General features: G+C 41.6%; 41 protein-coding genes (1 of these 41 cut by a window edge). 20 read left to right on the top strand and 21 right to left on the bottom strand.

The window, feature by feature from the left end:
• The first annotated feature begins 278 nt into the window (after positions 1–278).
• On the top strand, positions 279–632 hold the full coding sequence (queD, locus tag OQX61_RS17435) for a 6-carboxytetrahydropterin synthase QueD (protein WP_265843069.1): 354 nt from the start codon (positions 279–281) through the stop codon (positions 630–632).
• Positions 622–1,656, top strand: a complete 1,035-nt coding sequence (locus OQX61_RS17430) for a COX15/CtaA family protein (RefSeq protein ID WP_265843068.1) — start codon at positions 622–624, stop codon at positions 1,654–1,656. Before queD ends, OQX61_RS17430 begins: the two co-directional genes overlap by 11 nt.
• A 258-nt stretch (positions 1,657–1,914) precedes the next feature.
• Here OQX61_RS17430 and tsf read toward each other — a convergent pair whose 3' ends face one another.
• The 5 genes from tsf to OQX61_RS17405 all read right to left on the bottom strand — a co-directional run bounded on the left by tsf (position 1,915) and on the right by OQX61_RS17405 (position 5,438).
• Entirely contained in the window at positions 1,915–2,754 is an 840-nt protein-coding gene (gene tsf / locus OQX61_RS17425) for a translation elongation factor Ts (protein ID WP_265843067.1), read from the bottom strand.
• A 101-nt stretch (positions 2,755–2,855) separates the two neighbouring features.
• Positions 2,856–3,683 carry a 30S ribosomal protein S2 gene (gene rpsB, locus OQX61_RS17420; RefSeq protein ID WP_062550776.1) on the bottom strand — a complete coding sequence of 276 codons (828 nt, stop codon included), beginning with the start codon at positions 3,681–3,683 and terminating at the stop codon, positions 2,856–2,858.
• Positions 3,684–3,702: 19 nt separating this feature from the next.
• Positions 3,703–4,089: a 30S ribosomal protein S9 gene (gene rpsI, locus OQX61_RS17415; protein ID WP_265843066.1), complete on the bottom strand. Its 387-nt coding sequence runs from the start codon at positions 4,087–4,089 to the stop codon at positions 3,703–3,705.
• Between the two features lie 16 nt (positions 4,090–4,105).
• The gene (rplM, locus tag OQX61_RS17410; protein WP_062550778.1) at positions 4,106–4,549 is read right to left on the bottom strand and encodes a 50S ribosomal protein L13; all 444 of its coding nucleotides are present in this window, start codon (positions 4,547–4,549) and stop codon (positions 4,106–4,108) included.
• Positions 4,550–5,066: 517 nt separating this feature from the next.
• Entirely contained in the window at positions 5,067–5,438 is a 372-nt protein-coding gene (locus OQX61_RS17405; RefSeq protein WP_265843065.1) for a hypothetical protein, read from the bottom strand.
• A gap of 211 nt (positions 5,439–5,649) precedes the next feature.
• Between OQX61_RS17405 and OQX61_RS17400 the strand changes: the two genes are divergently transcribed.
• Genes OQX61_RS17400 through OQX61_RS17390 form a run of 3 tightly spaced genes read left to right on the top strand, consistent with a single transcriptional unit; the run spans position 5,650 to position 7,980 of the window.
• Positions 5,650–5,856 (top strand): YtxH domain-containing protein, encoded by a 207-nt coding sequence (locus OQX61_RS17400; RefSeq protein ID WP_062550780.1) that lies wholly within the window; start codon positions 5,650–5,652, stop codon positions 5,854–5,856.
• A gap of 8 nt (positions 5,857–5,864) precedes the next feature.
• Positions 5,865–7,262, top strand: coding sequence for an MBL fold metallo-hydrolase (locus tag OQX61_RS17395; protein ID WP_265843064.1), 1,398 nt, complete (start codon positions 5,865–5,867; stop codon positions 7,260–7,262).
• A 28-nt stretch (positions 7,263–7,290) separates the two neighbouring features.
• Positions 7,291–7,980: a class I SAM-dependent methyltransferase gene (locus OQX61_RS17390; RefSeq protein WP_265843063.1), complete on the top strand. Its 690-nt coding sequence runs from the start codon at positions 7,291–7,293 to the stop codon at positions 7,978–7,980.
• Positions 7,981–8,092: 112 nt separating this feature from the next.
• On the opposite strand, the gene pepT is transcribed toward OQX61_RS17390, so the two are convergent.
• A complete protein-coding gene (gene pepT, locus OQX61_RS17385) occupies positions 8,093–9,346 on the bottom strand; it encodes a peptidase T (protein WP_265843062.1) in 1,254 nt (417 codons plus the stop codon).
• 28 nt (positions 9,347–9,374) lie between these two features.
• Between pepT and OQX61_RS17380 the strand changes: the two genes are divergently transcribed.
• Genes OQX61_RS17380 through OQX61_RS17370 form a run of 3 tightly spaced genes read left to right on the top strand, consistent with a single transcriptional unit; the run spans position 9,375 to position 12,438 of the window.
• Positions 9,375–10,076 (top strand): hypothetical protein, encoded by a 702-nt coding sequence (locus OQX61_RS17380; protein ID WP_265843061.1) that lies wholly within the window; start codon positions 9,375–9,377, stop codon positions 10,074–10,076.
• Positions 10,077–10,087: 11 nt separating this feature from the next.
• On the top strand, positions 10,088–11,827 hold the full coding sequence (locus OQX61_RS17375; RefSeq protein ID WP_265843060.1) for a M14 family zinc carboxypeptidase: 1,740 nt from the start codon (positions 10,088–10,090) through the stop codon (positions 11,825–11,827).
• A gap of 2 nt (positions 11,828–11,829) precedes the next feature.
• Complete coding sequence (locus tag OQX61_RS17370) at positions 11,830–12,438, top strand: rhomboid family intramembrane serine protease (RefSeq protein WP_265843059.1); 609 nt, start codon at positions 11,830–11,832, stop codon at positions 12,436–12,438.
• Here the strand turns inward: OQX61_RS17370 and OQX61_RS17365 are convergent.
• Positions 12,428–13,396 carry a hypothetical protein gene (locus OQX61_RS17365; RefSeq protein ID WP_265843058.1) on the bottom strand — a complete coding sequence of 323 codons (969 nt, stop codon included), beginning with the start codon at positions 13,394–13,396 and terminating at the stop codon, positions 12,428–12,430. The two genes, OQX61_RS17370 and OQX61_RS17365, sit on opposite strands and share 11 nt — an antisense overlap.
• Before the next feature lie 83 nt (positions 13,397–13,479).
• Between OQX61_RS17365 and OQX61_RS17360 the strand changes: the two genes are divergently transcribed.
• Complete coding sequence (locus OQX61_RS17360; RefSeq protein WP_322973607.1) at positions 13,480–14,526, top strand: dipeptide epimerase; 1,047 nt, start codon at positions 13,480–13,482, stop codon at positions 14,524–14,526.
• Here the strand turns inward: OQX61_RS17360 and OQX61_RS17355 are convergent.
• Positions 14,495–14,701 carry a DUF6358 family protein gene (locus OQX61_RS17355; protein ID WP_265843057.1) on the bottom strand — a complete coding sequence of 69 codons (207 nt, stop codon included), beginning with the start codon at positions 14,699–14,701 and terminating at the stop codon, positions 14,495–14,497. The two genes, OQX61_RS17360 and OQX61_RS17355, sit on opposite strands and share 32 nt — an antisense overlap.
• A gap of 3 nt (positions 14,702–14,704) precedes the next feature.
• On the bottom strand, positions 14,705–15,022 hold the full coding sequence (locus tag OQX61_RS17350) for a rhodanese-like domain-containing protein (RefSeq protein WP_265843082.1): 318 nt from the start codon (positions 15,020–15,022) through the stop codon (positions 14,705–14,707).
• Positions 15,023–15,192: 170 nt separating this feature from the next.
• Here OQX61_RS17350 and OQX61_RS17345 point away from each other — a divergent pair, with 170 nt between their 5' ends.
• From OQX61_RS17345 to OQX61_RS17335, 3 genes are read left to right on the top strand one after another with little or no spacing between them, the layout of a single operon-like run.
• Positions 15,193–16,290, top strand: a complete 1,098-nt coding sequence (locus tag OQX61_RS17345) for a DUF4407 domain-containing protein (RefSeq protein ID WP_265843056.1) — start codon at positions 15,193–15,195, stop codon at positions 16,288–16,290.
• Between the two features lie 53 nt (positions 16,291–16,343).
• Positions 16,344–17,651 carry a M20/M25/M40 family metallo-hydrolase gene (locus tag OQX61_RS17340; protein WP_265843055.1) on the top strand — a complete coding sequence of 436 codons (1,308 nt, stop codon included), beginning with the start codon at positions 16,344–16,346 and terminating at the stop codon, positions 17,649–17,651.
• 16 nt (positions 17,652–17,667) lie between these two features.
• The gene (locus OQX61_RS17335; protein ID WP_265843054.1) at positions 17,668–20,991 is read left to right on the top strand and encodes a S41 family peptidase; all 3,324 of its coding nucleotides are present in this window, start codon (positions 17,668–17,670) and stop codon (positions 20,989–20,991) included.
• A 25-nt stretch (positions 20,992–21,016) separates the two neighbouring features.
• Here OQX61_RS17335 and OQX61_RS17330 read toward each other — a convergent pair whose 3' ends face one another.
• From OQX61_RS17330 to OQX61_RS17275, 12 genes are all read right to left on the bottom strand, one after another.
• The gene (locus OQX61_RS17330; protein ID WP_265843053.1) at positions 21,017–21,511 is read right to left on the bottom strand and encodes a GNAT family N-acetyltransferase; all 495 of its coding nucleotides are present in this window, start codon (positions 21,509–21,511) and stop codon (positions 21,017–21,019) included.
• A complete protein-coding gene (locus OQX61_RS17325) occupies positions 21,508–22,071 on the bottom strand; it encodes a thiamine pyrophosphokinase (RefSeq protein WP_265843052.1) in 564 nt (187 codons plus the stop codon). Before OQX61_RS17325 ends, OQX61_RS17330 begins: the two co-directional genes overlap by 4 nt.
• 86 nt (positions 22,072–22,157) lie before the next feature.
• The gene (locus OQX61_RS17320) at positions 22,158–23,663 is read right to left on the bottom strand and encodes a RagB/SusD family nutrient uptake outer membrane protein (protein WP_265843051.1); all 1,506 of its coding nucleotides are present in this window, start codon (positions 23,661–23,663) and stop codon (positions 22,158–22,160) included.
• Between the two features lie 23 nt (positions 23,664–23,686).
• Positions 23,687–26,773, bottom strand: a complete 3,087-nt coding sequence (locus OQX61_RS17315) for a TonB-dependent receptor (RefSeq protein ID WP_265843050.1) — start codon at positions 26,771–26,773, stop codon at positions 23,687–23,689.
• A 334-nt stretch (positions 26,774–27,107) separates the two neighbouring features.
• Entirely contained in the window at positions 27,108–28,406 is a 1,299-nt protein-coding gene (locus OQX61_RS17310) for an ATP-binding protein (protein ID WP_265843049.1), read from the bottom strand.
• Positions 28,390–29,778, bottom strand: a complete 1,389-nt coding sequence (locus OQX61_RS17305) for a sigma-54 dependent transcriptional regulator (RefSeq protein ID WP_265843048.1) — start codon at positions 29,776–29,778, stop codon at positions 28,390–28,392. The genes OQX61_RS17310 and OQX61_RS17305 overlap by 17 nt, the downstream gene beginning before the upstream one ends.
• A gap of 35 nt (positions 29,779–29,813) precedes the next feature.
• The gene (locus tag OQX61_RS17300) at positions 29,814–30,989 is read right to left on the bottom strand and encodes an ABC transporter permease (protein ID WP_265843047.1); all 1,176 of its coding nucleotides are present in this window, start codon (positions 30,987–30,989) and stop codon (positions 29,814–29,816) included.
• Between the two features lie 11 nt (positions 30,990–31,000).
• Positions 31,001–32,242, bottom strand: coding sequence for an ABC transporter permease (locus tag OQX61_RS17295; RefSeq protein WP_265843046.1), 1,242 nt, complete (start codon positions 32,240–32,242; stop codon positions 31,001–31,003).
• 10 nt (positions 32,243–32,252) lie between these two features.
• Positions 32,253–32,918, bottom strand: coding sequence for an ABC transporter ATP-binding protein (locus OQX61_RS17290; RefSeq protein WP_265843045.1), 666 nt, complete (start codon positions 32,916–32,918; stop codon positions 32,253–32,255).
• A gap of 11 nt (positions 32,919–32,929) precedes the next feature.
• Positions 32,930–34,498 carry a TolC family protein gene (locus tag OQX61_RS17285; RefSeq protein ID WP_265843044.1) on the bottom strand — a complete coding sequence of 523 codons (1,569 nt, stop codon included), beginning with the start codon at positions 34,496–34,498 and terminating at the stop codon, positions 32,930–32,932.
• Between the two features lie 5 nt (positions 34,499–34,503).
• The gene (locus tag OQX61_RS17280; RefSeq protein ID WP_265843043.1) at positions 34,504–35,751 is read right to left on the bottom strand and encodes an HlyD family efflux transporter periplasmic adaptor subunit; all 1,248 of its coding nucleotides are present in this window, start codon (positions 35,749–35,751) and stop codon (positions 34,504–34,506) included.
• Between the two features lie 398 nt (positions 35,752–36,149).
• Complete coding sequence (locus OQX61_RS17275; protein ID WP_265843042.1) at positions 36,150–37,613, bottom strand: gluconokinase; 1,464 nt, start codon at positions 37,611–37,613, stop codon at positions 36,150–36,152.
• 334 nt (positions 37,614–37,947) lie between these two features.
• On the opposite strand from OQX61_RS17275, the gene OQX61_RS17270 reads away from it, so the two are divergent.
• The 8 genes from OQX61_RS17270 to OQX61_RS17235 all read left to right on the top strand — a co-directional run.
• Positions 37,948–38,499 (top strand): RNA polymerase sigma-70 factor, encoded by a 552-nt coding sequence (locus OQX61_RS17270; RefSeq protein ID WP_265843041.1) that lies wholly within the window; start codon positions 37,948–37,950, stop codon positions 38,497–38,499.
• Between the two features lie 50 nt (positions 38,500–38,549).
• The gene (locus OQX61_RS17265) at positions 38,550–39,197 is read left to right on the top strand and encodes a hypothetical protein (RefSeq protein ID WP_265843040.1); all 648 of its coding nucleotides are present in this window, start codon (positions 38,550–38,552) and stop codon (positions 39,195–39,197) included.
• Positions 39,198–39,207: 10 nt separating this feature from the next.
• Entirely contained in the window at positions 39,208–40,413 is a 1,206-nt protein-coding gene (locus tag OQX61_RS17260) for a hypothetical protein (RefSeq protein ID WP_265843039.1), read from the top strand.
• Positions 40,414–40,562: 149 nt separating this feature from the next.
• Positions 40,563–42,968 carry a TonB-dependent receptor gene (locus OQX61_RS17255; protein ID WP_265843038.1) on the top strand — a complete coding sequence of 802 codons (2,406 nt, stop codon included), beginning with the start codon at positions 40,563–40,565 and terminating at the stop codon, positions 42,966–42,968.
• A 20-nt stretch (positions 42,969–42,988) separates the two neighbouring features.
• Complete coding sequence (locus tag OQX61_RS17250; RefSeq protein ID WP_265843037.1) at positions 42,989–44,209, top strand: DUF4374 domain-containing protein; 1,221 nt, start codon at positions 42,989–42,991, stop codon at positions 44,207–44,209.
• A gap of 87 nt (positions 44,210–44,296) precedes the next feature.
• Positions 44,297–45,439: a PepSY-associated TM helix domain-containing protein gene (locus OQX61_RS17245; protein WP_265843036.1), complete on the top strand. Its 1,143-nt coding sequence runs from the start codon at positions 44,297–44,299 to the stop codon at positions 45,437–45,439.
• Between the two features lies 1 nt (position 45,440).
• Positions 45,441–47,870, top strand: coding sequence for a TonB-dependent receptor (locus OQX61_RS17240; RefSeq protein ID WP_265843035.1), 2,430 nt, complete (start codon positions 45,441–45,443; stop codon positions 47,868–47,870).
• Between the two features lie 5 nt (positions 47,871–47,875).
• Positions 47,876–48,103, top strand: partial view of a transcriptional repressor gene (locus tag OQX61_RS17235; protein WP_265843034.1) — the 5' portion only. The gene runs 12 nt beyond the window's last position; the window shows 228 of its 240 coding nt (coding positions 1–228); it begins with the start codon at positions 47,876–47,878; its stop codon lies off the right edge, out of view.

Genomic DNA, 48,103 nt, shown 5'->3' with positions numbered 1-48,103 from the left:
ACTACAGTTCATAAATCTTAGGCCAGACTTAGTAAAGAAGAAATAAACAGCCTCATTACTGGCTCTCATTACAAATAAGCGCTGAAAAATCTCATTTCCAATTCAGCCGGCAACACTACATCGGATTAGGAGCAGACCAGCCTAACTCATCAGATTCTGTCTTTAGCCACACTATATATGCTGTTTTTATTAAACAGAAGCCTCATTTCTATCAAATATGATCTCCATCATTTCAGCGTTGCCCACCAAAGCAGAAATTTGGAAATTATTCACTAGAGATGATCATATACAAGACCTTCAGTTTTGATTCCGCGCATTACTTACCTCATGTACCGCCAGGCCATAAATGCGGTGGCATGCATGGCCACACCTACACCCTTAAAGTTTCCCTGACAGGCAGTCCAGGAATAGAAACCGGCTGGATCCTGGATTACACTGATCTAAAAAACGTCATCCGTCCAATTATCGACTTACTGGACCATAAATTACTAAATGAAATTCCCAGACTGGAAAACCCAACTGCCGAACAGCTTAGTTTATGGCTATGGGATAAGATCAAGCCCATATTTCCAGGACTATGTAAGATAGAACTCAATGAAACACCAGGAACGGGAGTGATCTATGAAGGATAATACCAACCGGCCCATTGCCATCTGGCTATATTTTGGCGCGTTCTGTATTATGGTTCAGATTTTACTGGGTGGAATCACCAGATTGAGTGGTTCTGGTCTTTCTATTACAGAATGGAAGCCGCTGATGGGGTTCCTACCTCCATTAAACGATGTGGAATGGCAGCACAGTTTTGATCAATATAAAAAAATTGCCCAATTTCAATTGGTTAATGCGCATTTTTCTCTGGAGGATTATAAATCGATATTTTTCTGGGAATGGCTTCACCGGAATTGGGCGCGATTCATTGGGCTTGCCTTCCTGCTTCCATTTTTATACTTTCTTCTCAAAAGAAAAATAGAACGAAAACTAATCTTACCGATTTCCCTGCTCTTCCTGTTGGGCTTACTCCAGGCAGTGATCGGCTGGCTGATGGTAAAAAGCGGATTGAATGATACCGACATTAGTGTAAGTCATCTAAGATTGGCCATACATTTTATTTCTGCCATCATATTATTAGGTTATACGCTATGGCTGGCCTTCAAATTGAGCCTAGACAAGTTAAAAATGAGGCATCGTCTTCAGTTTTCAACATTAAACATCAGCATACTCTTATTACTTTTTATTCAACTGATTTACGGTGCGATGATGGCGGGGAGCCATGCTGCTCTTGCCGCTCCTACCTGGCCTGACATGAACGGATCTGTTGTACCTCCTAACATATCTGGACATCTTTTCTCCCTGCATCAGCTGACGGAAAACCTACTAACCATCCAGTTTGTACATCGTCTTCTGGCTTACACCATTTGCATACTGGTTTTCTTGCTTTACATACGGACATCGTCCTGGAAAATCAACATTTATTTATCCTATATCCGGATCACACCAGTTCTGTTGGTATTGATACAAATTATAACGGGTATTACGGCGCTGCTTCATAGTATAAATGGAGATTATAAAACCTATGCCTTAATTCATCAGTTTACAGGGATGCTGCTAACCGTATCTCTTTTGCTACTGCTATTCCTTAATCAAAAGAAAACATAAGCTTTCAAAAAAAGCACCATCAGATCCGAAATTTCATAGGATCAGGAGAAAGAGGAATAAAAAAGATTAAAAAAGGAATAATCAAGGGGCAAAAGAGCAGCAAGTAAGAAAAGTCTGCATGAGGATCAGCCATTTCAAAATAACCGATCAAAAGAAAAGAAGACTAAGCGGAATGAAAGAACGTCAGAAAAGAAAAATCGGGCATAAAAAAATAGGGTGCCTTTTGGACACCCTATTTTTTTTATGATTAAAGAAGGATTAAGCTCCTAATTGTACACGTTTGAAAGCAACAACGGTTAGACCGGCAGCAGTATCATTTAAGAATTTACGAACGTCTTTAGAAGAATCTTTAACGAATTCCTGGTTTAATAAAGTACTGTCTTTGTAGAATTTGTTCAATTTACCAGCAGCAATTTTTTCTACCATTTCTTCAGGTTTACCTTCAGCACGGATTTGTTCTTTAGCGATTTCAGTTTCGCGCTCGATAGTAGTTGAATCAACATCAGCTTTATCTAAAGCAACCGGGTTCATTGCAGCAATTTGCATAGCTACATCTTTACCAGCTTCATCAGCACCATCAAATGCCTGGCTTAAAGCAACCAATACACCTAAACGGTAGTTACCGTGAATATAAGGAATAACTTTTTCACCTGAAACAGTTTCGAATTTAGAGATACCAATTTTTTCACCGATTTTACCAGTGCTTTCGATGATGATATCAGAAACTTTCTGACCATCGATTTCTAAAGATAAAAGTTCTTCTAAAGAAGCAGGGTTTTTCTCGATAGCAAGGTCAGTGAATTTGTTAGCTAAAGCTACGAAATCAGCATTTTTAGCAACGAAGTCGGTTTCGCAGTTTAATTCAACAACAACACCACGTTTACCGTCTGCTGTAGCTTTTGCGATAACAACACCTTCATTAGAATCACGGTCCTGACGAGAAGCTGCTACTTTAGCACCTTTTTTACGTAAGTAATCAACCGCTGCTTCGAAATCACCGTTAGTTTCGATCAATGCTTTTTTGCAATCCATCATACCAGAACCGGTTTGTTGGCGTAATTTATTTACGTCTGCTGCAGAAATTTGTACTGTAGACATCTTATTTCTTTTTAAGTTTTTATTTAAAAAATTATGGGTTGTACGATGTATGTTGTAAGGAAAAACCCGCAACGTACAACATACAACCCATATTATATTATTTAAGCTTCTTCGCTAGTACCTTCTTCTTCAGTATCAGCATTTACTTTTTTTCTTCTTGCGCCAGGAGCAGCAGCTTCCGGAGCATCAGCAGCAGCTTTAGCAGCTACAGCTTCTTTTTCAGTTTCTTCGTCTTTTTCGCGTTTGCGCTCGTCTAAACCTTCTTCAATTGCTTTGATGATAACATCAGTAATTAAAGAGATAGATTTAGTAGCATCATCATTCGCCGGGATTGGGAAATCGATGTTAGAAGGATCAGAGTTAGTATCAACCATTGCGAAAGTTGGAATGTTTAATTTCAACGCTTCGCTAACTGCGATATGTTCTTTTTTAACGTCAATTAAAAAGATAGCAGCTGGTAAACGGTTTAGATCCGCGATACCACCTAATAAGCTTTCTAATTTAATACGCTCACGTTGGATCATTAAACGTTCTTTCTTAGAAAGGATCGAGTAAGTTCCGTCTTTAGTCATCTTGTCGATGTTAGACATCTTTTTGATAGACTTGCGAACAGTAGCAAAGTTGGTTAACATACCACCTAACCAACGTTCAGTTACGAAAGGCATGTTTACTTTTTTTGCTTGATCAGCAACGATTTCTTTAGCTTGTTTCTTAGTAGCTACGAAAAGAATCTTACGACCAGATTTAACGATCTGTTTGATTGCTGAAGCAGCTTCTTCAGTTTTAGTTAAAGTTTTATTTAAATCTATGATGTGGATTCCATTGCGCTCCATGAAAATGTAAGGCGCCATTTTTGGGTTCCATTTACGGGTAAGGTGACCGAAGTGTACACCTGCATCCAATAAGTCTTGATATGTAGTTCTTGCCATTGTGTTTGTCTCCTTAAGATTAACGTTTACTGAATTGGAATTTCTTACGTGCTTTCTTACGTCCTGGTTTCTTACGTTCAACCATACGTCTATCACGGGTCATTAACCCTTTAGCGCGTAATGCCGGTTTTTTCTCAGCATCCAATTCCACAATAGCTTTAGCAATAGCTAAACGAACTGCTTCTGCCTGACCTTTGATACCACCACCTGCTACATTCACTTTAACATCATAAGCGCCAATTAATTCAGAAACTTCGAATGATTGGTTAACAATGTATTGTAAAGGTAATGTTGGGAAATATTCTTTATGATCTTTACCGTTTACGGTAATTGTGCCGTTGCCTTCTTTTAAATAGATGCGCGCAACAGCAGTTTTTCTTCTTCCTGAAGTGTTAGTAACTGACATTTCTTTCTTCCTTTAATTAAAGTGTAATGGTTTTTGGTGATTGTGCTGCATGAGGATGTTCTGTACCTGCATAAACAAAAAGGTTGGTGTATAATTTAGCACCAAGTTTTGTTTTAGGTAACATACCACGTACCGCTTTCTCGATAACACGCTTAGGATGTTTCGCCATTAACTCTTTAGGAGAAATGAAACGCTGACCACCTGGGTAACCAGTGTAAGAAATATAGCGCTTGTCGCTGAATTTATTTCCTGTCAATTTAACCTTATCCGCATTGATAACGATAACGTTATCTCCGCAGTCTACGTGTGGGGTATACTCAGGCTTGTTTTTACCACGGATGATCATAGCGATCTTCGATGACAAGCGCCCCAAAATCTCGCCTTGTGCGTCAACAACAACCCACTGTTTGTTAACAGTTTTTGCATTGGCAGAGACAGTTTTGTAACTTAACGTATTCACTTGCTTGTATTTAATTTGTTAAACAATTATTTATTCACCCTAAGATTTAGGGACTGCAAAGATAGACAGAATTATTTAAATACCAAACAGTTGGGGAAAGATAGTTTGTTTATTTAGTGAGGCTGAAAAAAAGCAACCGCAGCAACTGGAGATATAAGTCGCTTAAAGGCACCCCAAACGTGCAATACTCCTTAAAAACAAATTATAAATTTTGACGGCTAACCATCCATTCCAAAAAACACTACAAAGGGCTTATGGACTAGTCGGGAAGAGCCCAAATTTTAGTTAGGGTTGCTGTACCCTTCCGAAGGGGTCCGATTAATCTGCCCCTTACCAAAGATAGAGCAACCGTTCCTGAACCCTTTCTGTACCCTATTCGAAGAGGCCGGTCTTCCCGACTACAACCCGACCACAACTACAACCATACTTTTAGGTACTGCTGCGCCCCAAAATGGTGGCCCTGTGAAAAAAACCAGGCAACATTATCTTCCCCCGCAGCGAAGCATCGCTTGATCTTTTAGTTTTCAGAAACCTGATAATTTTTAAAATACCGCAGACAGAAAAACAAGTGTAGCAGGATGCTGAGCAAAAACAAACCCGTCGGCAGCAGGTATCCCCAGACATTGGTAAAATATTGATGATCTACCGCAGATTGTACAATATGTATACAACCCAGTGTCAGATATGCCCAAAAACAAAGACAGCAAAGTCCTAAGCCACCATGAATTAAACTAAATTGACCTTCTTCCTGTATCTTTTTAATCACAAGCGCATTAAAAGCCACCACGATACAAATTCCTGCAATTAACAGGAAATTATCCCCTGTAATGAACAACAACAGGTACGCCATGGCCAGGAGAATATTCAGGTAAGAAAGGCGCTTCAACATTTACACTAATTTACAACATCCCTTCTGAAAATTCACAGCATTACACCTTAAAATTTACACCAGTCCATCTCCAACCAGAAGAAGAAACAAACTATTCGGCACCGTCTTTGTTAACTATTTGACGAAAATTAACAATTAACTGAACACATCGGTTCTACTTTGTTCAAGAGGAACGGTACTACCGGTGCATCACAAATCAAAAACTACATTTATGAAAAAGGAAACTAAAATAATTGCAGGAATACTAGCTGGAGCTGCGCTTGGTGCTGCCATCGCGTTAATTATTTCATCAGATAAAGATGGAGAAATGAAAGACAAAGTATCAGACTGGTTTTGTGACCTGTTAGATTCATCAAAAGAAAAACTGGTAGATGCTGCAAGTCAGGTAAAAGACACCATTGCTAAAGTTAGAGCTTAAGAGGATTAATGAAAATCGCATTTCATGGGGCGGCACGTACCGTTACAGGCAGTAAACACCTGGTTACATTAAAGAATAACACTCAAATATTACTGGACTGCGGACTATTTCAGGGCCTGGGTAATCTGACGGAAGGATTCAATGAATCTTTTGGCTTCAACCCGGCAAAGGTCAGCTACCTCGTCTTGTCTCATGCGCATATAGACCATTGCGGCTTACTACCCAGATTGGTTGCTGAGGGCTTTAGGGGGGATATCTACTGTACCCCTGCGACCAAAGATCTCTGTCGGATTTTGTTGCTGGACTCTGCAAAGATTCAGACACAGGATGCCGAATATGCAAATAAGAAATTGCGGGAGGGCGAGCCTGCTGAAATGCCATTGTACACGGAAAAAGATGTGCTGCAAACGCTGGAGCAGTTTAAAGTAGTTCCCTACAATCAGGATTTTCAAATTGATCCGGAAGTAACTTTGCATTTTACAGATGCAGGTCATATTGTGGGAAGTGCAGCAGTACATTTGAAAATCAATGAAGATGGGAAAGCGATAAACCTTACTTTCAGTGGTGACGTAGGCAGGTATGGAGACTTATTATTGAAAAGTCCTCAAACTTTTCCACAGGCAGATTATGTCATCATTGAATCTACTTACGGCGACTCGCTTCATCAGGATCTTGGCCCGATAGAAGACACTTTAAAGGAAATCATTGAACAGACCTGTATTGTTAAGAAAGGGAAAGTGATCATTCCGGCTTTTAGCGTTGGCCGTACTCAGGAATTACTTTATGCGTTGAATGCAATGGAATTGAAAGGGCAATTGCCTGATGTACAGTATTACGTAGACAGCCCATTGTCATTACAGGCCACAGAAGTGCTGAAAAATCACCCTGATGTATACAACAACGGTGTAAAAGAAGTGATGAAAGTAGACCGGGACATCTTCGCATTTAAAGGTTTAAAATTCATTGAAAGCGTTGAAGAGTCTAAAGCTTTGAATGGGGATTCACGCCCATGTGTCATCATCTCTTCTTCCGGCATGGCCGAGGGGGGCAGGGTGAGACATCATATCCGCAATAACATCAGTGATCAGAAAAACACCATTCTGATGGTTGGTTATGCTGAACCAAGATCTTTAGCCGGCAAATTGTTGGCTGGACAGAAACAGGTTTGGTTGTTTGGCCAGGATTATGATGTGGTTGCCGATATCCGTTCGATCAAATCGATGAGTGCGCATGGCGATTACGAAGATCTGCTACAATTCCTTTCCGGACAGAACCCTTCCTTAGTGAAACAGCTTTTTCTGGTTCACGGAGAATATCAAGTCCAGCAGGTATTTGCAAAGCACTTAAAAGATAAAGGCTTCCAAAATGTGGTTATTCCAGAGCAGCATCAGGAATTTGAGGTCTAACCATTAAAGGTTTTTTTATCTTTGCAGGATGGACGTTTTTGGTGAAGCCTTAAAAGATCAGTTTAGAAAACCACCTGCAGAAACCCTGTGGGTACATAATTCTTATGATGAGCCGGAAGAGATGCCGGTCGACATTTATTTTAGAGATGAAGCAGAAATGCCTGATCTTGAACTCAAAGCCATGGAACTCTGCAAAGGGAAAGTCCTGGATGTAGGTGCAGGTGTGGGCAGTCATGCCCTTGTACTTCAAAACCGCGGCTTTGATGTAACCGGCATGGACATCTCCGCTCCTGCGGTAGAAATCATGAAGGAACGCGGATTAAGGCAGGCCATTGAAGGCAATATCCTAACATATAAAGACCAAAAATACGATACCCTTCTTTTCATGATGAACGGAATTGGCCTTACCGGTTCCATTTCCGGATTAAAATCATTTTTAAAACAGGTTAAAAACTTATTGAATCCCGGAGGACAATTGATATTCGACAGTTCAGACCTCTCCTACCTTTACCAGGAAATTCCATTTCCTAGTCACGGGTATTTTGGGGAAGTGAGTTTCAGATACGAGTACAAAGGATTAAAAGGGAATTGGTTCAAATGGGTGTATGTTGATCAAAGCACACTGATTGAAATTGCTAAAGCCAGCGGATGGGAACCGGAAATTATTTTCGAAGACGGACAGGATCAATACCTGGCCAGACTTTCGATAAAAGGGTAATTGATCAATATTAAAACAGTAGCTAAAATATAAAAAGGGCCGTCTCATTATCAAAATGAGACGGCCCTTTTACTTATATCTGGGTTTTAAGCCATCGTATTATATTTTTCGATTAGGCTTTTTCTTCCCAGATCGCTGCGATATTAATAATTGTCTCTACTGCTTTTTCCATATCCTGAACAGAAGCCCATTCTTGTTTCCCATGGAATGCATGTTCTCCGGCAAAGATATTAGGACAAGGCAGGCCCATAAAAGAAAGACGTGAACCATCGGTACCACCTCTGATGCTTTGTCTTTTTGGTTTGATACCAGCTCTTTCAATTGCCTCAATTCCATAAGCGATAACCTGTGGATACTCATCCAATACCTTTTTCATATTGCGGTATTGTTCTGTGATTTTCAGCTCGTAGGTAGAGCTTGGAAAATCTTCAATGATGTTCCTTACTGTTGCATCCAGCAATTCGCCATTTGCTTCCAGTTGTTCATCATCAAAAGCGCGTAATATAAAACGTGCTTCCGCCTGTTCTACATTCCCACTAATGGTTACCGGATGAATAAATCCTTCTTTTCCTTCTGTAGATTCCGGAGAAAGGCAATCTGAAGGTAATGAACTGATCACATCTGATAAGATTTTGATGGCACTTTCCATCTTATCTTTTGCAAAGCCAGGGTGTGTACTTACCCCTTTGATCGTCAAGACTGCACCATCTGCTGAGAAAGTCTCATCTTCGATGGAACCTAAAGTCTCTCCGTCTACAGTATAGGCAAATTCAGCACCTAATTTCTCCAGGTCTGCTTTATCTACGCCTCTACCGATTTCCTCATCAGGAGTAAATAAAATCTTTATGGTACCGTGTTTGAAGGTTGGATTTTGCATTAAGAAAGATGCTGCTTCCATAATTTCCGCCAAACCGGCTTTATTATCTGCACCAAGCAAGGTTGTTCCGCTGGCAGTGAAGATGTCGTTACCAATCTGGTGTTTCAAATCCGGGTGTTCCGACATTTTCAGTACAATGCTGTGGTCATCAGGAAGGACAAGATCCTGTCCCTGGTAATTGGCATGAATAATTGGCTTTACATTCGTTCCGCTACAGTCCGGAGAAGTATCCATATGTGAGCAAAAACAAATTACGGGGACTGTCTTCTCTGTATTAGAAGGGATGGTCGCATATACATAACCGAAATCATCAAGATGGGCATCAGTGATTCCCATTTCTAATAATTCCTCCACAAGAACCTTCCCTAAGTTCTTTTGCTTCTCTGTAGAAGGCACCGTGTTTGACGTTGGGTCTGATTGTGTATCGATTTGCACGTATTTAGCAAATCGGTTTTGAAGGGAATTGTTTTTATTTTGATAATTTAGCATAGTCTTAAAAAAAACAAAGCTAAATAATTTGAAAGCAATTATCACTGGATGCCTGTCACTTCTAACTTTTATTCATGCTAAATCTCAGTCCAATTTCTATAAAATCAGCGCAGGTGGTGGTTTTGGGCTTACTCAGTCTTTTACTGACGTGAAAAAACATGACTTTGGTCTGGCAGGTAATGCTGTACTGGACTATTACTTTACCCCTTTTATCAGTCTCGGCTTAGAGGGCCAGATGGGAGAAATCAATGGTGGAGACGCGAGAAACGATCCTTACGGGAGGCAGTTTATCAATTCCTATAAAGCTGTTAACCTGAATACAAAGTTCGCATTGGGGTCATTGATTGATTATAACCCTGGCAGTTTTGCCAATAACATCAAGGGGCTGTACTTCGGTACCGGGCTTGGTGTGGTGATGAACTCGGTTAGCAATGTGCGAAAAAGCACGCTGGAACAGGAAAAACCATTCCCCGGTAAAAATGAGTCGAGCGATATGGTGGTTCCCCTCAACCTGGGTATTAACTTTTATTTCGCAGACAGATCGGGCTATACGCGATACCTGCTAAACCTCAACTACCAGAGTAATCTTACTATGGGAGAAGGCCTGGACGGTTATGACGACTCTTCTGTTAAATTCAAAACCGGCAATCCTGATATTTATACTTTTTTCTCTGTCGGATTCAGGTATCAGTTTGGCAGCATCGGGCTTACCAATAAAACTATATTTTAATCCTGGTGTACATGAACCGTTTCCTCCCTGTGCTATTTCTCTGTACTGCACTGAATGGCTTTGCGCAACAAACTCCATACGAAAAGAGTGGGAAAACAGCCACGGCGACTTATGCGGAAGCCATACAACATTATCAGACTTTGTCAAAAAACTATCCGCAAGCCAGGCTATTGGATTATGGCATGACCGATTTTGGCAAACCCTTACAGCTGCTTGTACTCTCAAAAGATAAAGTGTTTGATCCTGTTGTCCTCAGAAAAAGCAACAAAAGAATATTACTGATCAATAACGGCATCCATCCCGGAGAGCCGGAAGGAATTGATGCAAGTATGATGCTGGCCAGAGATCTGCTTCAAAAGAAACAATTGCCAGAAGACGTAATCATTTGCATCATTCCCATTTATAATATTGACGGGGCCTTTAACCGCAGCGGAACATCCCGGGCAAACCAGAATGGCCCAATGGCTTATGGATTCAGGGGCAATAGTAAAAATTACGACCTGAACCGTGATTTCATAAAAACAGATTCCCGCAACTCCGCAGCTTTTCAGCAGATTTTCAATATCTGGCAACCGGAAATATTTGTGGACACCCATACCAGCAATGGCGCCGACTATTCCTATACCATGACGCTCATTCCTACCCATAAGGATAAACTACAATCCGGCTTATCGGCTTACCTTACGGGGACCATGATTCCTGCCTTGTATGATCAAATGAAAAGTAAGGGTTATGAAATGACTCCTTATGTAAATTCTGTGGAAGAAACACCGGATCAGGGCATCACTGGTTTTCTGGAATCCCCACGTTATTCTACGGGATACACTACCCTGCACAATACCATCGGCTTTATGCCGGAAACGCATATGCTAAAGGCTTATGATAAAAGAGTAGATGCCACTTATAAACTGCTGCAAACCTATATTGACCTGGTTCAAAGAGATGCAAAGCTCATTGGGGAAAATAAGAAAAAGGCGGATGCAGCTGTTTCCCTACAACAGGAATTCCCCGTCATCTGGACGCTGGACAAGACAAAGGAAAGCCCTATTCTGTTTAAAGGATATACTGCAAAATACAAGCCTAGTGAAGTAAGCGGCCTGCCAAGATTATACTACGACAGAGATGCCCCTTACACCAAAGAGATCAAATACTGGAATACTTTCGCCCCTTCTCTAACCATAAAAAAGCCGGTTGCTTATATCATTCCTCAAGCCTGGACAAAAGTAATTGACTTGTTAAAGCTGAATCGGGTAAAAATGCAGCAACTGGCTAAAGACACTACTATTCCGGTGGAAATGTATCAGATCAGCGACTATAAAACGGCAACCCGTCCTTATGAAGGCCATTATATCCACAACGCAGTACAGGTAAATCCTGTTCAGCAGGATATGCTCTTTTATAAGGGCGATTATGTAGTCTATGTGAACCAGCCGGTGAACCGCTATATTGTGGAAACCCTGGAGCCGCAAGCCATGGATTCATTTTTCAACTGGAATTTCTTTGATTCCATACTTGGGATGAAGGAACATTTTTCTGCCTATGTTTTTGAAGATACCGCAGCAGATTTATTGAAAAAAGATCCTGCATTAAAAGCGAAGCTGGAACAGGAAAAACTGGCAAAACCCGATTTATTAAAAAATGCGGAGGCACAACTCGACTTTATCTATAAAAATTCCGTTTATTACGAGAAAACTCATCTGCGATACCCTATCGGGCGATTGCGGGAAGCAAAACAACTAAATTTAAAATAACAATGGATTACTTTACCCAGACCCCCGTTGCCTCGATCATCTTTCTTTTCACGATTGTTACCAGTATTTATGCTTTTAATGACCACGGACTGTTTGGAAAATTCATGTTACACCCTTATAGTGTATCCAGAAAACAGAAGGTTTACACCTTAATTACCAGTGGCCTGATCCATGCAGATTGGATGCACCTGATCTTTAACATGATGACTTTTTACTTCTTTGCCTTCAGACTGGAAGCCATGATTGGCTCCTGGCAGTTTGCTTTACTGTACTTTTTAGGTCTGATTTTGAGTGATATTCCTTCGGTGATTAAGCACAAAAACGACTTGAGATACAATAGTCTTGGTGCTTCCGGTGCCATTAGTGCGGTCCTATTCAGCTTTATCTTATTTGATCCGATGTCTAAAATGATCATCTTCCCCTTACCTATCCCAATCTGGGCCTGGTTGTTTGGATTGCTGTATTTAGCATACTGCTGGCAGATGTCGAAAAGATCAAGTGATAACATCAACCATGATGCCCACCTTTTCGGTGCATTAACAGGAATGATCGTTACCGTCCTTTTAGTTCCGGGGATCATTCCTCATTTTATTAGCCGTCTTATTGGGTAGCAGGCAAACAAGCCGGTTCAAAATAACTGATCGGTTTTGTTGGATCTTTAATAATTTCAAATAACGTATGTCCCCATGGTTTCCAGAAATCCTGTAATACCTGGGCATACGTTTTATGTTGCCAATGATCGAATAACGCCTTATTCATCGTCCCTCTTAATGGCATTGCATCAATATAAATCGTTCCTTCTACCGGCATTACGGTATATTCCGGCAATCTGTTGAACAGATAAGCAGAATAATAGAAACGTGCACAAAGCTCTTCAAATTGTTGCGGAGAAAGTGGTGTAGTACCAATCTGAGTTAAAATCTCCTGATGAAACTTCTTATTCGTTCCATTGTCTTGCAGGCAGGCAATAATTCCGAAATCTTTTAGTTTCAAAGAGAAAGTTAAAGTATTGATTTCATCTCTAAAGCTGAAACTCGTGTCTTGTTCTTCCAAAGGCACCACTACGATAGACCATGGCATAAAATCTTCGTATACCACTGGTCTGTAAATGCTTTGTAGCATCGTATTCAGGTTTCCGAATTTGTGCATCAGTCCTTGCGACATATTCACTCCGTCTGCACTGATCTGCTGTAAACGTACCGCAGCATTCATTTCAATATAAATCAGGCTGTACATAAACTTACCGATCCATTTGAATAATTCTTCTTCCGGCAAGGCAGAAACCGCAGCATAACCTTCAGAGAAAGCTGCAGCAATTTTATCTTCCAAAGGTTGAATAAACTGGTTGTATACCTCTGTACTGCAAGGAACCTTTAGGGTATTGTAAGCACGCACACTCTCATCCAGCAGTTTAATCTGTTCTTCTCCGGAAAAGTTGGCAACCTTCAACAGCCAATCCGGCAATACATTGATTTCGGCTACAGGAGCATTAAAGTTGTCACCACTTAAGAAGCAGTTTTTATATTTAAAATCGAAGTTTTTAAATGGCTGATATATCGTGCTATTCATACTGGGTACAATATTAGGTATATTATTTTTACATTCGTTGCAGCGCTGATTTTTTAACTTTGATATTACTAAATACCACATTTATGTCCATGCAGGCTGCCTATACATCATACGATCTGGAATTAAAACATCCTTTTACTATTGCTAAATTTTCGAGAACCAGCACTCCGGTGATGCTCTTGAAATTGCGACATGAAAATGAGGAAGGTTATGGGGAAGCTTCTATGGTTCCTTACCTGGGCGAGAGTGTGGCAACGGCAACAGCTTTCCTGGCAAAGGTAGACTGGAATCGCTTTGTATTCCCTTTCAATTTTGAAGAAGTGATTGCTTATCTGGATCATATTGATACGGGGCATACGGCTATAAAGGCGGCTATAGACATTGCATTGAATGATTTAAATGGGAAACTCCTGCAAAAAGCCTGTTATGAAATCTACGGTGCTGATCCTTCAAAAATGCCACTTGCTTCTTATACTATTGGCATCGACGAACCCGAGGTGATCAAAGAGAAAGTATTGGATGCTACGAAATTTAGTATACTGAAGGTGAAGTTGGGAAGGGACAATGATAAAGAGCTGATTCAAACCATCAGGAGTCTAACAGATGTTCCTTTATATATCGATGCTAATCAGGGCTGGAACGATAAAAAACAAGCTATTGACATGATTTACTGGCTACATGACCAGGGTGCAGTGCTAATTGAGCAACCGATGGATAAATCAGACCTGGAAGGCAATGCCTGGTTAACGGGCCGGAGTCCGATTCCTATTCTGGCGGATGAAGCAGTGCAACGCTTAAGTGATCTGGATGGTCTGAGGGGTGCCTACCATGGCATCAACATCAAGCTGATGAAAAGTGCAGGTATGTACGAAGCCTCGCTGATGATCAAAAAGGCACGTTCTTTTGGCATGAAAGTATTAATTGGTTGTATGAGTGAAACCTCATGTGCTACCCAGGCCGGAATGGCGCTTGCTCCTTTGTGTGACTGGGCTGATTTGGATGGCCCCTGGCTTACCAGGAACAATCCTTTTGATACCCCGCAAATCATTGCGGGGAGATATCAGTTGAAAAATCTACCTGGATTAGGATTAAAAGGAATTAACCCTTCAATTCTGCTTCCTTTTTCTTAAGTGTAGCACGCATCTCTTTCATTAGTTGCAGCTTTACATAAAGGAAGAAGATACCGGTAGCCGCAAAAAGGGCCATGGCCAGGTATTGTTTGTTATTGAAACCCCAGGTTCCACCGAAGATAGAAATGATCAGACCCAGGTTGTAAAAAACGTTTAATGCTATTTTCTTTCCCATAATTTAGTAAACAGGCATATTAGGATCGAAAGCCTCTTTCCAGGCAACGATACCACCTTTAAGGTTATATAAATTGGTTAATCCAAGCATGGCCTCTAATTGCATTACTGCTGCTGCGCTTCTTTTACCACTTCTGCATTGAATAATCACTGGTTTATCCGTAGCAATCTGATCTGCTTCAATTAAGATACCACCTAAAGGGATGTTCACACCATCAAGATTCGAGGCTTCATATTCGAAAGTTTCCCTCACATCAATCAATTGGAAGTCTTCTTTATTATCGATCTTTTCTTTTAGTTCCTGAACGGTTATTTCCTTTATCATATTTTTAGCTTTTTTCAAAGATAAGCAATGATCAAAATATTAAGGTTAAAAAAACCACAAAATCACATTCAAATGAAGATAATGAGATCATTGCTAGCAAATTACTGTAACAACTAGGTGAGCCAGGCGTTTAATAGACAGTCTTTATTAACTTTGAATTTTATATCATGAATTCTATATCTCGTTTCTTCTGGTTTTGCTCGGGGGCGCACATTTCCACACTCGAGAAACACCCTACTGAGCACAACAAATACCTGGGAATAGGGGCTACCATTTTCTTTACAGGTCTGTTTGCCGCACTATCTGGTGGCTATGCCATGTACTTCGTATTTAAGGGCGATACTGCCGCAGTACTTTTCGCTGTGTTTTTTGGCTTGATCTGGGGATTAGCCATCTTTAATATGGACCGGTACATTGTAGCGAGTATCAATAAAAACGCCAGTACAAACAAGCAAATTTTACAGGCAACACCGAGGATTTTACTGGCCATTATGATTGGACTGGTGATCTCCCGTCCCCTGGAATTGAAAATATTTGATAAAGAGATTAAAGAGCGGCTAAAAGTCAGCTACCTGAACAACCAGCGTTCTAAGATTGATACCTTAAATGCTTCCTTTGGGAATAAGTATAAGATTGAAATCGGAAAGCTTAATGAAGCCAAAGCGGAGCGCGATTCTCTGGCTGGTGCCATCAAGGAAGATCGCCAGAAGTTAAACTTTGAGATCTTTGGTAATAAAACCTTAGAAACTTCCGGGGTGATGGGCTATGGTCCTTATGCCAAACGGAAAGAAGCGGAACTGAAACAAAGGGAGCAAAATCTGGATACGCTAACCGCGGATGTCAGGGCACTGGAAAAATTCGTTGACGGAAGAAAACAATTTGATGGCCTGATGACAGAGAAGCTCTATACCAGTAAGGAACTGGACAGCCTCAGCAACCTTGCCGGCTTTGCCGATAGAAACTGGGCATTGGGGCAATTGAGCTTTAATACCGATGGCACCAGAGATGTGAATACCTCCCTTGCAGTCACTTTCATTGGCCTTCTTTTTATCTTCTTTGAATGTCTTCCGGTGTTTGTGAAGCTGATGAGCGATAGCGGCCCTTATGACCATTCTATACAAAATCTGGAAGCGACACAGGTGTATGCTTCTGACAAGGATAAAGACTACGAGATTGCTGTCATAGATGGCATTCAGGAGACGCGTATTGAGACCGAAATCACCCGTAGAAAGCGACAGCTGACGGACCCTCCGGCCGAAGCATAATCTTTTGTCCTCCGGCTAACCTAATGAACTCATAAAAAAACAATTATATTCTGATGAAAAAAACCATTTACACCTTATTAGTAGTGTTCCTCGCGCAGCAAGCTTTTGCACAGGACATTGATAAAATCATTACCCGACCTTATGTAGAGCGTCTGATCAAAACACTGAGCAGCGACGAAATGGAAGGCCGTGCTACTTATTCCCGGGGCATTGATAAAGCCGCAACCTTTATTGCCGCTGAATTTAAAAGTATAGGTTTGAAACCACTGGAAGGAAATAGCTTCCGACAAACATTTACCAGGCAGAAATTGAAACCGCTTAGCACGAAAGTCAGTATTGATGGTAAAGAGATCCCTGCGGAAAACATTCTTGTCTATGGAAACACTGCGGAGAACCAGGTATTCGATAAAAGTAACAGCGCTGGCTGGATAAAACTTGATCCTGAAAAGCCTTTCAATACCCAGCTTAGAGCATTGGGCAAAGAGAATAAAAAGCAACTGATTTTAGTAGACCCGAAATTTGCTGATGCTTTTAAAAGAATCCGCGAATATTTGTCTTCCGGGACAGACCTTGATGCGAAAAAGGCGAACGACGGCAGTTCAGCTTACGTACTTGTATTGGGTATAGATACGGTAGTCAATGATTTTAAAGTAGACTTAAAGAATAAGCTGGAAACCCTGACTTTGTTTAACGTAGCAGGAATGATCCCTGGAAAATCAAAAGCCAAAGAACTGGTGGTATTTTCAGGTCATTATGACCATTTAGGAATTATCAAATCGGAAGGTACAGACAGCATTGCCAATGGTGCAGATGATGATGCTTCGGGCACTACAGCTGTAATCGCCCTTGCGAAGTATTACAAAAAACTAAATAACAATGAGCGCACCCTTGTGTTTGTCACCTTTACTGCGGAAGAAATCGGTGGTTTCGGTGCGAAGCATTTCTCAGAAAAGTTAAATCCTGATGAGGTGGTTGCGATGTTCAACATCGAGATGATTGGTAAAGACAGCAAGTTCGGCAAGAACACCGCATTTATTACCGGATTCGACAAGTCGGACTTTGGAAAGATCTTACAGAAAAACCTGGAAGGCACAGAATTTAAGTTCCACCCGGATCCATATCCACAACAAAACCTCTTCTACAGAAGCGACAATGCCACTTTAGCGGCATTGGGTGTTCCTGCACATACCATCAGTACTGACCAGATCGACAGTGATAAATTTTACCACACGGTAAAAGATGAATTTGAGACACTTGATGTGGACAATATTTTATCAACCATTAAAGGGATTGCAAAAAGTGCCAACAGCATTATTAAAGGCACAGACACTCCTACCAGAATTCCGAAATTGAGTAATTAACTATAGCCCTCTTTTTATGACCTTTCTTAAACCTAACAAACTATCTTTTCTAGCCGCTGCTGCTCTATCGGTCACGATGACCCTGGGATTAACCCTCCCTGTGAATGCACAAAAGCAAGAAACCCTTTTAATCCGTAGTCCGGCAGTAAGTGCCAGTCACCTGGCTTTCGTCTATGGTGGCGACATCTGGATTTCCGACAAAGACGGCGGTAATCCAAGGCGTCTGACGGTAAATCCGGCAGTGGAGCAAAACCCCTTGTTCTCTCCTGATGGAAAACAAATTGCCTTTACCGGAAACTATGATGGCAACACGGATGTGTATGTAATCCCAATTGAAGGTGGCGCCCCAAAGCGGGTTACTTTTCACCCTTCAGCAGATTTGCTAAGGGGCTGGCTGGACAATAACCAGTTGTATTTTACCTCTACCAGAGACTTTCAGTTTGCTTTAAGTCCGAGGATGCACCAAATCAATATCGATGGCACCGGCGAAAAAGCCTTGCCAATGCCGGAAGCTGTTCAGGGTACTCCTTCTGCGGATAAAAGATACTGGGCTTATATCAAAAACACGGATCCTACAGAGCGCTCCAATGTAGCCTTTAAGCGTTACCGTGGTGGTGGTATGCCACAAATCTGGATTTTTGATACCCAAACAAAAGACATAGAGATCATTCCTGGCATAGGTTCCAACAATGTGAAACCACAATGGATGGGCAATAAGGTTTATTTCTTATCCGACAGGGATCTGACCATGAACTTATTCAGCTATGATGTTAAAAATAAGAAAACGGAGAAGCTAACGAATTTCAAGGATTACGATATTAAAAGCTTGAATGTTAGTCCTGGCCTTGTTGTTTTTGAACAGGCTGGTAAAGCACATATTTTAGAAACCACAAATAATAAAGTGCGCAGTGTTGCGATCAGTATTCAGGCAGATGCCCCTTACAAAAGACCGCATTATATTGATATGGCCAGCGATATCCGAAATTCAGAGATCTCCCCTAGCGGAGTAAGGGCCTTGTTTGAAAGTCGCGGGGAAATCTATTCCGTGCCTAAAGAAAAAGGTGATGCTAGAAACTTATCGAACTCACCAGGCAGTTATGAGAAATTCCCGGCATGGTCGCCGGATGGGAAATACATCTCTTACTTGTCAGATAAGAACGGCAGCTATCAATTGGTACTCCTGAATCAGGCAACGAAAGGGGAACCTATTTATATCCCTCTTGGGAAAACACCATTTTACTACCAGCCGGTATGGTCGCCGGATAGTAAGAAACTTTACTATGGTGATGCCCACCTGAACTTGTTCTATATCGACATCAATACCCGCAAACCGATATTGGTGAAAGCAGATACCCAGGGTTCTACTACAGGTAGGTCGTTTAGTGCATTACAGCCAACCTGGTCTCCGGATTCTAAATGGATTTCTTATGTAGCGACCTTGCCAAATGCGGTAAGTGCGGCATATTTATACAATCTGGATACGGAAAGTCATACTCAGGTAACGGATGGGATGAGTGATGTTAATAGTCCGAGTTTTAGCAGAGACGGCAAATATTTATTCTTCCTGGCGAGTACTGATGTTGGTTTAACCAATAGCGGATTACACATGTCTTCTTACCAGCGTCCGGTAAATTACAATGCTTATGCTTTGATTCTTTCTAAGAAAACACCTTCCCTGTATAAAACAGAAAGTGATGAGGAGGTCGTGAAATCTGAGGATACTCCGGCGAAGAAAAAAGAAGAATCTAAAAAAGAGGACCCGAAAAAAGATAAGAAAGGAAAAGAAGAAGAAAAGCCTGCTGCTCCGGTAAAGAAAACCATTGAGGTAGATCTTGTTGATTTGGGCGGTCGTATTATTTCGCTTCCTATTCCTGGTGGCGGCATTCAGGGTATTGATGGTGGTGTGGATGGACAGGTACTTTACTATAGAAATAGCGAACTGGGTTCACTCGATTTAAAGAAAATGGAAACGAGCACCCTGATTACCGGTATTTCCAGTCTGAGTGTAAGTGCTGATGGAAAATCTATGCTTTATGGCTCCAGAGGGAACTACTACATCGTTGATGCGGGTAAAAAACCAGCTACTTCAGAAAGTGGAAAGCTGAAACTGGAAGGCATCAAAGTATTGGTAGACCCTACCGCAGAATGGAAACAGATGTTTGATGAGGTTTGGAACATGGAGAAAGACTTCTTCTATGTAGAAAACATGCACGGTACCGACTGGCCGGCCATGAAAGTGAAGTATGAAAAATTCCTTCCTTATGTAAACCACCGTTCGGACCTTTCTTATGTTTTCAATGAGATGATGGGCGAAATGGTTGTTGGACACAATTACATTTATCCTGGTGACGAGCCGGGTACTCCTTCGGTTTCTGTTGGGATGTTGGGTGCTGATTATGAGATCGACAATGGTTTTTATAAGATCAAAAAGATTTTCACGCGTTTAGATTGGAATCCAACCTTTAAAGCACCACTCGCAGAGCCTGGATTAAACATCAAAGAAGGTGATTATATCGTAGCTGTGGAAGGCGTCCCATTAACTTCAAAAACTTCTATTTATAGTCTTTTTGATTTCAAAGCGGGTAAGCAGGTCGCGATAAAAGTGAACAGCAAGCCAAGCCTTGATGGCGCCAGAGAAGTGGTGGTGGTACCGGTTGCTACTGCACAAGAGTTCGAATTGAGAAAGATGGACTGGGTAGAAAACAACCGTAAAAGAGTTGATAAGCTAAGTGATGGCAAAATCGCTTATGTATATATGCCAAATACAGGCGCTGATGGTTATACTTATTTCAACAGGTATTATTTCTCACAAATGGATAAAAAAGCCTTGTTACTGGATGAGAGAAACAACGGTGGCGGATGGGTTGCAGATTACGTGATCGATTTATTAAGTCGTGAGCTAATGAGCTACTGGGCCATCAGAGATGGGAAAAGTTTCACTACTCCAGGGAACGGCATCTTTGGTCCGAAAGCCATGTTGATGAATGAGAATGCAGGTTCCGGAGGCGATATGATGCCTTATATGTTTAAGAAGAAAGGTCTGGGTAAATTAGTTGGTCGTACTACAATGGGTATCCTTGTAGGGATCAGCGGTTATCCAAGGTTGCTGGATGGTGGAAGCATCACCTCTCCTAACTTCGGTGTTTATGACACCGATGGAAAATGGATCATCGAAAATGAAGGTGTAGCACCGGATATCTTCGTAGAACAAACGCCTAAAGATTTACTGGAAGGCAGAGATCCTCAACTGGATCGCACGATTAAAGTGTTACAGGACGAAATGAAGACTTATAAATATCCGAATGTAGCGAAACCTAAAGACCCGATACGCGGTCAATAAGGTTGCAGGAAAAGACCGTCTTTGATCAGATGGTCTTTTCCATCACATAATCTTCCATAAGGAAACCGTTGCCAACATCCAGGCTAACGGTTTCTTTTATGATGAAGCCTGCTTTTTTATAAAATTCTACGGATTTATTGGCGCGAAGCACATTTAACTCCAGGCTTTTCCCTCCTGCTTCCTTCACCTTATCTAACACTTCATTGATCAGTAATTTACCAACACCCATACCATGGGCTTCCGGTAAAACATAAAGCTTATGCAGTTTATAGGCATCCTCGCGATCTCCCAACCTTGAATAAGAAGCAAAGGCTACATCTTTAGCCTCAATTTCTGCAATCAGAAAATCATAACCTGCCAACAGTTGCTCCATCAAAACACCTTGATTATACATCTTTTCCAACATATAATCGATTTGTTTCTGGCTGAGGATTCCGCTATAGGTAGACCCCCAGGTGATTTTGGCGATCTCCTGGATAACAATCAGGTCTTTCTCTTTTCCTTTCCTAAGCAGGATCATAACTTTTCGCTGATAAACAACCAGGCGGTATTGAAAGTGAAAGTGACGAAACCGTCATTGATCACTACGAAATCTCCGTTTTCTTCTTGTTTTAGGTTACTGGTTTCAAAATAAGAAAGCACTTCAATATGGAACACACTGTCTTTTGGTTTCCATACCGAGAATCCTGATTTTATGGCATATGCTTTTTCCGTTGCGGTGAATACTACGATATTGATTTCATCGATATAACTCCCCAGTTCTCTCAGAGCCGTTTTGGTATCGATCACATTAACTGCCGAATATTTTTCTTTGATCAGGTAATCCAGTACAGCATCCAGGGCTTCTCCTTTTGCAGGAATGACTATCGTGTTTTCCTGAGAAAACTCCTGATCAACAGGGTTCACTACGACATCAACTTTTAGCCCCAGGCTAATCATTTTCTCATAAAGCGCCGCATTGACGATTAAAGTCGGACTCCACTCCAACAGCTGGCCCAGATATTCCTCATTAAACTCACCCAGATCATTAATATATAATGCTGGTTCTTGTTTTTCTCTAACGATGTGATGTGATGACATAAAGCAAATATATTGTAAATACCCATAAAACAAAGGAAGGCCGGTAAATACCGGCCTTCCTAAATTATTTAATACTATTGTTGTGACTATTCCGGGTTTTGAACCAGATTAGGATTCACGGTTAACTCACTTTGAGGAATGTAATAAATCACGCGTGGAGAAGTATAAGGAATCTCCTGAGTAACTTGTCCTGAAGGTAAATGTGTTCCCGGATAGTTTCTAACCATGGTACGTTTATTTCTGAACACATCGAATTTACGTTGTGCTTCAAAAGCAAGTTCCAGTCTTCTTTCATCCAATACTACATCTAATACATCCGTATATCCCATCATGTTTCCTGCAGAAAACAATTCCAGACCTTTTAAACCAGCACGTTCTCTGATGATGTTTACATCAGATAAAGCGTCCGCTGGTCTTCCTAATTTAACGGCAGCCTCAGCTCTGGTCAGGTACATTTCTGCAAGACGCACAACCACCGGAGAGCTTAATGTTTCCACACCATCCTGATAAGAATACTTCATCACATAGTATATTGGGTATCCGTTACGCTTTGCCAGAATCGGGTTTCCATTGGCATCCAGCTTCACATTTCCAGCGCCATCTTTTTCGTAATTGGGACGGATGAAAGCATGACGCAAATCGTTAGGAAATTTATCCAACAGGTTTCTATAACTCTGAGAGGCATACATCTCGCCATAGCTATTGTCGCCACCAGCTGTGAAATACATTGATCCGATTGCATCAGCACCACGGTCATCTTTTAAATCATGTTTAATGGCAAAGATCGTTTCCTGAGATTTCTGATCTCCACCCGGAGCTACCGTAAAGTAACTTCCAAGATTTGATGAGCTAACCAAAGCATATCTGTTTGATTTAATCACTTCATCAGCATACTTAAAAGCATTATCATAGTCGCCCATATACAGGTAAACCCTACTTAAAAGCGCCATTGCCACTTCTTTTGAAGCAAAGATGTTAGACTTAGTGCTACCCATCAATTCAATCGATTTTAACAAATCGGCTACTACTAAAGCATAAACATCTTTCACTTTTGCACGGGAACCCAGCTCTTTAACGTTGCTGTTTGTTTTGATTACGATACCTAAAGATTCTCCGTTATTGTCTGTATACGGACGACCGAAGAACCTCACCAAATCAAAATGGATCATTCCTCTCAGGAAATAGTTTTCACCAAGCAATTGATTCATTGCCGCATTATCACTTTGCGTAACTTTTTCGATGACCACATTGGTACCATAAATCGCCTGATAACCTTTACGCCAGATTTGCTCTGTATTGCCCTGATTTTTCAGGTGTTGGTAATTGTAGGCATAGAATAACCCATCAGTGGTTGTACCACTTAAGGATACGTTATCACTTGCATACTCAGAAAGCATGTGGTAATTACGCATGTAATAAGGGTCTTTGATATAGTTATAAGTACCGATCGTTGCAGCTGTCAGACCTTCAACAGTATTTACAATCTGCTCAGTAGTTAAAGCATTATAAGGTTTTAAATCCAGGTCATCTTTGCAGGATGTAGCAGTCAGCGTCAATAATACTGCTACAGCCAATTTATATTTTTTAATCATGATTGTTCTGTTTAAAATAGTTTTTAGAAAGTAACATTTACACCAAATAACACCTTCTTACTGATCGGGTATTTTGTACCACTCACACCAACAGAATTATTACCTTCTGAAACCAGTGAAACTTCAGGATCCATACCAGAGAATTTGGTTAGGGTAATTAAGTTGTCACCGCTCACAAAGAAGCGAACGTTAGACATCTTTAATTTTTCTGTAAGTTTATCAGATAAAGTATAACCTAAGGTTACGTTACGTAATCTGATGTAAGAACCATCTTCCAGGTATCTTGAACTTGGTTTGTTGGAGTTTCTATTTCCATTCGCTACTGCTTTTGGGTGTGTAGCGATATCACCTGGATTCTCCCAACGGCTCCATCCACTTTTCAGGATCATGCTGTTGTATTGAGGATATGCTCCATCTGCATCAAAAAGCTCACGTGCAGAATTGTACACAGTACCTCCCGAAACAAAGTTGAAAAAAGCATTCAGACTAAAGTTTTTGTAAGAGAACTCATTGCCGATTCCACCGATAAAATCTGGTGTTGAAGTACCTACAAATTTTCTGTCTGCGTTATCGAAATTGTTTGTCGTTACTCTTGATTCTACGCCATTAGCATCCGTCTTTGTCATGTACCATAGTGGATTCCCATTATTTGGATCTACACCAGCCCATTCTTCCATGTACCATGAATTCAGGTCGCGACCAACGGCTACTCTTTGGTATCCTCTGTCGATAGACTGATCTCTGTAAAGGCTCAGCACTTTATTTTTGTTTATACCGATGTTAAATGAGGTACTCCATTTGAATTCACCAGTTAAGTTTTTAGTGTTCAATTCGATGTCAATACCTCTGTTTCTTACAGATCCGATATTCTCTGTAGAATAATAGAAACCAGATTCTGAAGCCAATGGTACATCAAGAATTAAGTCTTTATTGGTACGTTGGTAGGCATCAATACTCAAGTCAATTCTGTTGAATAAACCGATATCCAGACCTGCATTGATCGTTGTTGGCGTCTCCCAGGTTAAGTTAGGGTTTGGCAGACTACGCGGAAAAGCACCGGGAACACCACCGTATTGTACATTGGCCAGGTATTGGTCCAAATGGGCATAATCGCCACCTGGTGTATTTCCTGTTACCCCATAACTACCACGTAATTTTAAGGTATTGACGATTTTAGATTCGAAGAAGCTTTCATTAGCAATGTTCCATCCCGCTCCGAAAGAGTAGAATAAACCATATCTGCTGTTGGCGCCAAATTTCGAAGATCCATCATTTCTCATGGATACTGTGGCAAAATAACGGTTGTCATAGTTATAGTCTCCCATGAACAGCTCAGAAACGAATCTGCTCATTGATCTGTTACCTGAAAGGCCTTTTGCAATCGCGGTAGCATCCATTGAGCTTAAACCAGGAAGGATTCCTGTTCCTGTACCATTAAGTCCGTCCACATAGTTCTGCTGATATTCAAATCCTGCAATACCCGACAGGTTATGTTTACCGAATGAATGTGCTGCATTGAATAAGTTAGAAGTAATGAAAGAGTTGGTATAACCGTAACCATTGTACAGTTCTCCTCTATTCGCTTTTCCTCCTGGTGTACGCGGATCTATCAGTCTTTCCGCACGTGAATTGGTCACGGTATAACGGTTAGAGGTCGCAAAATTCAACCAATCAGTGATTTTGTATTCCAGTTTAACATCTGCTGTCAGATTTTGTCCGCGGGAGTTATCTCTGTTAAATTCACTTACATACAAGAAATTGCTTTTATCTCTACCATACCATTGCGAGTTGGCATCCACATATTTTGGAGTACCATCTGCATTAAATGGGTTATCCCATGGCATGTTGGTATAAGATTGATCTAAAGCACCACTTGGATCATTGTTTGTTTTAGTAAAACCAGCATTAAGTCTGGCCGTTACTTTAAAACGATCATTGATTTTATGCTCCAGATTGGTACGGAAGTTAAAGCTCTTATAGTCTGTATTTACTAAAGTACCTTGCTCATCATAATAGTTGGCTCCGATATAAAACTTTGTTTTTTCGTCACCACCAGAGATGCTCAATGCCTGATTATTGGTAATTCCTTGTCTGAAAGCTAAATCTCTCCAGTCTGTATTACCTGGAACTGCAGGCATAAAACTGCCTAAGTAACCTGGAAGGGTCAATGCCAGTTCCTTTTCTGTCAGGAAATCATCAATCTGTTGTTGGGTTGGATTAGGAATCGTTTTTTGCAGTTCTTTGATGTATGCCGCACGTTTTCCTGTATAGTCATTGGTATACATGTATGTACTGTAATCATGTAACTGTTGTCCGTTCATCACTTTAAAGTTTCCTTCTGAAGCGGTGTTCACCCCAAAAGCGCCACTATAATCGATTTTCGTTTTACCTGCTTTACCTTGTTTCGTAGTGATTACAATTACACCGTTTGCCGCTCTTGAACCATAAAGGCCTGTTGCTGCCGCATCTTTTAAGATACTTACCGATTCGATATCACGAGGGTTTGCAGTTCCACCAATCACACCATCTACCACCATTAATGGTTCAGATCCTGAGCTTAATGTTCCTGTGCCACGAATACGAATGCTTGTTGAAGCGCCTGGTTGTCCCGAAGGAACACTTACGTTTACGCCGGAAGCTTTACCTTGTAACATCGCAGAGGTACTATTACTGGTTACATCCAGTAATTTCTTAGCAGAAACTGTAGAAACAGAACTTACCAATTGTGACTTGTTTTTGGTTACATAACCAACTACGACCACTTCATTCATTAAGTTTTCTGTTGGCTTTAAGCTGATTTTGAAAGGTCCTTTTCCCGCAGCGCTGATTTCCTGAGTATCGTAACCCAGGTAAGAGAACTGAAGAATGGCTTTATCATCAACATTGACACTGAATTTACCGTCATTATCTGTCATTGTACCACCGCTGGTGTTTTTGATTTTTACAGATACACCTGGTAAAGGCAGTCCGGTTTCGTCAACCACCGTTCCGGTTTTGACGCTAGGGGTCTGACTCATCCCTGTAAACACAGATAGTGCCACCAGGATTAGAGTCATTACGGATTTCCTGAAGTAAGGAATCCAATTAAATAAGTTGTAATTCTTGGTCATGAATTATTCTGATTAAATGAGTTAGTTGTCTGATTTGCCCAACATTGACGTCAGGCATTTTTAAGACTCGAAAGTTAGAGACTTAAAGGACCATGCTTCGGACAGAAAGCTCATTAAATTCACGCAAACGTTTGATATTTGCTTGGCGACGATTTTTGTCCGGGAAGCGATTTTCGTAGATTTAAAACAATAATTTGCTTTTATCTTAAAATGACGCAATTAAGTGTTCCTACGCATTGGGAAAACAGCGCATATTTCCGTAATACCTCCTTTTAACTGGAAAATATCAAACGTTTGCGTAATGTTTAAATAGAATAAAGCGGTTTTTTGAGCTTTACAGAACGTTTATAGAAAATTCGGCTCCTGCAGACTCATTATCAGCGAGATAAAAAGAGAACTCATGTTTGAGGAGCACATCCTTGATTAAAGTGAGTCCTATGCCCTGTCCATCACCTTTTGTGCTAAAAAACGGGCTGAATAAAAATGGAGCGGCTTCTTTTGAGATCCCCTGTCCATTGTCCAGGATTTGCAGTCTTTTAGGCTTGTTTTCCGTCACAAAGGTGATGACTCCCTGCGTGTTGTCTCCGATTGCCTCTATTGAATTTTTCACAATGTTGATCAATACCTGCTCCAGCTGTAGCTGGTCTGCGAAGATGATCAGGGGCACCTGATCCAGCTTAAACTCAAAGCTGATATTTTTCTCTCTGACGGTTTCAGACCATAAGGTGGCTACCGAAAAAATCAATTCATGGAGGTCCATGTACTTTTTATCCGGTTCCGGTAAACGAACCAGGTCTGCGAGGTTCCGCATAAAGATGTTCAGGTTGTAGTTCCGGTCTATCGCTACCTGAAGCGCATTGCCAAGGGTACTATCTGGCTTCCTTTCCTTTTCCATCAGCAAGGCCGAGTCGAGAATGGAGTTTACCGGCCCGATGGTATTGTTAACTTCATGGGCCATCATGCGGATCACTTTACCATACCCCTGCTTCTCTGCCAATAGCAGCTCGGTAGTCAGTTCCTGAATGATGACAAAGTTTCTGGAGAAACCCTGGTCTATAAATTCAGATACCTGGATTTTATAGGATTCCGCTCCCCCCTTTAGCGTAACAGATCCTTTCTTTTCCTTTAACAGGATCCTGACCTCTTCTATAATGGGATGTGCGATGTCCTTTAACAGCCATCCTTCAACCGGAATGGTATGCAGTATTTTCTTCGCGACCGGATTGACCATCTGAATTCTATTGTCATGGTCTAAAATAATGATGCCCACCGGAGAATGGTCAATGAGCTTATCTAAAAAAAAGTGTTGTTGTTGCTGTAATGTTCTTTCTGTTCTCAATTGATCAATCATCTGATTATACACTTCAATCAGCTGATCCATTTCATATGTGCCGGTTTTCACAAACTTAATGTTAAAATCCCTGTCCCTGATCGCATCGGCTCCCTGAACCAATAAGTTTAAGGGTCGGATCATTTGATTGTACAGTTGCCAGGAGATCAACGCAGAAAGAAGTATCAAGACCTCCGCCAACAGGAAATACAGCTTGTTCTTTTCGAAAACAAAATAGCTTAAAAACAAGGCTATCGCATGTAAAATACATACGAACAAAAGGTATTTAGTCCGAAGTCTCATCGTAGGGAATGTTAAATTTATCCAGTCGGCGGTATAATGCGCTTCTGGTGATCCCTAAAGCCAGTGCAGCTTTAGAAATACGGTTCTGGTGGAATTGCAAAGCGCGTTTGATCATTAATATTTCCGTTTCTTCCAGGGTCATCGAACCCACATCAGGAAGTTTGGAAGCTTGTACTAATGGTGTTTTTTCCAGCTGAGTACTAAAATCGGCTATCTCCAACAGGTTTGTTCTACTCACCAGTACTGATCTCTCTACCATGTTTTTCAACTGGCGGATATTTCCAGGCAAAGGTAATTGCTTCAGCCATTTCGTTGCCTCAGGGCTTACCTGTAAATCCGGACGGTTATAAAGCTGCCTTAAATTATCCATCATAAAGTTTAACAGCAATGGAATATCTTTGGTTCTTTCTCTTAAAGGAGGAAGTTTAAGGGTGATCAGGTTAATGCGGTACAACAGGTCTTCTCTGAATAGTCCCTTTTCCACCATTTCTGCCAGGTTTTTATTGGTGGCACAAATCACCCGCACATCTACTGTTTTTGTGCGGCTGTTTCCCAGCACCTCATAACTGCGGTCTTGCAGTACCCGGAGCAGTTTCACCTGACTACTGGCGTCGAGGTCACCGATTTCATCCAGGAAGATCGTTCCCTTATTGGCCATTTCAAATCTTCCGGTCCTGTCATTCCGTGCATCGGTAAAAGCACCTCTTACATGCCCGAACATCTCGCTTTCAAACAGAGAGGTCGAAATTCCACCCAGATTCACTTTAACAAAGGGCCTGTTTTTACGCAGGCTGTTTTGGTGGAGCGCTTCGGCGATCAATTCTTTACCGGTACCACTTTCTCCGGTGATCAATACTGAGGCGTCAGTTTTGGCTACTCTGCCGGCAATTTCCAGCAGTTCCAACATCTGCGGATCTGCGGCAACGATGGACTGAAAATCATAAACCTTGTCGAGCTGTTTCCTGCTGAATACCGTCGGCTGTTCATCCTGCTTATCCTTTTGGTCCTTTAAGCTGATCAGCGTTTTTATAGTTTGTAAAAGGTGATCATTACTCCAGGGTTTATTGATGAAATCATTTGCGCCGAGTTTCATCCCTTGAACAGCCAGATCGATGCTCGCCCATCCGGTGATCAATACCACTGGCAAACGGGCATCGATTGCCCTTATTTCTTTCAGCAAAGCCATTCCTTCCTTACCGGAAGTATCAATTGAAAAGTTGAGGTCCAGAATAATTAAAGAAATCGCTTCCTTTTTCAGCATGGCGAGACCATCCGCAGCATTGGCTACGGCAGTCACCTGATAATCCTTTTGCTCCAGTAAAAGCAACAGTGAAGTACGAACGGCTATATCATCATCAATTATCAGGATCATCGGCTAAGTATTTATAAGGCTGATCAAAAATATCTTTATTCTTCATGTAAAGCAACAGCCGGATAAATTGATGCCGCTTGTTTGCCCGGATATAAGGCGCAGATGACCACCAGCAAGTAAATAAACAGGATGGCCAGAAACTGTGCCTGGAGATAAACGGAGGCCGGTAAATCGAAAACTTTCAGCAAGGGAAACTGTACTGCAAAGAAAGACCCGATGATTAAAGAAAAAGTGGCAATCACCAGTGCTTCTCCCAGCAGCTGCATGGAAACAGACGTTGCTGTTGCACCAATTGCCCTCCTCAATCCAATTTCTGCTCTTCTTTTATTGATGTTGTACCAAAGCACACCGAAAATCCCCAATGCCACATTGATAATCAGAAAGCCTGCGACAATGAAAAAGATGATCATGGGAATCGTCGTTTCTTTATTTTTCTCCGCCTTCATATCCACCAGGTGTTTGATTTCCAGATTCGTGCTTTTTATAGTCGAGGCAATCAGTTTGTACATTTTACCTTCAAAGGCAGCATCCATTCCCGGCATCAGCCGTACCAGCATTTGAGACATCCCCCTGATCCTTCCGGTATCAATTCTTTGATAAGCTCCTGCGGTAGCCACTTTAAAATCGCTTTGACCCTTTATATTTTGAACCACACCAATCACCTTCATCTTATCATCATACTGGGTAATCGTTTTTCCAATTGCATTTCCAGAACCAAACAACTGTTGTTTAGCCTCCTCATTAAGAATGATGGTTGATTTTTCCCGGCCATTATCTTCCGGAGAAAACCACCTTCCCGAAACTAAGGTTAACCGAAGTACATCTTTATAACCATCCTCTACACTATAGACATCAGGGTATATTTCCTTCTTTTTATAAGTCAGGCCCATGCTAATATAATTATCTGCAAAAGGAACATTACCATTGGAAAAACTAATACTTTTTACCTGAGGCAGGTCTTTCATGACATTCCTTAAATTTTCATGAACGACGCTTGCCGAATCTTTATGCTTGCTGATATTCATTACGCCCAGGTCAACAGCCCATACATCCTCCGCATCAAAACCCGCCGGCTGCTTATAGTTCTGATAATTGTAGACCAATAAAGTAAAAACAGCGAAAATGACCATAAAGGAGATCAGGATCTCAGAAATGAGCAGGAAATTTTCCTTCTTTTTATTCCAGATTAATTTAAATAAGTGCTTTAACATATTTTTTTATTTTAATTATTGGCTTTTAAAGCGGTCACTACGTTTAGTTTCGACATTCTCCAGGCGGGATAAACACCTGATATCAAGCCGAAAACCAGACAAGCCAACAGGCTATAGCACAATACAGTGAAGTTAATTTTCAGGCTCAGATTGGCGATAATACCACTGGAGTTAAGGATACTGATGATCAGCAGAGACAGGATCAAACCGATGCAACCGCCCAATACGGTCAGAATCATATTTTCTACCAAAAACTGGCCGACGAGCGTCCTGCTCGATGCCCCAAAGGCTTTCCTGACTCCAATTTCTGAGGATCTTTCCATGATTCGGCTCACATTAATATTCATCAGATTTACGGTTGGCAGGAGGAGAAAGATAAAGATCACCGTAGCCATGAGCAGAAAGAACCGATCTCTTCCAGAGCTACCAGACCTGCCCAATACATCACGGGTAAAGCTTTCCAGATAGGTATCTGCATAGCTAGACAATAAATCATGATACTTCTCCGGATGCGGAACTTTTTTCAGCAGTTGCTGATATTCTTCCTGAATTGCGGGCAAATCAGCCGAAGAATGGGCAAGTAAGGTCACTACGTAACCTCCCGTCAACGAGGTTCCCTTCAAAGTATTAGCGGCCAGCGTATAAGGAAGGTAGATATCCGAATGGATGTAAATTAATGTGGAGGGAACTGTCTTAACCACACCTATCACCCTGTATTTTAAGTTATTGACTTCCACCTCTTTTCCAACAGCCGGGACACCTTCTCCGAAATACTTGTGTACCATATCCTCAGAAATCACCACCACCTGCTCCGCATTTTTCAATTGCTGTGCATTAAAAGGTTTGCCTTCCAGAAATTTAAACTGATAAACGTCCCAGAAAGCGAGATCGGAGTACATGAGGTCTACGGATAATTTCCGATCATTCGGATAAGCATTGGTGGTACTCCTGCTGGAGTGCATGGTCAGCTTTTCCGGAGTTTTCATTTTAGACACAAAATTATTCACAAAATAGAAGCTTGCCCTGCCCTTCATCATGTAGCTCCCATCTTTATTTGTCAGCTCCAGGGAATTGATAAATAATTCACGGTTGCGGTTCACATCCGGATAGGCCGGACTCAGCAAGACTTCCATAAAAGCGGTCAGCACGATCAGGATGGTTAGCGTAAAGCTGATTCCGAATAAGCTGATGAAGGTAAAAAACTTCCTTCTTTTCAATACAGCAATAGCGATTTTAAAGTAATTCTTAAACATAGCTATCCCCCTATTGAACTTGTGAACCATCAAATAAACGCAGTAAACGATGCGTGCGCTGGGCCATATTCGGATCATGGGTTACCATGACAATGGTGGTTCCCTCTACCCGATTCAACTCTAAGAGGATATTCATAATTTCGTTACCCATGGCACTGTCCAGGTTTCCGGTAGGTTCATCGGCAAGAATAATTTCCGGCCTGCCAACAATGGCTCTGGCAATGGCCACCCTTTGTTTTTGTCCGCCGGAAAGCTGTGTTGGAAAATGATGAATCCTGTTGCTCAGGCCTACTTTTTCCAGTGCCTCTGTGGCCAGCATCCGTCTTTCTTTAGCTGATGAATTCCGGTACAACAAAGGCAACTCTACATTGTCGACCACCTGCAAATCATTGATCAAATGATAGCTCTGGAAGATAAAACCAATCTTGCTGTTTCTGAAATTCGCCAGCTTACGGTCGTTTAGGGATAAGGTTTGCTGCGCATCGATCAGGATATCTCCTTTGGAAGGAGCATCTAACAAGCCCATAATATTTAGTAAAGTACTTTTCCCACAACCTGAGGGACCCATAATGGATAAAAACTCGCCTTTAGCCACCCGAAGGTTGATATTATTTAATGCCTGCGTTTCTACAGTATCGGTCCTGTACACTTTTTCAATATTTTTTAATTGTATCATAGCTATATAGGTTATAGTTTTATTTTCTCATTCTTCTCAAAATCGAAAAGTGATAAGTAACGTAACTGGTAATAGGCGCCCCAAAAATCACGTAAAGAATTGATATAATCCCGCTTTGCCTGATCGTTTTCCTGGAAAGCGATACTCAGGTCTGTAATGCTCAGATCCCCGAGGACATAGCGTTCTTTAGCGATCTGGTATTTCTCAGCGGCAATTTGCTCTGCACGGGCGTTTAACAGCAATTGCCCTTTCATCATTTCAAATAAGTTGACTTCCGTAATGATCTTTTGTGTGAAGTTCTGTTTGTCCTGCGCTACGGCATATTGCGTAAACTGCTGATTGGCCAGGGCCGTTTTTCTTCTTGATTTTTGCCGGCCCCAATCCAGAATAGGGATTTCTATGGCCAGTTGCAACAGCTGCTGGTCTTTAGGACTTTCGTACACACTGCCAATACTCTTTCCGCTTTTTGCAAAACCAAGGTTTGCATTTAAGGTGGCATTGATGCCGTTATCTCCTTTTGCTTTCGCCACATCGCGTTTGGCTTCTTCGAGTTTTCTGTTGAAGGCGATGGCATCAGAGCGATTTTGAAAAGCTTCTGTCAGGGCCTTTTCTATGACAACTTTCATAGCCACCGTAGATTTAGGCAGGGAAAGCTTGATCTTATCCGTGTTTTGTAATCCGGTATAGGCTTTTAAATTATAGGTGGCCACTTCCATATCGCGCTTAGCGATACCCACCGCTTTCTCCGCTTTCAAAGCTTCCAGTTGCAGTTGAAGGATCTCATTTTTAGAAACTTTCCCCATTTCGAATTTGGTGTCGGCAATTTTCTGGATGGCGGTGGTGTTGTTTAGGTTCGTTTCGGCAATTTGTAAGTCCACCTGAGCAAGCAGTAAATCGAAGAAATAAGCGCTGGCATTGATGGAAATCTGCTCCATAGCTTCAATATAAGCCTGCTGACTTTCAGTATATTTTAGCGGCTCGATTCTGCGGTCCCATTTTAAGGAATTGAACTGAAATAGCGGCTGAACTAAGCCTACGCCATAAGGAACGCCATTATAAAGCGTGTTGTTCCGGTCAAAATCATCAAAGCGCTGCAAGGAAGTACTGCCATAAATGGTACCACCGGTTTGTGAAATTCGCTGACTAAAAGAAAGATCCAGCGAAGAGTTGTTGTTGTGTACCGAACGGAAATCTATGGTACCATCTGGTTGCTGAACCGAGATAGAAGATTTACTATATCCCGGCAAAATTCCTTTTAAAGAAAGCTGCGGTTGGTAATTGGATTTATAAGTCATCCATTCCCAGTAACGGGTTTCTTTTAAGGTTGCCGCCTGTTTTGAAGCAATAGATTGCTCCTTTGCCATCGCAACAACTTCTTTTAATTCTAAACGGAGGGTATCAGCCGGCACGGGGGGCTGTGCCGACTGTACCAATCCCGGGGGTTGTACTGAATGACTGCCTTGCACCAGCGCTATGGCTTGTACTGTTTGTGAGGCTTGTACTCCTTTTGCAAAAGCCTGGTCAAATGAAAACAATACGGCAATGTAAACTGCGCCAATAAAGAAAGTTTTAATATTCATCGCGCTTATTTCTTTATGGTGATTTGATCGCTGTTTTTGAAAGCCCGCATATCGGAAGTAATGACAACATCCCCTTCTTTTACCTGGTCTTTCAGCTCTACAAAATCAAAGTTGCTCAAGCCAATCTGCACGTTCTTTTTGATGGCAACACCATTTTTCAGCACATAGATAGATTGGGAAGGCGTACCTAGAAAAGCAGGGCCATTACTTACCCTCAATACCTGATGCTGTTCATCAGTAACCAGGAAAACATCTGCTTTTAAATTAGGTCTGAAGAGTTTATGGTGACTACTATCGGGTTTGATATCAAAAGATACGGTTGCGTTCTGAACCGCAGGATAGATATTAACCACTTTACCCCTTACCTGATGGTCGCCTATCCGGATGATCGCAGTCATCCCGTTTTTCAAAAGATCAATATTCTGATCAGAAATTACTCCTTTTACTTTAAAACTGGAAAGGTCTGCAATTCTGGCCAGGACTTCACCGGGCTGCACTGTCGCCCCAATGTTTTTGTTGACCCAGGTCACTACTCCATTTCTGCTTGCTATAATATCTGCCTGTTGCAGCTTCTTTTGCAGTACATCCAGATCATTTTGCTGAATGCTTGCCGCCAGCTCCACTTCTTTCATTTGCAGGCGCATACTTTGCTGCCTGCTATTGATTTCATTTTCCAGCTGTTGTTTTTCTAACTGAGCCACTTTAAGGTTCAATTCTGCCTGCTCCACATCTTCGCGGGTGCCGCCTCCTGCTTTTAACAGGCGTTTTGCATTGTCTACCGAAGCTTTAAGGCTGTTGATGCGCAGTTGTTTGATGTCATTGTTCGACTTGATGTCGTAAAAGCTCTTATCCAGATCCAACTTAATTTTTCGAATGTCATTCTTTTTGGACTCCAGCTGGAACTTCAGTTTTTCAAAATCCATCTGTGCCGCAGATTTATCTAAGGTCAGAATGGATTGACCGGCAAGGATTTTACTCCCCCCATCTAACAGAACTTTCTGAATAGATGCCGCAATCGGGCTACTGATTACCTCTTCAAATTCAGGTAATACTTCTCCGGAGGCATTGATGGTGTTTTCTATGTTGCCACGACCAACGATTGAGGTGGTAATTTCCGAGGCGTAAAGCGTGGTATTGAAGATACTCCGCAAAGCAAAAATACCTGCGATCAGCAGCACAATTCCAATCAGCAGGTACAACAAAAGCCTTTTCTTCTTACCTGATAAAACTGCCTGTTCGATATTTCTGTCCATTGAATCTATTTTCAGCTGCTTATCCAAAGGACATGCCACAGTTAAACAGCTAAAATTCAACGCATTAAAGTTTTTCTTGAAATAAAAAACGTTCGATATCGGACAAGCTGTTCTATATCAGACAAACCAGGACGTTTAGCCTTAGGGGAAATCCTCAGAAAAAACAAAATAAGGGATCATTTGGGCAGAGATCAGGTGTTTTATGGTAATAAGTCCTTGAATCCTTTCTAACAACTTCATCCGGATAAGAAATCATAAAGGAAGAGCTGGTTCAAGGGATTGAACTAGTTCTTTTAACAGTATGGATCAACTGTTTTCCTGTAAAGTTCAGCTAATTCGGGATGAGGTTCCGAATTCTGCTGAAAAATTAAGCTAGCCTTCTGGTTTAAGACCAGGCATTAACCTTGTTTGTTAAGGTTTTCCAATTGGTGCATGCTGTCTTTAAGCGCAGGATAAAGCTGTTTATAGACGCTAAACAATTGCTTGTAAACTTTGTGATGATCGGGATTGGGCTGAATACACTCCTTTTCCCCCGCAGACATTGGATATTCCGCAGCTAAGCCTATCGCTTTAACCGCCAGGTAGGCTGCTCCAATTGCAGAAGCATCTTCGGTTTGCACCAATACCACCTCTTTTCCGGTAATATCTGCAAGAATCTCCATCCAAATCTTTGCATGTACAAAACCACCACTCACATTGAGCTGCAAAATCTCTTCAGTTTGTGGCTCCAGGGCAGCTAAAACCTCATTTAAAGCATAGCAAATTCCTTCTAACACCGACCTCGATAAATGATGCTGATCATGATGAAGTTTAAGGCCGAAAAATGTCCCGAAGCTCTCAGAATCCCATATTGGCGCACGCTCCCCGCTGAGGTAAGGCAGAAAAATTAAGCCATTACTACCGGCTATTGTGGCCTTTATATTTTCAAATAAAGCAGAATAATCGGCCGAAGACAATGCTATTTTACCCAGTACATTTTTTAACAACCATTGTAGAGCAATGCCGCCATTATTTACAGGACCGCCGCAAATAAAAGTTTCTTCATCTAAGATGTAGCTGAAAGTCATTGCCTGTGTATTGAAAATCGGCTTCGGACTGGATATCCGCACTGCGCCACTCGTCCCAATGGTTAATGCAGCAGTCCCTTTTTCATTGGCATCGCTACCAAGATTTGCTAAACAGCCATCACTGCCCCCAATCACAAAAGTGATCCCTTCTGAATCTTTCTTTTGATAACTGGTACTTACAGGTTCCGATAATTGTGCCATCGTTATTCCTGTCAGCAGTAGCGCTTCTTTATTCCATGTTAAAGCCTTCCAGTCAAACAAACCGGTACAAGAGGCAATGGAATGGTCAATTTTAAACTCTTTAAATAACCGAAACCAGATGTACTCTTTAATAGAGATGAATTTATGGCTGCGGCTAAACAGTTCCTCCTCGTTTTCCCGCAACCAGATCAGCTTACACAATGGTGACATCGCATGAATCGGCGTTCCTGTTTGCTGGTAAAGGTCCATACCTGAGGCTGATTCAAAGATGCGTTTCGCAATAGCCGAACTTCTGGAATCTGCCCAGGTCATCATTGGAGCTAAGGCATTACCGGCCTCATCCACACTGATCAGACTGTGCATTGCGCTACTTAAGCCTATTGCTTCCGGGGCTGCGCCCATGCGTTCCTTCATTTCCGAAATACATTGGTTAAAAGCCTCCCAGATCAAGATAGGATCCTGTTCACTATATCCTGGTAAGGTTGAAAACAAGGGGTAATGCCGCTGAACTGAATCGATAGGTTCGTAATTTAAGTTTAAGGCCACCGCTTTAGTACTTCCCGTTCCAATGTCTATTCCCAGAATATATTTCATGCCTCTAATTTATTTAAATGAATCTGCTTCTTTCTATTTTTGATTACTCCTGAATGGTCTTCAAGATTCCGCGTCGCTAACTCTAATTCTTCTATCTTCCCTGTCAATACGCCATTCCTTTATGAATATTGCTTCATGAAGAAATCACTGCCTTGATTTTTCTACCTCTTCTGTCAATGTGTTATTCCCGGATGAATAATGCACCACCAGCTCCGGAAAAACAAAATAGAAAGAATAATTCACAAGCGGTCCTTCTCTGCGCAAATCAGCAATCCCTTAAACTATTTGGATCGGTTATAAATAACTCTATATTTGCAGGCATTCGCATTTTATTTTGTCAGAATCAGCCACAAACCATTTCAGCGACTCCATTACAATTGATGAAAACACTTTTTTTCAGTTATATGAATGCTATTGGAAAAAGTTATACCAGATCGCCTTAAAATATCTTGGAGATCGCTTTGAGGCCGAGGAGGTAGTGCAGGAATTATTCACATCTTTATGGCAACGCAAAGATACGTTAGTATTGCAGCGGGAGACCGTAGAAAACTACCTGGTACGGTCTGTACGCTTTAAAATTGCGAGGATGTACAAAGATGAGATCAGAAAAACCGGAAAGATCAACGAACTAAAAGAGCAACAGGTCTCCTTCAATAACCACACGGAAAAACAGGTCTTGTATCATTTTTTAAAGCAAGACATTGAGAAGCTGGTGGTTTTACTTCCAGACCGATGTAAGGACATTTATAACTTAAGTCGCGAGAGAGGTCTCAACAACAAGGAAATCGCTTTAGGCCTTTCCATTTCTGAAAAAACAGTAGAAAATCAATTGACAAAAGCATTATCATTTCTGCGCAATGGTCTTAAAAAATACCCAAGAACATAACATGCATAGGGGAAAACCAGCTCATTTGATAATATATATAAAACCACGCCATGAATCCTGACCTGTTAAAAAAGTGTTTATCTGGCAAAGCATCCAATGCGGAATGGGAATCATACCAAAACTGGATCAATGGAGATGCCGAAGAAAATGATCTGGAAGACCTGGATCAGATAGCTGAACAGGTAAAAAACAGTATCCTGGCCAATATCCTGCAGAAAAAAGAGCAGCACCGTGTTTATGGCGAAAGAAAAAGATCATTAGCGATTGCTGTTGGTATTGCGGCCAGTTTATTTTGTGTCCTCTACCTTTCTTTTTTGTTTCATAGCGGGCCAGAATTACAGCAGGCTCAGGTTTACAAATACGATGATCAATCTGCTCATTCAGAGAACAACTTTAACGGCATCATTGTGCAATTGGCAAAAAATAGTCAGGCCAGCTTAAATCAACAAAGTAGGGCCAACATCAATCTCCATTTTTTAGGATCAGTGATGCTGAGCAACCGTTCTTCTGAAGATCAACACCTAACCGTTAAAAATCACAAGGACGAATTGAAAAAAATATGCCTTCGTAAAGGGCATTCCTATTTTTTGAGTTACTTAAACTTTAATTTTGAAGAAATCATCATGGTTGATAAACAAAGTATGAATGAGATCCCTCCTGCCATGGCCATGAATATGAAACAACAATTCGATCTTTAATTATAAAACTGTGAATTTCTATCCCTCAAAACAGCAGCAACGTTTAAGTATTTCACTCGTGTTTTTATGTCTGCTATTTTTGTTGGCCTGTCAGGATAATCCCAAAGAAAGCAGTTATAAATATGGGCTCATCAGTTATGATAGTCTGGAAAACAAGGTTCATCTGACGAGGATCAATTCTTTGATGCAGCCACAGAAAATTAACAGGGGACCAGAAATCACCTACAATGGCTTTATTCTGGCACAAAAGGATTCCAGGTATTATGTGATGGATTCTGAAAATCAATCTTTTGTATGCTACCTGGCGGATGAAAAAGGGTTTAAAAAAATAAACGAGATCTCCATGAAAGACATCCCCTGGGAGCCTTATATGTCATGGGTAAACTGGGTTAATGCGCATACCATTCTGATTGGAACGGTCAATGACCATAAATTCAACTACTTCGAGATTGACCTGGAGGAGATGAAAATCAAGCGAAAAGGTTTATTAGATGTTCCGGAGACAGCGGCCGAAAACAACTATGTAGGCGTTTCCGGCCAGCTGGTTAAAGACAAGCTGTTCATCAGCTATACTTTTCAAAAAGGGATGATGAGAGATCATATTGTGCCTTGCGAAGAGACCATGTATGTGGCACAATTCGACTATCCGGACTTAAAATTGCAAAGTACGACGCAAGATAAGCGGACTACCTGGCCGGGATCCTACGCTATATTAGCCCCAAATTCCCTGATTTACCAGGATAATATCTATGTATTAGGACAACCTGGAGGAAGAACCGGCAACCGAAAAGGGACGCCCTCCTCCATCTTGAAAATAAATACCGAAACCAACAAATTTGATCCATTGTATGATTTCCAAATTGCCGATGGCCTAAAGGAAGAAGCTTATACCCTCCATGATATTGGCGGTGGTATGGCCATTAGCAGCCTTGTTCAGCTGGACAGGGTGCATAGTTTCGAAAATTACATGGTTAACAGGGTTGCAAATTATGTGCTTTTAGACCTGCGCCATCAAAAGAAAACCGAACTCAACCTTCCGGACGTTCAACTGGATTGGATCTTTAATACGACATGGGACGATGATTTCGCCTATATCTCTGTCTACCAAAATGACGGCAACAGCCAGATCTGGCAATACAACCGCAAAGATTTTACGCTTAAAAAAGGAGCCCTGATTAAAGGCGCTGTAATGCGTATCGACCGGTTAAAAAACTAAACAGAAAAAGCTTATTTAAAAATATTCTAAATAGCATAGGGGAAAAGTCCCGGTTATGCTAATTAGTATATAGAGGGCCATACAGTTCGTACCTGTATGGCCCAAACCCTACGAAAGGGTTACTCTTAAAATCGAAACATCTAAAAGTAATGCAAATTAAGAAAATCTTGCTAATGGGCATATTATGCGCCAGCGTATTTTATGTGCAAGGACAAACATTAAATAAAAGCAGCATCAAAGGACAGGTGTCTGATGATCAAAAAGAGGGCATTCCGACCGCCACCATCCGGTTGCTTCCCATAAACAGAACCCAGGCTACCGATCAGAAAGGAAGATATGACCTTTCGGGACTCCCTGCCGGAAACTACACCATCCAGATCAGCGCCATCGGTTTTAAAAAGATAGAGCAGAAGATCAGCCTGCTTGCCAATCAGGACCTTCGCCAGAATTTCTCCATGAAAGAAGCTCAAAACGAACTGAGCAATGTTTCCATTAGTGGAAAAACAGAATCCCGCAAGGCCAAAGAAGCAGGCTTCGCTGTAAATTCTATCGACCTGAAGCCATACGCCAACACCACCAACGACCTGAACCAGATTCTGAATCGCTCTGCGGGGGTTAAAGTAAGAGAACAGGGCGGTCTTGGTTCGGACTTTGAATTCTCCATCAATGGTTTATCCGGAGGACACATCAAATTCTTTATTGATGGTATCCCAATGGAATCTTATGGAAGCGGCATGACGCTAAATAACTTCCCTGTAAACCTTGCCGAACGTGTAGAGGTCTATAAAGGTGTGGTTCCTGCCTACCTGGGGTCGGATGCTTTGGGCGGCGCAGTAAACATCATCACCAAAAAGAATAAAGGGAAATCTCTTGACCTCAGCTATAGTGCCGGTTCCTTCAACACCCACCGCGCCGGATTAACAGGAAGTTTTACCGATCAAAAAACAGGCATCACCACCAATATCAGCTCCTATTACAACTATTCGGACAATAATTATTACATGTATAACAATCCGGAAGCGAATGCGCTGGTTAAGGTTCCCTACAATGGAAAATTTAGAGAAGTAGCCAAACTTCGCCGTTTCCACGACGATTATGAGTCCTTTATGGGGCAGATTGAAGCAGGCGTTTCCAATAAAAAATGGGCAGATGTATTTGTCGCAGGGATTACCTATACCTCCAATTATAAACAAAGACAAACCGGTGCCACACAGGAAAAGGTGATTGGCAATATGACCAGCAACGGCCATAACCTGATTCCTTCCATTCGTTACCGCAAAGAAAACCTGTTCATCAAGGGTTTGTCGGCTAGTGTTTTTGCCAATTATTCCGCCAATAAAAATACCCTGACCGATACCAGCGGAAGAGAATTCTTTTGGGATGGTACCTCAATACCCAGATCTATAGGAAATATCGGATCTGAGCTGTCAGGAGAGAAAAAATCTATAGCCCATTTCACTGGTCATAATGTACTGGCGCAACTAAACCTCGGTTATTCAATCTCCGGGAACCACATGTTCAATCTGAACAATAACTACAATAGTTCGTACAGGGAAAGTTATAATGAGATTGATCCTTACAACCATTCTTACGACAAATCCAACCGGCTAAATAAAAACATTACCGGTCTCAGCTACCAGCAACAGGTATTTAATGGCAAAATGACCAATAACATTTTCGGAAAGATGTACGGCTTAAGCGGAGAAACGTTTGATAAAGACGGAAAGGCGACCAGCAACAGCAAGCAGTATTATGGCTATGGAATCGCTTCCAGCTATAGATTGATGCCCGTGCTAGGAATAAAAGCTTCTTATGAACATGCCTACAGATTACCTGGCCTGGTAGAGTTATATGGTGATCGGGAGGTGGTCCGGGGAAATCCGAATTTGAAACCGGAGAGCAGCAACAACTATAACCTTGGCCTGTTTTTCGACAAAAAGCTAGGCAAAGGAAAGATCTGGGCAGAGGCCTCAGGTTACTATCGTGATGCAAATGATTACATCTCCACCGGCCAATCTGCGGCAAGTAATGATGGAAGCTATGCAGAGTACAGCAATTCTGATGGAATTATCATCAGAGGATTTGAAACGGAAATCCGCTATGATTATAACAACCTTTTTTCTGTACTCGTCAACATGACTTATCAAAGTGCCATCAACAGACAGCAATTTGAAAAAGGATCGGTTCGTAAAAACGTAAATTACCTGAGCAGGGTTCCCAATGAGCCCTGGTTATACGGAAATGCAGATTTCAGCATTGGTAAAGACAACCTGATTGGTAAAGACACCAGGGTTCAGTTCAACTGGTTTACGCAATTCATCAACGACTACTCCGTTACCTGGTCTAAACTAGGCGACAAAACCACCAAATCCTATATCCCCCGTCAGTTTATACACAATGCCACCCTGACTTATTCTATGCATAAAGGCAGATACAATGTATCGCTGGAAAGCAGAAACTTAACCAACGTGATCGCTTACGACAAGTTTAAGCTGCAAAAACCAGGTACTTCCTTTTTTGTCAAACTACGTTATGCCATTTCTCAATTCAATTAAAATAAATAAAATCTATGAACATGTTTACTACAATTAAAACAAGACTGCTGGTATTGGCCACGGCACTCGTCTTTATTACCGGCCTCCATTCCTGCAAAAAAGACAATAAAAACGCTGCTGGCGAAACAGAAAATGGCGAATATGCCGTGATGTATTCTGTCGGGGACAATAGTTACCTGTTAAATATCAACTCACTGACTGAAGGTAAAGTAAGCCCGGTCGGCAGCGGAATTGATGTTTCCACCATCTTCACCTGGGGAGAAAATGTGATCCAAAAAGGTAGACATTTCTACTTCTTAAACCCTACAGGAAGGTTTAGCAAGCATTTATACCAGGATGGAAAGTTGACAATGGTAGACGAAATCCCATTTGGCGCGTTTCCAAGCCCGTATGTAGGCTGGTCTTTATGGCTGGATAATAACCAGGTGATGTTCGGCCCAAGAGGAAGTAACCTTTACGCCATTATCAATGTTGCCAATATGAGCATCGTAAAAAGCGGAGAATTTGACCTCCCAAGTGTTCCTGCGGACCACAGCAGAAAAGTATACTCGGCATTCACCAGTGGAAATAAATTAATGATCAGCTATGGTATTTACAATGAAATCACCAAATTAACTACCGATGATTCTTACCTGGCTTCCATGGATCTTCCTTCCTTAGGCAACTTCAAAGTAACCAGCAAAGACGGACGTTCAGCTCCGGCAGGTCCACTAAGAAACGGTTATTTCAGCCAGTTTACTGACAATGGTAATGACTACCTGTTAACACACCCGATGCCGTTTTTAGGTGGTAATAAACCGAATATGCCAACTGGTTTCTTCAGAATTAAAGCTGGTACGGATACTTTTGATTCCAGCTATTTCTTCAATATCTCTGCACTGACAAATGGCGACAACCAATTGGGTGTATGTTATGTTGGAAACGGAAAAGCCATCCTTGCCAATGCAAAAGATGCTAAAAACAGAGTAAAAGTAAAAGACGACTGGTGGTATGCTGACATGTGGGAATATCTTGTTGTAGATGTGAATACACAAAAGGTGGTGAAAAAACTAGACTTTCCGCCTTTATTGAACTCCCGCTCCGCAATTGTTCTGGATGGTAAAGCATACATCGCAGTTAATGACCCTAAAGCTGATGCAATCTATGTTTATGAATATGATCCAATTGCCGACACGCTTAAAAAAGGTTTAAGAATTGAAGGTGGATCGGACAATACCCCAATCCTTTATAAATTAAATTAACAGCGTTCTCCGCTAATGTTGATGAAAACCCGGGGCTTCCATTGGATGGCTCCGGGGTTTTATCCCTCCTATTACCTTTAAAACTTTATGTTCAACAAAATAAACGCATGGCTACACCTTTGGCTAGGACTGGCCTCAGGAATTGTAGTGGTTATTCTAAGCATCACCGGATGTGTGCTGGTATTTGAGCAGGAAATCAAAAGCCTGACCTCCCCATGGCTGCATGCCGAACAACCTGCGAACGCAAAAATATTAGCTCCTTCCATACTACACCGGGCAGTGGAGCAGGCATTACCGGGAAAGCATATTGAATCCGTATGGTATCATGGTGCAGGCAAGACTGCACATTTTACTGTCCATGAGTCGGATTCTATGGTTTATGTGAATCCTTATACTGCCGAGGTAGTCGCCATGGTAGACCATGAAGATTTCTTTCATTTTATGGATGAAGGACACCGACACCTTTGGATACCTGGTAAGCCCGGCCGCCAGATTGTTGGCTGGTCTACTTTCATTTTCTTTCTGCTGACCCTCAGTGGTCTTATTTTATGGTGGCCAAAGAAATGGAATAAAAGAGGTCGCGATCAAAGTTTCAAGATCAAATGGAAAGCACGTTTTAAACGTATCAACTACGACCTACACAATGTGCTGGGTTTTTATTCCTTGTTACTGGCGCTATTGATGGCCATTACCGGTTTAGTCATGAGCTTCTCCTGGTTTGGCCGAGGCGTTTACTGGTTAACGGGTGGCGAAAATAAACCCAGACAAAAAAGACAAAAGATAGAAGTTTCAGGACCATCGGTCAATACTTCCCTACAGAATGCAGATCTGATCTGGCATAAAGTGGTGAATGAAATTGCCCGGTATAACAAAGATCAGGTCATCATTCATTTTGCAGAAGAACCTGATGAAGCAATTTATGCCTGTACAGATATGACCAAAGGTTTTTGGAGAGACCTTAATTTTGATCCGTTAACGCTGGAACTCCTGCCAAATTCGACCAAACGCCTGGAAGACCTTAAGTTTCCTGATCAGGTGCGAAAACTGAATTATGCACTCCATGTAGGTGCCATCGGTGGCCTTACTACAAAGATATTATTCTTTCTGGCCAGCTTAATCTGTGCCAGTTTACCCATCACCGGTTTTTATATCTGGTGGGGCAAAAAGAAAAAAACTAAAAAAAATGTAGCAGCAGTAAAACAGCCTAAGCAAGTTCTAAGCACTCCTTAACATGATGAAAACATATATCGTTACCCTTCTTTGTACGCTTTCCACTTCCATTTCTATGACCGCCATGGCGCAGAAAAACATCTATGGTAAATTACTGGATGAAAAAGCACAGCATATTCCTTTCGCCTCCGTTACCGTATTACGATCTGTAGATTCTGTAAAAGCCTATGCCGTGATGACAGATACCGCAGGAAACTTCGCGCTATCTGGTGTTGAGCATGGCAAATACCTGGTAAAAATCAGCTATATCGGTTATGAGGACTATTATTCTCCTTTGATAGAGCTCAGTGAATTGAAAAATTTATACCATCTGGGATCAATCCGTTTAAATGCCGACAGCAGGCTTTTGAGTACGGTAAACATCAGTGGCCAGCGCCCCTTAATTGAGCAGACCATTGATAAAACAGTGATGAATATCGAGAAAAGCATATTCGCGGAAGGCAATACTGCATTGGAATTGCTGAACAAAGCACCTGGTGTAACGGTAACAGACAATGGAGAAGTCTCGCTAAAAGGAAGGTCGGGAACGACAGTCATGATCAACGGAAAACCTACTTACCTTTCAGGTGATCAGCTGGCCAATTTATTGAGAGGCACGAACTCTTCTTCCATCTCCAGAATTGAAATCATGTCTAACCCTACCGCACAATTTGATGCTTCCGGCAGCGGTGGAATTGTAAATATCATCATCAAAAAAAATCTGCTTATCGGATTTAACGGCAGCATCAACGGAAATATCGGTGCTGGTAAAGACATAAGACACGGCGAAGGTTTTGCACTAAGTTACAATACGGCCCTACTGAATACCTATGGAAGCTATAATGCCAACAATCAGAATCTGGAAAGTAATAGCAAAGCCGAACGCCTGTTTTATAATGACAACCATGGTTTATTCCAAAGTATCCAGCAGGAAAATCAGGAAAAAGCAAAATTACGCTCACATAATTTTAGAGTCGGAATAGACTTCAATCTGGGCGAAAAGAATACATTAGGCTTTTTAATGAATGGCGCGATAGGGAAATACCCTACTCAGCAACCAAGCACCAGCATTTTGAGGAATGCCAATGGTGAAACGCTATGGACCGCCTTAACCCAAACGAATAATAAGGAAAACTGGACGGACCTGCTCTACAATGCAAATTATGTCCATAAGTTTAATAAAGATGGTCATGAGCTGAAAGCGGATGTAGATTACGTCTATCATTATTCGAAGATGAATCAGCAGTTAGATACGCGTTATCTGCTGCCGGAGGGAACTGCCAATAGCATGCCTTCTGGTCGCAGGGGGAATATCCCTTCCAATGACGATGTTTATGCGGCTAAAATAGATTACATCCTGCCTTTAAGCAAGACCTCAAAACTGGAAGCAGGATGGAAAGGCAGTAATGTCCGCACCGAAAACAACCTGCAATACGATACGCTGCAAAACAATACTTACCTGCCGGATGCAAGTACCAGCAATCATTTTGTTTATAAAGAACATATTCAGGCGGCCTATATTAACCTGAATACGGCATGGTCTGATTATCAACTGCAGGCAGGTTTACGCGCCGAATACACGAATACTAAAGGCGAACAGATCACTTCCAATATGGTCTTTAAAAAAGACTACCCCGGACTTTTCCCAAGCCTGTTTATCACCAGAAATTTAAATGAAAATCATCAGTTAAAGACGGGTTACAGCAGACGAATTAAGCGACCGGGTTACTGGGATCTGAATCCTTTCCGGGTTTACGAAGATCCTTTTGCATTTTATGAAGGAAATCCACACTTAAAACCAGCTATCGTAAATGCTATTGAGTTGGGGTATGGATTCCAATCCCGCTATTTTGCAACGCTAAGTTATAATCATACCAGCAATGTTATCGCAGAACAGGTAGGCAGACTGAATGATGGAACCACGACTTTTCAACGTCCGGAAAACATCGGCTCTTTTGATAATTTTGGATTGAGCATCACCGCCTCCACACAAATATTTAAATGGTGGACGGGAAGCCAGTTCCTCAATGCTTACCACAACAGGTACAAGATTAATAGCAGCACAGGACCGTCGATAAATAGCGGAAATACCTTAAGTATTAATTCCCAAAACACGTTCAACCTGGGTAAGGGATGGAAAACAGAATTAAGCGCATTCTATATTTCCGAAGAGGTATCAGGCATCACTACTACCCGTCCTTACAGTATCATTTCTGCGGGTATCCAGAAAGAAGTACTCAAAGGAAAAGGAAGTTTGAAATTTATTATGAACGATATTTTCGAAGGTTACCGTATCAAAAGAAAAATGGCCTATGAGTCCGTTGTATTCCTTAGTCGCAATCATTCTGACAGTAGATATGGTCTGTTATCTTTTAGCTACCGCTTTGGCGCAAAAGGAACGCCATCAAATGAAAGAAGTACCAGTAGTGAGGATCTCAAAGAAAGGATGTAACCCGGATGAAAGTGCAGCAAGAGATCTCCGGAATCGGCAAAATCATCCTTCAATATCTGAAAGAAAAGGGCGACGGTTTGGATGCTGAAGCCTTATGGCTGGAACTCCGGAAACAAGGACACCAGATGTGTGTTTGCTCCGTTTACCTGAATCTGAAGAAACTAGCAAAGCTCAACCGGCTAAAGAAAACACAAACTGCAGACCGGAAATACGTGTATGCTCTAAATATCACA

It is taken from the genome of Pedobacter sp. PLR, assembly GCF_026239675.1.
Taxonomy (GTDB): domain Bacteria; phylum Bacteroidota; class Bacteroidia; order Sphingobacteriales; family Sphingobacteriaceae; genus Pedobacter.
Note: the sequence above shows the minus strand (reverse complement) of the source record. Positions and strands in the feature narration are given on the sequence as shown.

Coding starts and splice junctions, on each gene's coding strand:
- OQX61_RS17360 (WP_322973607.1), top strand. CDS start 13,480: ATGTCCATGCAGGCTGCCTATACATCATACGATCTGGAATTAAAACAT.
- OQX61_RS17305 (WP_265843048.1), bottom strand. CDS start 29,778: ATGATCCTGATAATTGATGATGATATAGCCGTTCGTACTTCACTGTTG.
- OQX61_RS17255 (WP_265843038.1), top strand. CDS start 40,563: ATGCAAATTAAGAAAATCTTGCTAATGGGCATATTATGCGCCAGCGTA.
- OQX61_RS17290 (WP_265843045.1), bottom strand. CDS start 32,918: ATGATACAATTAAAAAATATTGAAAAAGTGTACAGGACCGATACTGTA.
- OQX61_RS17365 (WP_265843058.1), bottom strand. CDS start 13,396: ATGAATAGCACGATATATCAGCCATTTAAAAACTTCGATTTTAAATAT.
- OQX61_RS17395 (WP_265843064.1), top strand. CDS start 5,865: ATGAAAATCGCATTTCATGGGGCGGCACGTACCGTTACAGGCAGTAAA.
- OQX61_RS17310 (WP_265843049.1), bottom strand. CDS start 28,406: ATGAGACTTCGGACTAAATACCTTTTGTTCGTATGTATTTTACATGCG.
- OQX61_RS17280 (WP_265843043.1), bottom strand. CDS start 35,751: ATGGACAGAAATATCGAACAGGCAGTTTTATCAGGTAAGAAGAAAAGG.
- rpsB (WP_062550776.1), bottom strand. CDS start 3,683: ATGGCAAGAACTACATATCAAGACTTATTGGATGCAGGTGTACACTTC.
- OQX61_RS17430 (WP_265843068.1), top strand. CDS start 622: ATGAAGGATAATACCAACCGGCCCATTGCCATCTGGCTATATTTTGGC.
- tsf (WP_265843067.1), bottom strand. CDS start 2,754: ATGTCTACAGTACAAATTTCTGCAGCAGACGTAAATAAATTACGCCAA.
- queD (WP_265843069.1), top strand. CDS start 279: ATGATCATATACAAGACCTTCAGTTTTGATTCCGCGCATTACTTACCT.
- OQX61_RS17355 (WP_265843057.1), bottom strand. CDS start 14,701: ATGGGAAAGAAAATAGCATTAAACGTTTTTTACAACCTGGGTCTGATC.
- OQX61_RS17315 (WP_265843050.1), bottom strand. CDS start 26,773: ATGACCAAGAATTACAACTTATTTAATTGGATTCCTTACTTCAGGAAA.
- OQX61_RS17340 (WP_265843055.1), top strand. CDS start 16,344: ATGAAAAAAACCATTTACACCTTATTAGTAGTGTTCCTCGCGCAGCAA.
- OQX61_RS17285 (WP_265843044.1), bottom strand. CDS start 34,498: ATGAATATTAAAACTTTCTTTATTGGCGCAGTTTACATTGCCGTATTG.
- OQX61_RS17330 (WP_265843053.1), bottom strand. CDS start 21,511: ATGATCCTGCTTAGGAAAGGAAAAGAGAAAGACCTGATTGTTATCCAG.
- OQX61_RS17250 (WP_265843037.1), top strand. CDS start 42,989: ATGTTTACTACAATTAAAACAAGACTGCTGGTATTGGCCACGGCACTC.
- OQX61_RS17375 (WP_265843060.1), top strand. CDS start 10,088: ATGAACCGTTTCCTCCCTGTGCTATTTCTCTGTACTGCACTGAATGGC.
- OQX61_RS17325 (WP_265843052.1), bottom strand. CDS start 22,071: ATGTCATCACATCACATCGTTAGAGAAAAACAAGAACCAGCATTATAT.
- OQX61_RS17300 (WP_265843047.1), bottom strand. CDS start 30,989: ATGTTAAAGCACTTATTTAAATTAATCTGGAATAAAAAGAAGGAAAAT.
- OQX61_RS17370 (WP_265843059.1), top strand. CDS start 11,830: ATGGATTACTTTACCCAGACCCCCGTTGCCTCGATCATCTTTCTTTTC.
- pepT (WP_265843062.1), bottom strand. CDS start 9,346: ATGCTAAATTATCAAAATAAAAACAATTCCCTTCAAAACCGATTTGCT.
- OQX61_RS17320 (WP_265843051.1), bottom strand. CDS start 23,663: ATGATTAAAAAATATAAATTGGCTGTAGCAGTATTATTGACGCTGACT.
- OQX61_RS17335 (WP_265843054.1), top strand. CDS start 17,668: ATGACCTTTCTTAAACCTAACAAACTATCTTTTCTAGCCGCTGCTGCT.
- OQX61_RS17295 (WP_265843046.1), bottom strand. CDS start 32,242: ATGTTTAAGAATTACTTTAAAATCGCTATTGCTGTATTGAAAAGAAGG.
- OQX61_RS17265 (WP_265843040.1), top strand. CDS start 38,550: ATGAATCCTGACCTGTTAAAAAAGTGTTTATCTGGCAAAGCATCCAAT.
- rpsI (WP_265843066.1), bottom strand. CDS start 4,089: ATGTCAGTTACTAACACTTCAGGAAGAAGAAAAACTGCTGTTGCGCGC.
- OQX61_RS17345 (WP_265843056.1), top strand. CDS start 15,193: ATGAATTCTATATCTCGTTTCTTCTGGTTTTGCTCGGGGGCGCACATT.
- OQX61_RS17400 (WP_062550780.1), top strand. CDS start 5,650: ATGAAAAAGGAAACTAAAATAATTGCAGGAATACTAGCTGGAGCTGCG.
- OQX61_RS17390 (WP_265843063.1), top strand. CDS start 7,291: ATGGACGTTTTTGGTGAAGCCTTAAAAGATCAGTTTAGAAAACCACCT.
- OQX61_RS17240 (WP_265843035.1), top strand. CDS start 45,441: ATGATGAAAACATATATCGTTACCCTTCTTTGTACGCTTTCCACTTCC.
- OQX61_RS17405 (WP_265843065.1), bottom strand. CDS start 5,438: ATGTTGAAGCGCCTTTCTTACCTGAATATTCTCCTGGCCATGGCGTAC.
- OQX61_RS17245 (WP_265843036.1), top strand. CDS start 44,297: ATGTTCAACAAAATAAACGCATGGCTACACCTTTGGCTAGGACTGGCC.
- OQX61_RS17275 (WP_265843042.1), bottom strand. CDS start 37,613: ATGAAATATATTCTGGGAATAGACATTGGAACGGGAAGTACTAAAGCG.